Source organism: Pseudomonas sp. GW821-FHT02A11 (assembly GCF_059421985.1).
Genome location: NZ_JBWKWB010000005.1, coordinates 1 through 57,671, shown reverse-complemented (window position 1 = coordinate 57,671; position 57,671 = coordinate 1). Strand labels below are relative to the sequence as shown.

Annotated in this window: 41 protein-coding genes (1 of these 41 running past the window's edge); 19 read left to right on the top strand and 22 right to left on the bottom strand. The window is 60.4% G+C overall.

Translation table 11 applies throughout. From position 1 onward, the window contains the following. The 4 genes from AC07V9_RS09580 to ptsP all read right to left on the bottom strand — a co-directional run. On the bottom strand, positions 1-1,314 hold the 5' portion of the coding sequence (locus AC07V9_RS09580; RefSeq protein WP_495015484.1) for an alkaline phosphatase D family protein. 246 nt of this gene lie to the left of the window's left edge; 1,314 of the gene's 1,560 nt are visible here — the first part of the coding sequence; the start codon lies at positions 1,312-1,314; its stop codon lies beyond the left edge, outside the window. Positions 1,315-1,537: 223 nt separating this feature from the next. After that, positions 1,538-3,280, bottom strand: a complete 1,743-nt coding sequence (locus AC07V9_RS09575) for a PTS fructose-like transporter subunit IIB (protein ID WP_495015483.1) — start codon at positions 3,278-3,280, stop codon at positions 1,538-1,540. A gap of 16 nt (positions 3,281-3,296) precedes the next feature. Beyond that, positions 3,297-4,235: a 1-phosphofructokinase gene (gene pfkB / locus AC07V9_RS09570; protein ID WP_495015482.1), complete on the bottom strand. Its 939-nt coding sequence runs from the start codon at positions 4,233-4,235 to the stop codon at positions 3,297-3,299. After that, positions 4,235-7,111: a phosphoenolpyruvate--protein phosphotransferase gene (gene ptsP / locus AC07V9_RS09565; RefSeq protein WP_495015481.1), complete on the bottom strand. Its 2,877-nt coding sequence runs from the start codon at positions 7,109-7,111 to the stop codon at positions 4,235-4,237. Before ptsP ends, pfkB begins: the two co-directional genes overlap by 1 nt. Positions 7,112-7,415: 304 nt before the next feature. Here ptsP and cra point away from each other — a divergent pair, with 304 nt between their 5' ends. The 5 genes from cra to AC07V9_RS09540 all read left to right on the top strand — a co-directional run bounded on the left by cra (position 7,416) and on the right by AC07V9_RS09540 (position 11,813). Continuing rightward, positions 7,416-8,411 carry a catabolite repressor/activator gene (cra, locus tag AC07V9_RS09560; RefSeq protein ID WP_495015480.1) on the top strand — a complete coding sequence of 332 codons (996 nt, stop codon included), beginning with the start codon at positions 7,416-7,418 and terminating at the stop codon, positions 8,409-8,411. 3 nt (positions 8,412-8,414) lie between these two features. After that, entirely contained in the window at positions 8,415-9,194 is a 780-nt protein-coding gene (locus AC07V9_RS09555) for a TatD family hydrolase (RefSeq protein ID WP_495015479.1), read from the top strand. A 95-nt stretch (positions 9,195-9,289) separates the two neighbouring features. Beyond that, positions 9,290-9,718 (top strand): low affinity iron permease family protein, encoded by a 429-nt coding sequence (locus AC07V9_RS09550; RefSeq protein WP_495015478.1) that lies wholly within the window; start codon positions 9,290-9,292, stop codon positions 9,716-9,718. Positions 9,719-9,937: 219 nt separating this feature from the next. Then, on the top strand, positions 9,938-11,059 hold the full coding sequence (locus AC07V9_RS09545; RefSeq protein WP_495015477.1) for a DUF3182 family protein: 1,122 nt from the start codon (positions 9,938-9,940) through the stop codon (positions 11,057-11,059). After that, complete coding sequence (locus AC07V9_RS09540) at positions 11,043-11,813, top strand: alpha/beta hydrolase family protein (protein ID WP_495015476.1); 771 nt, start codon at positions 11,043-11,045, stop codon at positions 11,811-11,813. The genes AC07V9_RS09545 and AC07V9_RS09540 overlap by 17 nt, the downstream gene beginning before the upstream one ends. A gap of 223 nt (positions 11,814-12,036) precedes the next feature. Here the strand turns inward: AC07V9_RS09540 and garD are convergent, their stop codons facing one another. From garD to AC07V9_RS09505, 7 genes are all read right to left on the bottom strand, one after another. After that, complete coding sequence (garD, locus tag AC07V9_RS09535; RefSeq protein WP_495015475.1) at positions 12,037-13,590, bottom strand: galactarate dehydratase; 1,554 nt, start codon at positions 13,588-13,590, stop codon at positions 12,037-12,039. Positions 13,591-13,617: 27 nt separating this feature from the next. Beyond that, complete coding sequence (locus AC07V9_RS09530; protein ID WP_495015474.1) at positions 13,618-14,991, bottom strand: MFS transporter; 1,374 nt, start codon at positions 14,989-14,991, stop codon at positions 13,618-13,620. A 268-nt stretch (positions 14,992-15,259) separates the two neighbouring features. Next, entirely contained in the window at positions 15,260-16,171 is a 912-nt protein-coding gene (gene kdgD / locus AC07V9_RS09525; RefSeq protein ID WP_495015473.1) for a 5-dehydro-4-deoxyglucarate dehydratase, read from the bottom strand. Positions 16,172-16,453: 282 nt separating this feature from the next. Further along, on the bottom strand, positions 16,454-17,203 hold the full coding sequence (locus AC07V9_RS09520; protein WP_495015786.1) for a FadR/GntR family transcriptional regulator: 750 nt from the start codon (positions 17,201-17,203) through the stop codon (positions 16,454-16,456). A 121-nt stretch (positions 17,204-17,324) separates the two neighbouring features. Beyond that, positions 17,325-19,061, bottom strand: a complete 1,737-nt coding sequence (locus AC07V9_RS09515) for an ABC transporter ATP-binding protein/permease (RefSeq protein ID WP_495015472.1) — start codon at positions 19,059-19,061, stop codon at positions 17,325-17,327. 99 nt (positions 19,062-19,160) lie between these two features. Continuing rightward, positions 19,161-19,721 (bottom strand): response regulator transcription factor, encoded by a 561-nt coding sequence (locus tag AC07V9_RS09510; protein WP_495015471.1) that lies wholly within the window; start codon positions 19,719-19,721, stop codon positions 19,161-19,163. Further along, complete coding sequence (locus AC07V9_RS09505; RefSeq protein WP_495015470.1) at positions 19,718-20,977, bottom strand: ATP-binding protein; 1,260 nt, start codon at positions 20,975-20,977, stop codon at positions 19,718-19,720. Before AC07V9_RS09505 ends, AC07V9_RS09510 begins: the two co-directional genes overlap by 4 nt. A gap of 326 nt (positions 20,978-21,303) precedes the next feature. Here AC07V9_RS09505 and AC07V9_RS09500 point away from each other — a divergent pair, with 326 nt between their 5' ends. The 11 genes from AC07V9_RS09500 (at position 21,304) to AC07V9_RS09450 (ending at position 37,350) form a co-directional block, all read left to right on the top strand. Beyond that, positions 21,304-22,020: an SIMPL domain-containing protein gene (locus AC07V9_RS09500; RefSeq protein ID WP_495015469.1), complete on the top strand. Its 717-nt coding sequence runs from the start codon at positions 21,304-21,306 to the stop codon at positions 22,018-22,020. 269 nt (positions 22,021-22,289) lie between these two features. After that, entirely contained in the window at positions 22,290-24,455 is a 2,166-nt protein-coding gene (locus tag AC07V9_RS09495) for an HET-C-related protein (RefSeq protein WP_495015468.1), read from the top strand. Between the two features lie 103 nt (positions 24,456-24,558). Further along, on the top strand, positions 24,559-26,157 hold the full coding sequence (locus AC07V9_RS09490; RefSeq protein WP_495015467.1) for an ABC transporter substrate-binding protein: 1,599 nt from the start codon (positions 24,559-24,561) through the stop codon (positions 26,155-26,157). A gap of 284 nt (positions 26,158-26,441) precedes the next feature. Then, positions 26,442-28,070 carry an ABC transporter substrate-binding protein gene (locus AC07V9_RS09485; RefSeq protein ID WP_495015466.1) on the top strand — a complete coding sequence of 543 codons (1,629 nt, stop codon included), beginning with the start codon at positions 26,442-26,444 and terminating at the stop codon, positions 28,068-28,070. A 336-nt stretch (positions 28,071-28,406) separates the two neighbouring features. Next, positions 28,407-30,008, top strand: coding sequence for an ABC transporter substrate-binding protein (locus AC07V9_RS09480; RefSeq protein WP_495015465.1), 1,602 nt, complete (start codon positions 28,407-28,409; stop codon positions 30,006-30,008). Between the two features lie 156 nt (positions 30,009-30,164). Further along, positions 30,165-31,547: an OprD family porin gene (locus tag AC07V9_RS09475; RefSeq protein WP_495015464.1), complete on the top strand. Its 1,383-nt coding sequence runs from the start codon at positions 30,165-30,167 to the stop codon at positions 31,545-31,547. A 155-nt stretch (positions 31,548-31,702) separates the two neighbouring features. Further along, positions 31,703-33,265, top strand: coding sequence for an ABC transporter substrate-binding protein (locus AC07V9_RS09470; protein ID WP_495015785.1), 1,563 nt, complete (start codon positions 31,703-31,705; stop codon positions 33,263-33,265). 199 nt (positions 33,266-33,464) lie between these two features. Then, positions 33,465-34,475 (top strand): ABC transporter permease subunit, encoded by a 1,011-nt coding sequence (locus AC07V9_RS09465; RefSeq protein ID WP_495015463.1) that lies wholly within the window; start codon positions 33,465-33,467, stop codon positions 34,473-34,475. Between the two features lie 10 nt (positions 34,476-34,485). Beyond that, complete coding sequence (locus tag AC07V9_RS09460) at positions 34,486-35,397, top strand: ABC transporter permease subunit (protein WP_495015462.1); 912 nt, start codon at positions 34,486-34,488, stop codon at positions 35,395-35,397. Positions 35,398-35,407: 10 nt separating this feature from the next. After that, complete coding sequence (locus AC07V9_RS09455) at positions 35,408-36,376, top strand: ABC transporter ATP-binding protein (protein WP_495015461.1); 969 nt, start codon at positions 35,408-35,410, stop codon at positions 36,374-36,376. After that, a complete protein-coding gene (locus AC07V9_RS09450) occupies positions 36,376-37,350 on the top strand; it encodes a peptide ABC transporter ATP-binding protein (RefSeq protein WP_495015460.1) in 975 nt (324 codons plus the stop codon). The genes AC07V9_RS09455 and AC07V9_RS09450 overlap by 1 nt, the downstream gene beginning before the upstream one ends. 719 nt (positions 37,351-38,069) lie before the next feature. Here the strand turns inward: AC07V9_RS09450 and AC07V9_RS09445 are convergent. Then, positions 38,070-40,637 carry a PepSY domain-containing protein gene (locus AC07V9_RS09445; protein WP_495015784.1) on the bottom strand — a complete coding sequence of 856 codons (2,568 nt, stop codon included), beginning with the start codon at positions 40,635-40,637 and terminating at the stop codon, positions 38,070-38,072. A gap of 334 nt (positions 40,638-40,971) precedes the next feature. Then, complete coding sequence (locus AC07V9_RS09440; RefSeq protein ID WP_495015459.1) at positions 40,972-43,296, bottom strand: TonB-dependent receptor; 2,325 nt, start codon at positions 43,294-43,296, stop codon at positions 40,972-40,974. A 199-nt stretch (positions 43,297-43,495) separates the two neighbouring features. Between AC07V9_RS09440 and AC07V9_RS09435 the strand changes: the two genes are divergently transcribed. Together AC07V9_RS09435 and AC07V9_RS09430 are read left to right on the top strand one after the other, a co-directional pair. Continuing rightward, a complete protein-coding gene (locus tag AC07V9_RS09435; protein WP_495015458.1) occupies positions 43,496-44,176 on the top strand; it encodes a Fe2+-dependent dioxygenase in 681 nt (226 codons plus the stop codon). Between the two features lie 3 nt (positions 44,177-44,179). Next, entirely contained in the window at positions 44,180-44,992 is an 813-nt protein-coding gene (locus AC07V9_RS09430) for a tetratricopeptide repeat protein (protein WP_495015457.1), read from the top strand. A gap of 5 nt (positions 44,993-44,997) precedes the next feature. Here AC07V9_RS09430 and AC07V9_RS09425 read toward each other — a convergent pair whose 3' ends face one another. From AC07V9_RS09425 to AC07V9_RS09395, 7 genes are all read right to left on the bottom strand, one after another. After that, positions 44,998-46,005 carry an alpha-xenorhabdolysin family binary toxin subunit B gene (locus tag AC07V9_RS09425; RefSeq protein WP_495015456.1) on the bottom strand — a complete coding sequence of 336 codons (1,008 nt, stop codon included), beginning with the start codon at positions 46,003-46,005 and terminating at the stop codon, positions 44,998-45,000. 48 nt (positions 46,006-46,053) lie between these two features. Then, a complete protein-coding gene (locus tag AC07V9_RS09420) occupies positions 46,054-47,235 on the bottom strand; it encodes an alpha-xenorhabdolysin family binary toxin subunit A (RefSeq protein ID WP_495015455.1) in 1,182 nt (393 codons plus the stop codon). 290 nt (positions 47,236-47,525) lie between these two features. Continuing rightward, on the bottom strand, positions 47,526-48,689 hold the full coding sequence (locus AC07V9_RS09415) for a type III PLP-dependent enzyme (RefSeq protein ID WP_495015454.1): 1,164 nt from the start codon (positions 48,687-48,689) through the stop codon (positions 47,526-47,528). Between the two features lie 457 nt (positions 48,690-49,146). Continuing rightward, positions 49,147-50,313 carry an osmoprotectant ABC transporter ATP-binding protein OsmV gene (locus tag AC07V9_RS09410; RefSeq protein WP_495015783.1) on the bottom strand — a complete coding sequence of 389 codons (1,167 nt, stop codon included), beginning with the start codon at positions 50,311-50,313 and terminating at the stop codon, positions 49,147-49,149. An 11-nt stretch (positions 50,314-50,324) separates the two neighbouring features. Continuing rightward, positions 50,325-50,978 (bottom strand): ABC transporter permease, encoded by a 654-nt coding sequence (locus AC07V9_RS09405; protein ID WP_166593761.1) that lies wholly within the window; start codon positions 50,976-50,978, stop codon positions 50,325-50,327. Continuing rightward, positions 50,975-51,943 carry a glycine betaine ABC transporter substrate-binding protein gene (locus AC07V9_RS09400; RefSeq protein ID WP_495015453.1) on the bottom strand — a complete coding sequence of 323 codons (969 nt, stop codon included), beginning with the start codon at positions 51,941-51,943 and terminating at the stop codon, positions 50,975-50,977. The genes AC07V9_RS09405 and AC07V9_RS09400 overlap by 4 nt, the downstream gene beginning before the upstream one ends. A gap of 26 nt (positions 51,944-51,969) precedes the next feature. Further along, a complete protein-coding gene (locus tag AC07V9_RS09395) occupies positions 51,970-52,683 on the bottom strand; it encodes an ABC transporter permease (protein WP_495015452.1) in 714 nt (237 codons plus the stop codon). Positions 52,684-53,027: 344 nt separating this feature from the next. On the opposite strand from AC07V9_RS09395, the gene AC07V9_RS09390 reads away from it, so the two are divergent. Beyond that, positions 53,028-54,611: a peptide chain release factor 3 gene (locus tag AC07V9_RS09390; protein ID WP_495015451.1), complete on the top strand. Its 1,584-nt coding sequence runs from the start codon at positions 53,028-53,030 to the stop codon at positions 54,609-54,611. Positions 54,612-54,735: 124 nt separating this feature from the next. On the opposite strand, the gene ggt is transcribed toward AC07V9_RS09390, so the two are convergent. Next, positions 54,736-56,406: a gamma-glutamyltransferase gene (gene ggt / locus AC07V9_RS09385; protein WP_495015450.1), complete on the bottom strand. Its 1,671-nt coding sequence runs from the start codon at positions 56,404-56,406 to the stop codon at positions 54,736-54,738. 179 nt (positions 56,407-56,585) lie between these two features. Beyond that, positions 56,586-57,485 (bottom strand): NAD-dependent epimerase/dehydratase family protein, encoded by a 900-nt coding sequence (locus tag AC07V9_RS09380; protein ID WP_495015449.1) that lies wholly within the window; start codon positions 57,483-57,485, stop codon positions 56,586-56,588. Between the last annotated feature and the right edge of the window lie 186 nt (positions 57,486-57,671).

The following is a 57,671-nucleotide window of genomic DNA, read 5'->3' as shown; positions in this document are numbered from 1 at the left end:
TGGGTCGAACTCCTGGAACACCGCTTGATCGGGATGATAGTGATGGGCCGCGCAGTAATGCACGTCAGCGGTCAGCCATACCGTGTTGCGCACCTTCTGCTGACGCAGGAAACCCAGCAGCTCGGCGACCTCCAGCTCACGCCCTTTCGGCGCGCCGTTGTCGGTGTTGGCAATGGCTTCCCAGCGCATGACACCGGGGCTGATCTCGCCATCCGGCACACCGAGGCTGATCGGCATGTCTGCGGCGATGACTTTCCATTGTGCGTTCGACGCCTGCAGTTCGCGCTTGAGCCAGTCCAACTGCTCGCGCCCGAGGAACGCTGTGGTCGACCCCGGTTTGTCGGCCAGGTTGGCGTCGTTGCCGTCGCGGTAGCTGCGCATGTCGAGGACGAACACGTCGAGCATCGGCCCATAACTCAGCTTGCGATACACCCGCCCGCCGTTGTCGGCGCTTTGCAAGCGCATCGGCGCGTATTCGAGGAACGCCTGACGTCCGCGCGAGGCCAGCAGTTGGATGTCCTTGACCTTGTAACGCTCGTCGAGCTGCTTGCTCGGTGACCAGTTATTGCTGACTTCGTGGTCGTCCCACTGCCAGATCTGCGGCACTTCGGCGTTGAAGCGACGCAGGTTTTCGTCCATCAGGTTGTAGCGGTAGGCGCCGCGATACTCATCGAGGGTCTCGGCGACTTTGCTCTTCGCTTCGGTGGTGATGTTGCGCCAGATGCGCCCGCCTTCGGTGACCACCTCAGCGGGCACCGGGCCATCGGCGTAAATGGTGTCGCCGCTGTGGATGAAGAAGTCCGGCAGGCGCAGGCGCATGGCTTCGTAGATGCGCATGCCGCCGATGTCCGGGTTGATGCCGAAGCCTTGACCTACGGTGTCGCCGCTCCACACGAAACGGATGTCGCGGCGGGTCTGCGGCACGCTGCGCAGGTGGCCGAACCAGGGTTCGCTGGCGACGCCGGTCTGGGCGTCCTCGAAGGACACGCGGTAGAAAATGGCTTGATCGGTGGGCAGGCCGGTCAGCTCGACGCGGGCGGTGAAGTCGGTGCGCTGATCGGCCAGCAGCGAGACAGACCGGCGCGGATTGGTGAACATACTGCGCGTGTCCCATTCGACGACCATGCGCGAGGGGCGATCACTGCGGCTCCAGACCATGGCGCGGTCGCCCATGAGGTCGCCGGACTGCACGCCGTCGGTCATCTTCGGGCGATCCTTCACCGACGCGATGACCGCCGGGGCCAATCCGGGCAAGAGCAAACCGGCGCCCGCGGCTTGAATGATGCGACGGCGGGTCAGGTCGAACTGAGTCATGGTGGTCCCCTCAAGTGAATGGCGAAGAGAGGAAGCTAACAACCGAATGTTGGGGGTTTGTGACAGGACGAAAGTCAGTAGGCGTGCGCATCTCCTGTGGGAGCGAATTCATTCGCGATTGGCCAGTACATCCGATGAATCTCTATCGGACGTACCACCGCATCGCGAATGAATTCGCTCCCACAGATCGAATCCCCGTCAGCCACAACATATTCGGATGCCCTTACGCCCCCGCAGGCACCGCATCCAGCTCGACCACCTCAGGCCGCTTCAGTAGTGCGTACAACACGCCCGTCACCACGCTGCCCACCACAATCGCCAGCAAATACAACAACGCATGGTTGATCGCGTTCGGAATCAACAGCACGAACAGCCCGCCGTGGGGCGCCATGAGCTTGCAGCCGAAGAACATCGACAGCGCCCCCGTCAGCGCGCCGCCGACGATGCTCGCCGGGATCACCCGCAGCGGGTCTTTGGCGGCGAAGGGGATCGCGCCTTCGGAGATGAAGCACAGCCCCAGCACGAACGCCGCCTTTCCCGCTTCGCGCTCGCTCTGGGCGAACTTGTTGCGGGCGATGAAGCTGGCAATGCCCATGCCGATCGGCGGAACCATGCCCGCCGCCATCGCAGCGGCCATCGGCGCGTAGCTCTGGGACGCCAGCAGCCCCACCGAAAACGCGTACGAGGCTTTGTTGATCGGGCCGCCGAGGTCCACGCACATCATCGCGCCCAGCAGCACGCCGAGCAGGATCGCGTTGGTAGTGCCCATGCTGTCGAGGAACTGGGTCAGCCCTTCGAGCATTCCGGCCACGGGCTTGCCGACCACGTAGATCATCACCAGACCAGTCACCAGACTCGCCAGCAACGGAATGATCAGGATCGGCTTCAGCGCCTCGACACTGGCGGGCAGCTTCGCGTAGCGGTTGATTGCCGCTGCGGCGTATCCGGCAATGAAACCGGCGATGATGCCGCCGATGAAGCCCGCGCCCAGCGTGCTGGCCAGCAGCCCGCCGATCATGCCTGGCGCAAGCCCCGGCCGATCCGCGATGGAATAGGCGATGTAACCCGCCAGCAACGGCACCATTAATTTGAACGCCGCGTCGCCGCCGATCTGCATCAATGCCGCCGCCAGGGTGCCCTGCTCCTTGAACGCGGTGATGCCGAACACGAAGGAAAGCGCGATCAGCAAACCGCCTGCCACCACCATCGGCAGCATGAATGACACGCCGGTCAGCAGGTGTTTGTAGACGCCGGTTTTCTCTTTTTTCGTCGGGGCTTTTGCAGTCGATGCAGAAGACTCGACCTCCCCTTCAGCCAGGGCTTTTTTCAGCGTCGCTTCCGATTGCTTGAGCGCAATCCCGGTGCCACAGCGATAAATGCGCTTGCCGGCGAAACGCTCGGTGGCCACTTCGATATCGGCGGCGAGCAGCACCACGTCGGCCTCGGCGATGGCCTGGGCGCTGAGCGGATTGCGTGCGCCCACCGAGCCCTGGGTCTCCACTTGCAGGTCATAGCCGAGTTTCTTCGCGGCCTGCTGGATCGCTTCGGCGGCCATGAAGGTGTGGGCAACGCCGGTCGGGCAGGCGGTCACGGCCACCAGCTGCGGCATCTTGCTCGCAGTCGCGCCGGTCGCGGGTTCAGCGCTTGCGCTGGCGACATGAACCTTTGCCAGCTCATGGGCCGAATGCATGAAACCGTCGATGTCCTGCAACGCCCGGGCGGGCGTCGACTGGTGCAGGCGCTTGCCAGCAAACCGGTTCAAATCCAGCGGACCGGTGTTGACCACCAGCACCCAGTCGGCGCTGTCGATGTCGGCGGCGGACAGTTGTTTTTCCGGATAGCGAGGGTCGTGCACTTCAACGCACGTCGTCCAGCCCTGACGCTGGGCCGCCGCGTCGAGCAGACGGGCGCTGAGGACGCTGCTGATCTTGCCGTTCGGGCAGGCCGTGACAATGGCTAACTTCATCACACTTCCTCTCTTCTTATTCGGTCATGGCGCGCACGTTGACGCCGCCTTCCAGCCGTTTGAGTTGCGCCGCGTCGTTGATGCCGAACCCGATCTGGGTCACCGCCATCGCCGCAATCGCCGTGGCGGTGCGCAGGGTCTGCTCGGGGGAGTGGCCGCTCAGCAGGCCGTGAACCATGCCCGCCAGCAGCGAATCCCCCGCGCCCACAGTGCTTGCCACCGTTACCGATGGCGGCAAAGCCTGCAGGGCGACGTCAGAGCTGAACCAGTGCACGCCTTCCGAGCCCTGGGAAATCACCACATGCTCGATGCCGCGCTGACGCAATGTCTGGGCTGCCTGAGCCTGGGCGGCAATGGAAATGATCGGCGCATCCAGCGCATCCGCCAACTCTTCGGTGTTGGGCTTGATCAGCCATGGCGAGGCTTCAAGGCCTGCGCGCAACGCCGCGCCGCTGGTATCCAGCGCGACTTTCAGACCCATGTCGTTGAGCTTGAGCAGTAGCGTTTTCAGCCACTGCGCGTCGACGCCACGGGGCAGACTGCCGGCGACGACCACCGCATCGAAGTCACCCGCGATCTGTTCGACACGGGCCGCCAACGCTTGTTGCGCCTGCACACTGACTTCAGGCCCTGGTCCGTTCAGGTCAGTGATGCGACCGCTGCTTTCGGCCAGTTTGATGTTGCTGCGGGTTTCGCCCGGCACGCGCACGAACTCGTCGACGAAGCCGCGCCTGGCGAACAACGACTCGAATGACTGCTGGTTGTCCACGCCGAGAAACCCGGCAACGGTGAGCGTGTGGCCCAGATCGGCCAGCACCTGCGCCACGTTGAGGCCCTTGCCCGCCGCATGGGTGAGCATGCGTTCGCTGCGGTTGACCTGGCCGACCTGCAAGGGACCCAACTGCACGGTCAGGTCCAGCGCCGGGTTCATGGTCAATGTCAGAATGTTCGCCATTACAGCTTCTCCACGCACAGCCTCTCCACGAGGCCACGTACTTCAGCGGCGCTGGCGACGGTCAGCGCGTGTTGCGCCAACTGCCGGGCACCGCTTAGATTCAATTCACGCACGCACGCTTTGACTTCGCCGACACTGCGCGCTGCGACACTCAATTCATCGACGCCCAGCCCGACCAGCACTGGCACCGCCAGCGGATCCGCCGCCAGCTCGCCGCACACGCCCACCCATTTGCCATGAGCGTGGGCGGCGCGAACGGTGATATCGATCAGTTGCAGCACCGCCGGGTGCAGGCTATCGGCCTGAGCCGACAGGGTCGGATGGCCGCGGTCGATGGCCAGCGTGTACTGCGTCAGGTCGTTGGTGCCGACGCTGAAGAAATCCACTTCCCTGGCCAGCACCGGCGCCAGTAGCGCGGCCGAAGGCACTTCGATCATGATGCCCAGCTGCAGGTCAGCCACCGGGATTTCCAGGCGCAAACGCTCGGTCATGTCCCGCGCCTGACGCCACTCTTCAACCGTGCCGACCATCGGAAACATAATCCGCAGCGGGCGGTTGTCGGCGGCACGCAGCAGCGCGCGAAGCTGGCTTTCCATCACGTCCGGGCGTTGCAGGGTCAGGCGGATGCCGCGCACGCCGAGGAAGGGGTTTTCCTCCTTGTCGATGGGCCAGTACGGCAGGGGTTTGTCGCCGCCCACATCGAGGGTGCGCACCACCAGCGGACGGCCCTTGAGGTCGTCCAGCACGCGACGGTACTCGGCTTCCTGGGTGGCTTCGTCCGGGGCCGAACTGTGGGCCATGAACAGCAATTCGGTGCGCAGCAGGCCGATGCCTTCAGCGCCCTGCTCCACCGCAGCCGCAGTGCCGGTGCTGTCGCCGATGTTGGCGAACACCTCGACCGCGTGGCCGTCCTGAGTGATCGCCGGTTCCATACGCAGCGCCGCAGCGGCCTTGAGGCGCACCTCGCGGGTGTCGCGATCGAGCAGCGCGCGTTGCAGGGTGTGCTCGTGCGGCGCAACGTCGAGACGACCGCGCTGGCCGTCGATCAACAGCGGCGTGCCGGACTTGATCAACAGCACCGCATCACCCGCCCCCACCAGCGCCGGAATACCCAAGGCACGGGCGACGATGGCGCTGTGAGCGGTGGCGCCGCCGCGCGCGGTGAGGATGCCAGCGACGCGGGCCGGATCGAGCCGCGCCACGTCGGACGGGCCGACTTCATCCATCACCAGAATGTAAGGCTCTTGCGGCTCGACCAGATCATCGACGCCACACAGCTGCGCCAGTACGCGGCGGCCGACGTCACGCAAATCCGCCGCACGCTCGGCGAGCAGGGCGTCCTTGAGTTGTTCCTGTTGCTGCGCGGCGGCCTCGACCACATGGGTCCAGGCGGCAGCGGCGCTCTCGCCGGTCTTGAGACGCAGAGCGACTTCATCCACCAGCTCGGGGTCGTCGAGCATTTCCTGATGGGTGACGAAAATTTCGCGAATAGCCTTGGCGGTGCTGCGCTGAATCAGGTTGCCGATGTCATTGCGGACCTGAATCAGCGCGCCCTGCAAACGCTCGTGCTCGGCGTGATAGGACTCACCACGCAGCGGGTAATCAAACACCGGCAACACATGCACATGGGCAGGGCCGGTGGCGATACCAGGCGCAGCAGGCACGGCTTGAAGCTGTGACCCGGCAGCGGGCGCGCTCAGGTGCTTTTCCACCACGGCAGCCATCGGGCTTGGCGCGGATTCAGTCGGCAGCGGCTCGATTTCCTCGCCCAGGCCTTCGACCACAGCAGCGATCAATGCGGGCAACGCGTCGTTGGCAACGGAAGGCTCAGCGATGAATTCCAGCACTTGACCACGACGCACGCCCAGGCTCAGCAACTTGCTCAGGCTCTTGGCCGACACCGGGCTCTCACCGCTGTCGAGAATGCGCACGCGAACATCGCCGTCGAAGCGCTTGGCCAGCTGCGCGAGGATCTTTGCAGGCCGCGCATGAAGGCCGTGGGCGTTGGCCAGGGCAATCCGCTCGCTCGGCCAATCAGGCGGCATATCGCCGCCCAAGGCCTGGAGCACGGCGCGGCTGCTGGTGGCCTGGCCCAGTTCGTGGCCGCGCCCCTCGATCAGTAACGCGCACAGACGCTCAAGCAGCGCCTGATGGGATTCGCCCAGGCTCGCCAGGCAGAACAGGCCGGTCAGCGGTTGCCCCAGATGACGCATCGGCTTGTCCGGGGTGACGAACGCCAGGCCCGGCTTGTTGACCATCTGCTCGCTGTGCAGCCACCACAGGCCTTCGCCCAACGGCAGCGGGTCAACCTGTTGCAGCACGGCGGCAAAGCCGTTGTTCACACACTCGGCACGACGCAGCAGACGCGCGCCGCGCCAGACCAGTTCTTCGAAGTCATCGACCGAGGCGCCGAGGCTGATCATCTGCGCATCCAGCGCCAGTTCCTGGGGCGCACCTTGCAGCAGCTTGAGCAGCGATTCGGGGTCCTTCGCCTGACGCAGCGCCTCGCCCAGATCGGTCTCGCCGAGGGCGCGAGTGAGCAGTTGCAGCAGGCGCAGGTGCTCGTCGGATTTGGCCGCGATGCCGATGGCCAGGTACACCATCTGGCCGTCGCCCCAGTCCACGCCCTGGGGGAACTGCATCAGCCGCACGCCGGTGGCGTACACCTGATCGCGGGTCTGTGGCGTGCCATGGGGGATCGCGATGCCCTGCCCCAAGAAGGTCGAACCCTGCTGTTCGCGAGCCTGCAAGCCCTGCAGATAACCGGGGGCCACCAGACCGTCGGCCACCAGCAGATCGGCGAGCAATTGCAGCGCGGCGGGTTTATCCACAGCCGACTGGTCCATGGAAATTTGCTCAACGGTCAGCTCGAGCATCGCTTTCTCCTGAGATTCTTGTTTTAAGACCGACCTGAAATAGCCGATGACTTCATGGCCGCACGTGAGTCATCAGACCCGCGTTTTGATGCGATTACGGCAATACCCAAGCTTGCTGAATCGTTTCATCTAGAATGGCGGGCACGTTACTCGATATTCTCGTTTGTTTGAAGCTCATCGGGCCGAATGGCGTAGGAAGCGTCCTAAAAAACCTAAACGACAATGGTCTGCTGTAATGATGGCCGTGAATCGGTGAAAATCACGACGGCATTGCGTCCATGCAAAGAATAAAAGGAAGGTCCGCTTGAAACTCAGTGATATTGCGCGTCTGGCCGGTGTGTCCGTCACCACGGCAAGCTACGTGATCAACGGCAAGGCCGAACAACAGCGCATCAGCAATGCGACGGTCGAGCGTGTGCGTGCGGTGGTTGAGGCCCATGACTTCCGGCCCAACCCCCAGGCCGCCGGCCTGCGTAGTCGGCACACCCGCACTTTGGGCTTCATCCTTCCGGACCTGGAAAACCCCAGTTACGCCCGCATCGCCAAACAACTGGAACAAGGCGCCCGCGCCCGAGGCTACCAGCTGCTAATCGCCAGTTCCGACGATGATCCCATCAGCGAATTGCAGTTGTTGCAGCTGTTTCGCGCCCGCCGTTGCGACGCCCTGTTCGTCGCCAGTTGCCTGCCCGCCAGCGACGACAGCTACCGCGAATTACAAAAGCGTGGGACACCGGTGATCGCCATCGACCGCGAGATGGACGCCGGGTATTTCTGCTCGGTGGTCAGCGACGACCACGACGCCAGCCAGCAGCTGACCCGCAGCCTGCTGGAGATCAAGCCCCGTCACATCGCGCTGATCGGCGCCCGCCCTGAGCTGAGCGTCAGTAAGGCGCGGGCCAGCGGTTTTGAAGATGCTTTGGATGACTTCAAGGGCTCGGTGATCATCGAGCACGGCGAGTCGTTCAGCCGTGACTGCGGCCTGCAGATTGCCGGCCAGATGCTCGACCGCCTGGGTTACGTCCCCGATGCGCTGATCACCACGTCGTATGTTTTGTTGCAGGGTGTGTTCGACCTGCTCCACGAGCGTCGTCTGAACCCCGACCAACTGCACCTGGGCACGTTCGGAGATACGCAGCTGCTGGATTTCCTGCCGCTGCCGGTCAATGCCATGGCCCAACAGCATCACCTGATCGCTGAAAAAGCCTTGGCGCTGGCCCTGTCGGCCGTCGAGCAAAACCAGTACGAACCCGGCGTGCACGCCATCGTCCGCACATTCAAGCAGCGCATCCACGGGGTCTGACCGGTGAGGCTGATCGACACCCATACGCACCTGGATTTCGACGACTTCGATGCCGATCGCCAGGCGGTGCTCGCCCATTGCCAGCAGCAGGGGGTCGAGCGCATGGTGGTGTTGGGGGTTTATCAGCGCAATCTGCAACGGGTGTGGGATCTGGCCTTGAGCGAGCCTTCGGTTTACGCCGCTTTGGGGCTGCACCCGATCTACCTCAACGAGCATCGTCCCGAGCACCTTGAGGATCTACGCGACCGCCTGGCCGATCTGGCGGGGCATCCCAAGCTGTGCGCGGTGGGCGAAATCGGTCTGGATTACTACGTCCAAACCCTGGACCGGGATCAGCAGAAAGCCGTGTTTGACAGCCAGTTGCAGATGGCCGCCGAATTCAATCTTCCCGCCCTGCTCCACGTGCGCCGCAGCCACGCCGACACCATTGCCACGCTCAAGCGCTTCAAGCTCCGGCGCAGCGGCATCATTCACGCGTTCGCAGGCAGTCGGGAAGAAGCGAAGGAATACATCAAGCTGGGTTTCAAACTCGGACTGGGCGGCGCCGCGACCTGGCCGCAAGCCTCACGCATGCACCGGGTGATCGCCGACCTGCCGCTGGACAGCGTGGTGCTGGAAACCGACTCGCCGGACATGGCCCCGGCCATGCACCCCGGTCAGCGCAACAGCCCTGAACACCTGCCGGACATCTGCGCAGCGCTGGCCGACCTGATGAGCATCCCCGCCGAAACCCTGGCCCGAGCCAGCACTGAAAATGCCTGCATGCTATTTGGCTGGACCTGACTCACCGTCCGCCTGAATTAATTTTGTAAAAAGAAATTTCAGAGACGACCAGCGGTCCTTTGCTTATCTCCCTCTGATCGCTAAGGACACCGGCAATGAAATTCTCTAAATTCGCCCAAGCGCTGTCGAAATGGACCGGTAACCCCAAGACCTTTGCCGTCGCCGTTTTGCTGATCTGCGTGTGGGCCGCGACCGGGCCGCTCTTTCACTACAACGACACCTGGCAGCTGATCATCAACACCTCGACCACCATCATCACCTTTCTGATGGTCTTTCTCGTGCAGAACACCCAGAACCGTGACACAGACGAGCTGCACATCAAGATCGACGAACTGCTGCGCGTGACCAAGGACGCGCAGAATGCCGTATTGAGCCTGGACAACCTCGACCAGAAAGAACTGCATGCCCTGCGCAAGAAATACAAGGCCATGGGCGATCAAGAAGATGCCGACCACACTCAGCCGTTTCCAAAATGCGCCGCTGACGATGATGAGAAAATCTCGGGCCAGGTGGCTGACCATTGATCAGGAGCAAAGGAACCAGGCGGCTTGGGGATCTTCCTAACTGAACTATGCCGCCTGCACTGAAGCCTCGCGAATGAATTCGCTCCCACCGGCGATCTGGCGGACGCCTGAAACACGTGGGCGGGTACCCCACCTGTGGGAGCGAATTGATTGGCGAAAGATGTGTCAGACGACAAAGATGTCATGCGAAATACCTCGGCCTCAACAGGGAGTTCGCCCATGAGGGAATCAAGCAGCACTGCAAAGTCTGAAGTTGTTCTGCTGGCCACCCACAAGCGTCTGGCGACCCATGAAACCGTGGTGCAGCAGGCCTTGGCGCATCGGATCGCCAAGCTGCTGGGCGCAACGTTCGTGGGGGCTTATGACCCGGCGCTGCATCAGGGCCATTCCCTCTACTACATCCCGTCCGACACCTTGATCGGAAAACAGGCAGGCAATGCGCTGGACATTCGCAGCGTCGACGACTTCTTCGGCGGCTTGATCGACTACCCCTTCATGGCCACTAAAGCCATTTCCCATCCCCTGCTCGACGATGCCACTGCCAGGCCCGAAGGCTGGTCGGATCGGTTCTTCGAAGACGCCGTCGACGCCGTGCTCACCGGCTACAGCGTGTTCAACGCCGCTGACGCCAAACGCGCGGGGCTTCTATTGCTCAAGCAAGGCCCGGTGCGGGTCAAGCCGGTGCTGGCGACAGCGGGTCGCGGGCAGGTGGTGGTTACCTCTGAGGCAGAACTGCACGAGGCCCTTGCCCAGCAAGATATGGCCGAGGTCGAGGAATGGGGACTGGTGCTGGAGGAGGACCTGCACGAGGTCATCACCTACAGCGTCGGTCAAGTGCGGGTGGCGGGTATCACCGTGAGTTATCACGGCACCCAGAGCCTGACCGAAGACAACAATGGCGAAACGGTCTATGGCGGCTCGCAGTTGTGGCTGGTGCGTGGCGACTATGACGAACTGCTCAAGCTCGATCTTGACGACGACGTGCGCCGCTCCGTGACCCAAGCCATGAGCTACGAGAAAGCCGCGCTCGAGTGCTTCCCGGATTTTCTCGCCTCACGTCGCAATTACGACATCGCCCACGGCACCAATTCGCGGGGCCAGGTACGTTCCGGGGTGCTGGAGCAATCCTGGCGCATCGGTGGCGCCAGTCCCGCCGAGGTCGAAGCGCTGGTGGCGTTTGCAGCCGACCCGACACTGATGCGCATCGGCGCATCCAGTCATGAAATCTACGGGCCGACCACCCTGCCCGCCAACGCCCATGTTCTCTACGAAGGCGACGACCCCGACGTCGGCCTCATCAGCAAATTCATACAGGTCCAGCCTTATGACCGTTCGCAGTGAAACCATCGACATCAGCGTCAGCGACGACACCATTTCCGGCACCATCCTCACCCCCGGCGCGAAAATGCCGGGCATTCTGTTCGTCCACGGTTGGGGCGGCAGCCAGCAGCGCGACCTGGCGCGGGCCAAGAACATCACCGGCCTGGGTTGCGTGTGCCTGACCTTCGATTTACGCGGCCATGAGCGCACCCACGAAATGCGCGCCTCGGTGTCCCGCGAGCACAGCATGGAAGACCTGCTGGCCGCTTATGACCGCCTGGCGAGCCACCCGGCTGTGGATAACAACGCCATTGCCGTGATCGGCAGCAGTTATGGCGGCTATCTGGCGACGATCCTCAGCGGCATGCGTCCGGTCAAATGGCTGGCCCTGCGGGTGCCTGCGCTGTACTGGGACGCCGACTGGGATATGCCCAAACAGGCGCTGGACCGGGACAAACTGGCGCACTACCGTCGTTCGGCCGTCACCGCCGCCGATAACCGCGCCTTGGCGGCGTGCAAGGATTTCAAGGGAGATGTGTTGCTGGTGGAGTCCGAGCAGGACGACTACGTGCCCCACGCCACCTTGATGAGTTATCGCACAGCGTTCGATCTGGCGCATTCGCTGACGTATCGTCTGCTCGATGGCGCGGATCACGGGCTGAGCAGCGACACCAGTCAGCAGGCGTACACGACGCTGCTGACGGACTGGATCAGCGAAATGGTGGTCGGCTCAAGGCTGGTGGATTACCCGCATCATGCGACGTCGTACTCGTAGTACCCGAAGCGCCTCACCTCTGTGGGGGCCGACGGGTTAGCACCTTATCGGCAACCGACCCGCAGGTATCCCGTAGCAGTGAACCTGTGGGAGCCGATTCATTCGCGAGACATCACGATGGACGACAGAGACGTGTCGGATGTACCTGAGTTTCGCGGATGATTCCCTCCCACAGGTTTGCGGGGCGCTTGGATAACAGGCGCCGCGCCATGGAGCATTCGACTCAGGTAATCGGTGCCGGGTTGAACAGAGTGATGTCGTTGTGCAAACGATAATGCTCGGTCCAGGTCTTCTTCTTGCCGCTGGCGACGTCGAGATAGAAATGGAACAGCTCCCAGCCCAGGTCCTCGATGCTCGCGCGCCCGGTGGCGATGCGCCCGGCATCGATGTCGATCAGGTCCGGCCAGCGGTGGGCCAGCTCGGTCCGGGTTGACACCTTCACCACCGGTGACATCGCCAGGCCATACGGCGTACCACGCCCAGTGGTAAACACGTGCAGGTTCATACCGGCGGCCAGTTGCAGTGTGCCGCAGACGAAATCACTGGCGGGCGTCGCACAAAAGATCAGACCTTTGCGATTGACCCGCTCGCCAGGGCCCAGCACCCCGTTGATCGCGCTGTTGCCGGATTTGACGATCGATCCCAGGGACTTCTCGACAATGTTCGACAACCCGCCCTTCTTGTTGCCTGGCGTGGTGTTGGCGCTGCGGTCGGCTTCGCCCTTGGCCAGGTAGCGGTCGTACCAGTCCATCTCGCGCACCAGCTCCTCGGCCACTTGCGTCGTCTCGGCGCGGGAGGTCAGCAGGTAGATGGCGTCACGCACTTCGGTCACTTCCGAAAACATCACCGTCGCGCCGGCGCGCAGCAGCAGGTCCGAGGCATAACCCAGCGCCGGGTTGGCGGTGATACCGGAAAACGCGTCGCTGCCGCCGCACTGCATGCCCAGAATCAGCTCAGAGGCCGGCACGGTTTCGCGGCGACGCTGATCGAGCTTCTTCAGGCGCACTTCGGCCAGCTCCATGATCTGCTCGATCATTTCGTTGAAGCCGTGCTTGGAGTCCTGCAGGCGATACATCCACTCATCGCTCAGATCGACCGACGGATCGTTCTGATGCATGACCTGCTCGGCCTGTAATTTCTCGCAGCCCAGACCGATCACCAACGCTTCGCCGCCCAGGTTCGGGTTGCGCGCCAGGTTGCGCACGGTGCGGATCGGGATGTACGCGTCCTTGGCCGTGATTGCCACCCCACAGCCGTAGGTGTGGGTGATGGCCACCACGTCGTCGACGTTCGGGTACTTGGGCAGCAGTTCCTCGCGGATGCGTTTGACCGCAAAGTCCAGCACGCCGGTGACGCACTGAACCGTGGTGGTGATCCCGAGAATGTTGCGCGTGCCGACCGTGCCGTCAGCGTTGCGGTAACCCTCGAACGTGAAGCCCTCCAGCGGCTCGCCGCGGCCCGGCACATCGGTGGACAGCGGCAGGCTGTCCAGCGGTGGCGCGCTCGGCATGCGCAACTGATCTTCCTTGACCCAACTGCCGCGCGGAATCGGTTGCAAGGCATACCCGATGGTCTGCCCGTAACGAATCACCGCCCCGCCCTCGGGGATGTCAACGGTGTTGACCTTGTGGCTTTGCGGCACGTTATCGATGGTCACCAGACCGTTGTCGAATTCAGTCCCCGCCGGTACGCCCTGGTCATTGACCACGACGACAACGTTATCGCGCTCATGCAAGCGGATGTAACGTGGCGAGTCGGCATGTTGAATCAAATTCATCACGGTTTTCCTCGATTTTTCTTGGACTCAGCTTTTGGCTTGGGAAACTTCGCCGACGTTACTGGTCCGCAAATCACCCTGCGTTGGGGTGTCTTTCAATTCCACACGTTTGATCTCGCCCACGATGAACACGTAGCTGATCACCGCGACCAGCGCGTTGGCGCCGACGAACACCAGCGCCCATTTGAACGAGCCGGTAGAGCTGATGATGTAGCCAATGACGATCGGGGTGGTGATCGACGCGATGTTACCGAACATGTTGAACAGACCGCCGCTCAAACCTGCGATTTGTTTCGGCGAGGCGTCGGACATCACCGCCCAGCCCAGTGCGCCCACGCCCTTGCCGAAGAAGGCCAGAGCCATGAAGCCCACCACGACCCATTCGATATCGACGTAGTTGCAGGTGACGATCGAGGTCGACAGCAGCAGACCGCCGATGATGGGCGCCTTGCGGGCGAAGGTCAGGGATTTGCCGCGACGCAGCAGCCAGTCGGAAATGATCCCACCCAGCACCCCACCGACGAAACCACAGATGGCCGGCAAGGAGGCGATGAAACCGGCCTTGAGGATGGTCATGCCGCGCTCTTGCACCAGGTACACCGGGAACCAAGTCAGGAAGAAGTAGGTGATGCCGTTGATGCAGTACTGCGCCAGGTAGATACCCAGCATCATGCGATTGGTCAGCAACTGGCGAACGTAGTCCCATTTCGGACCGTTGCCCTTGCCCTTCCCTTGGTCCTGATCCATGTCGATCATGCCACCGTTGTTGGCGATGTGATCGAGTTCGGCCTTGTTGATCATCGGGTGGTTGCGCGGGCTGTGGATGATCTTCAGCCAGAGCAGCGAGAACACGATACCGACGCCGCCCATGACCACGAACACATGCTGCCAGCCGAAGGTGAAGACGATCCAGCCCATGATCGGGGCGAACAGGACGGTGGCGAAGTACTGCGCGGAGTTGAAGATCGCCGAGGCAGTGCCGCGTTCGGAGGTCGGGAACCAGGCAGCGACGATGCGCGCGTTGCCGGGGAAAGATGGCGCTTCGGCCAGGCCCACCAAAAAGCGCAGCATGAACAGCGCAACGATGGCGGTGGAGAGGCCGAACTCACCGACATAGCCTTGCAGCACGGTGAACAGCGACCAGGTGAAGATGCTCAGGGCGTAGATCTTTTTCGAACCGAAGCGGTCGAGCAGCCAGCCGCCGGGGATCTGACCGGCCACGTAGGCCCAGCCAAAGGCGGAGAAGATGTAACCGAGGGTGACGGCGTCGATGCCGAGGCTTTTTTGCAGACTGGAGCCGGCGATAGCGATGGTGGCACGGTCGGCGTAGTTGATCGTAGTCACCAGAAACAGCATGAGCAGGATCAAATAGCGGACGTGCGTCGGCTTGGTTTTTTGCATGTTCGAAAACTCCCACTAATTATTTTTTTGCGCGGGTTAAACGATCTTTTATGTGTGTGCTGCTCGCCTCTGCCCCTAAATTCAGATGCGATTGAAACCTTTTGCTTTCAGTGTGTAGCCAGGGTGACGCCTAGGGTGAAACTCGCACGCGGGCGACCCTGCCTGCGCGAATTGCCAGATACGGAAAAGACGAAAAGCCTGCCCGGATGACCGAGCCCCTACGGCAAAAAACCGCTGATCGCTCAGCGGTTTTGCGCAAGGTCGGCGATTACTGCTGGCCCTGTTTGTCCATCAGTGCAGCGAGCATTTCGAACTCTTCTGCAGTCAGGTCGGTCAGCGGCGCGCGCACCGGACCTGCGTCGTAGCCGGCGATTTTCGCGCCTGCCTTGACGATGCTCACCGCGTAGCCGGCTTTGCGGTTACGGATGTCCAGGTAGGGAAGGAAGAAGTCGTCGATCAGCTTGCCAACCGTGGCGTGATCGTCTTTGGCGATCGCGTGGTAGAAGTCCATTGCCAGCTTCGGCACGAAGTTGAACACCGCCGAGGAGTAGACCGGCACGCCCAGCGCCTTGTAGGCCGCAGCGTAGACTTCAGCGGTCGGCAGGCCACCAAGGTAAGAGAAACGGTCGCCCAGACGACGACGGATCGAAACCATCAGCTCGATATCGCCCAGACCGTCCTTGTAGCCGATCAGGTTCGGGCAGCGCTCGGCCAGTTGTTCCAGCAGAACCGGGGTCAGGCGGCAAACGTTACGGTTGTAAACGACAACGCCGATCTTGACCGACTTACAGACCGCCTCAACGTGGGCGGCAACGCCGTCCTGGCTGGCTTCGGTCAGGTAGTGAGGCAGCAGCAGCAGGCCTTTGGCACCCAGGCGCTCGGCTTCTTGAGCCTGCTGGATCGCCTGACGGGTCGGGCCACCTACACCGGCCAGAATCGGCACAGTCTTTTCGCAGGTGTCGACGGCGGTCTTGATGATGTCGGAGTACTCGCTGCCGGTCAGGGAGAAGAACTCACCTGTACCGCCCGCGGCGAACAGTGCAGAGGCGCCGTACGGGGCCAGCCACTCCAGACGCTTGATATACCCAGCGCGATGGAAGTCGCCCTGGGCATTGAAATCGGTAACCGGGAAAGACAGCAGACCGTGGGAGAGGATGGACTTCAGTTCTTGTGGATTCATTATTCGAACACCCTGGGAAGCTTATTGTGTGAATGGATCACCAGACCTGCGCTGATGTCGTAAGTCATCGTACAACTAGGAATGACATCTCTCAATAGGGGGGACGAATTATTTCTCGAGGGAGGGGATGAGTGGTGTTCCGGCATGCCTGTAGGAGCGCGCTTGCCCGCGACGTGGCGTGTCAGGCGCGGATCTGTTGCTGACACACGGCAATCGCGGGCAAGCGCGTTCCTACAGGTGTCACGACGCGAACGCCATCACGAATGGTCAGGTCATACGACCTCAGGCCCGTTGCGACTCGGCTTCTTCATGGGCATGACGCAACCGCTCACGGCTGTTGGTCAGGTGCAGGCGCATCGCGGCGCGGGCGGCGTCGGAGTCCTGGCGGGCGATGGCATCGTAGATTTCTTCGTGTTCGCGGCTCAGACGGTTCATGTAGTGCTGCTGATCGTCATGGGCCAGGCGCGCAGAATTCAACCGGGTACGCGGGATGATGCTGGTGCCCAGGTGATTCATGATGTCGGTGAAATAACGGTTGCCGGTGGACAGCGCGATCGCCATGTGGAACTGAAAGTCCGCGCCCACTGCATCACTGGCGTGGGACGCGCTTTCGTTGAGGGCATCGAGGGCAGCGCGCATGTCAGCCAGTTGCTCGGTCGAACGACGTTGCGCCGCAAGGCCAGCGGACTCGACTTCCAGGCTGATGCGCAGCTCGAGAATCGCCAACACGTCACGCAGGGTGACGATGGTCGCCGGATCGATGCGAAAGCCGCTCGGGCTTGGCGTGTCGAGCACGAAGGTGCCGATGCCGTGGCGCGTCTCGACCAGCCCGGACGCCTGCAAACGGGAGATCGCCTCACGAACGACAGTACGGCTGACGCCCTGCTCTTCCATGATCGCGGATTCGGTCGGCAATTTGTCGCCGCGCTTGAGCTCGCCGTTGCGAATGCGCTCGGAGAGTTCAGTGACCAACTCCTGAGCAAGGCTGCGGTGCTTTCTACGTGCGCGAGGCGGAGCACTCTGATTTTCCATATCCAACATGCGTCTCTAAAAATACGGTGAAAGGCTAATCATAGCTCACCGGGTTGTACGATCACATAACAAACCCGGCGAGTTTGTAGGTTTTTGCGGCAGATGGGCCTTCGAAAATCCGTCAAACGGCAGATTCAGCGACCGCCTGCTCTTTCAACTGGCCTTCCTCGATCCGAACGTGACGACGATGGAAGCGCTTGAGGCTGCTGCGATGGCCGATGCTGAGCAGCGTCACGCCCGGCAGCTCGTCGATCAACGCCTGATACAGCGCGGCCTCGTCTTCTTCATCCATGGCCGAAGTCGCTTCGTCGAGGTACAGCCAGTCCGGCGCGAACAACAGCGCGCGGGCGAACGCCACCCGCTGCTGCTCTCCCGGCGAGAGCATGCGCTGCCAGTGATTGCTTTCGTCCAGACGCGGCACCAGATGGCTCAGGCGGCAGGTGTCCAACACCTGAGCGAAACGCTCGGCGGGGTAGACTTCTGGCGCTTGTGGATAACTCAGGGCTTCGCGCAACGTGCCAATGGGCAGGTAAGGTTTTTGCGGCAGGAAGAACGCCCGTTTGGCAGGCAGTTTCACTGCGCCGTGGCCTTCATTCCACAGCCCGCCCATGGCCCGCAGCAGCGTACTCTTGCCGCTGCCGGAACGACCACTGAGCATGACTTTCTCGCCCGCGGCGATGTCGATGTTGGCGTGTTTGAGCAGCTGACGGCCGCCGATCAGCGACAGATCCAGTCCCTGCACATGCAGCGCGTTGCTTTCATGGCTGACCTTGATAGCCGGCACGCGGGCCTCGTTATCGTCCATGGCCTGGCGAAAGCTGAGCAGACGATCACAGGTCGCACGCCACGACGCCAGTTGGGTGTACGCGTCGATGAACCAGCTGAAGTTCTCCTGCACGTTGCCGAACGCCGAGTTGATCTGCATCAGCTCGCCCAGCTCGATCTTGCCGGCGAAATAACGCGGCGCCGCCACGACAAAGGCGAAGACGATGGCGATCTGTGAATAGCCAGCGGTGAAGAAAGTCAGGCGCTTCTGCACTTTCATGATTGTCCAGAAGTTGCTCCAGACCATGTCGAACCGAGCGCTCAGGCGTTGATTTTCATTGGCCTCGCCGTCGGACAGGGCAATGCTTTCGGCGTTTTCACGCACCCGCACCAACGAGAAACGCATGTCGGCTTCATAGCGCTGTTGCTGGTTGCTCAGGCCGATCAGGCGTCTGCCGATCAGGTGGGTCAGCCAGCTGCCAATCGCGGCGTAGAGTAGCGCGGCCCAAAACATGTAGCCGGGAATGGTGATGCCAAACAGCTCGATGCTGCCGGATACGCCCCAGAGGATGACCGAGAACGACACCAGGCTGACGACCGTACGCAACAGGCCAAGACTCAGGCTCAGGGTGTCGGAGGTGAAGTTGTTGAGGTCTTCGGACAGACGTTGGTCAGGGTTATCGGTGTAACCGCCTTGCTCCAGTCGGTAGTAATTCTTGTGGGCCAGCCACTTGGTGAAATGCTTTTCGGTGAGCCAGCGACGCCAGCGGATGGTCAGCATTTGCGTGAGGTAGAGGCGATACACCGCGCCGAGAATGGCGATGGCGGCGATGCCGCAGAAGTACAGAATCAGGTGGGTGAACGCCCCCAGATCCTTGTTTTGCAGCGCGTTATAGAAGTCGCGGTACCAGCTGTTGACCAGTACGGAGATGAACACGCTGAACAGCGACAGCGCGATCACGGCAATCAGCAGGACCCAGGCCATGCCCTTTTCTTCGCTACGCCAGTAGGGCGTGACCAGTTTCCAGACCCGGGAAAAAAAGCTCCCGGTCACAGCGTCATTGACCCTGGTTTCATCAATATCAAAATTCATGGCAATGGCTCGACGGCAGGCATTTAGTGGCGTTGGCCTCAATGTGCCAGACGCCACACACGGTCTTCCATGAATAAATCTTTAACCAGCGATCCTCGCTTAGCGGCGGACCGGGCGCTTCTGCAACTTGCGTTGCAAAGTACGTCGATGCATCCCCAAGGCCCGCGCCGTGGCCGAAATATTGCCCTCGTGCTCGGTCAGGACCCGCTGAATGTGTTCCCACTGCAGGCGGTCCACCGACATCGGGTTTTCCGGCACCAGGGTGTCCAGATCGGCGTGCTCGGACAGCAGCGCGGCCAGCACATCGTCCGCGTCGGCCGGCTTGCACAGGTAGTTGCAGGCGCCGCGCTTGATGGCTTCGACCGCAGTGGCGATGCTCGAATAACCGGTCAGTATCAGGACACGCATTTCCGGGTCCAGTTCCAGCAGCTTGGGCAACAGCACCAGACCGGAGTCGCCTTCCATCTTCAGGTCGACCGTGGCGTAATCAGGGATGTCCTGCTGCGCCAGGGTCAAGCCTTCCTCGGCCGAACCTGCGGTGCTGACGCGAAAACCACGGCGTGCCATGGCACGGGCCATCACGCGGGTGAAAGTGGCATCGTCGTCCACCAGCAACAGGTGCGGCAGTTCTTCGCCTTCGACCTGGATTTCATCAGTCATGCTTCATCTCCTGTTGCGTTCCGGGGCAGGCGCAGCTCGGTGAGCGTGCCGCCTTCCTCGTGAGGATAGAGTTTCACCGAGCCGCCTGCGCGGGTGACGCTGGCCTTGCTCAGAAACAGGCCCAGGCCGAAGCCTTTGCCCTTGGTGGTAAAAAAGGGTTTGCCGATCTGTTCGGCCACCGCCAGCGGCACCCCGGCACCGTGATCGCGAATGGTGATGCTGATCTCCACCGCGTTCCAGTCCAGATTCACCTCCAGCCCCTCGTGGCAGGCATCGGCGGCGTTGTTCAGCAAGTTCAGCAGCGCCTGGGTCAGGTCGGGAGCCGGCGCGACCATCGGTACATCGCCCTGCCCCAGACGCTGGAAGCGGTAGGTGGCTTCGGGGCGCATGAGGTGCCAGCGATTGAGCGCCTGATCGAGCCAGTGGGTGACAGTCTGATCCTGCACCGTCATGCGCCGGTTGGCCTCGGCGGCGCGCACCAGTTGTTGCAGAGTTTCCTTGCACAGCTTGACCTGGTCCTGCAGCACCGCGAGGTCTTCCTGCAGGGCGGGGTCCTTGTGGTCCTGCTGCATTTCCTTGAGCAGCACGCTCATGGTCGCCAACGGCGTGCCCAGTTCGTGGGCCGCGCCAGCCGCTTCGGTCGCAACCGCCAGCAATTGCTGGTCCCGCGCACCCTCTTCACGACGTAGCGCGCGCATCTGCTCCTGACGGCGCAGCTCTTCGGCCATGCGTGCGGCAAAAAAAGTGATCACCCCCGCGGCCAATGCAAAGCTCAGCCACATGCCGTAGATCTGCAGTTTTTCGCGGGCGAAGGCGACGGGATCGATGGGGTAGAAATTGGCCAGCATCAGCGTGTAGAGCGCCAGCGCGATGCCGGAGAGGATCAGCGAATAACGCCATGGCAGCGTCACCGCCGCGATGGTCAGCGGCACCAGATAATACGAGACGAACGGGTTGGTCGATCCACCCGAGTAAAACAGCAGCGCGCTGTGGATAAACAGATCGAAGGCCAGCTGCACGGCGTATTCGAGCTCAGTCACAGGCCACGAGGTGCGCAGCCGGATGGCCGTCAGCAGGCAGACGATGGCCGAGAAGCCGAGGGTGATGTCCAGTTGCAACCAGGGCAGCGGCAGCAGGTTGAACAGATAGGCGAAGCCCACCGAACCGGCTTGCGCGCCTAGCACCAGAATGCGGACGAACGTCAGTCGCCAGAGGTTCTGGCGGGTGGCAGAGAGTAATTGTACGGGGGCGAGCATGAGCTCTCCTGATGAGCGCTCCAGGCGGATCGGAGCGAGTATAACCAATGCAGCGGAGGTTTCCGCCAAAGTGCGTCAAAGCGCCACAGCGATGAGCGACATCTGGGCCGCTTGCGCTATCTGTGGGAGCGAATTCATTCGCGAATGGACGCCCACCCGACACATCCCTGTCGCCTGGCCTATTTTTCGCGAATGAATTCGCTCCCACAGGTGCCAATACGATCATCCCCCTCTGGAACAAGCACCCGGGATTACAGTCTCATGGGCATCCGTGCGACGACGCTTCCTGTCAGCGTGTCGGACGGTTCGCCAAACAAGGAGTTTTTATGCTCAGCCTTCGCCCTACTGTCACGCTGTTTGCCCTTGGCGCCGCCGCTCTGGCCAGCGTCCCCGCCCTGGCCGACGACGTTCACTACAACCAGGTTTCGGTGCGCGCCGAGGTCAATCAGGAAGTCCAGCGCGACCTGATGACCGTCACCGTCTACACCGAATCCCAGGACACCGACCCGGCCAAACTGGCCGCCGGCATTACCGAATCCCTCAACAAGGCACTGGGCGAAGCGCGTCAGGTCAAGGACGTGACCATTCGCCAGGGCAGCCGCAACAGCTACCCGATCTACGACGACAAGGGTCAGAAAATCACCGGCTGGCGTGAGCGCGCCGAACTGCGTCTGGAGAGCCCGAACTTCGCTGCCCTGTCCAAACTGACCGGCGAACTGCTGGGCAGCGACATGAAAATGGCTGGCATGGACTTCTCCATCTCCGACCCAGCGCGCAAGGCCAGCGAAGACACCCTGCTCAAAAGCGCCGTCACAGCCTTCAAGGCCCGCGCGCAATTGGTCACCGACGCGCTGGGCGGCAGCAGCTACAAGCTGGTCAACCTGAACCTCAACACCTCGGGTTATCCACAGCCTTATCTGCGCGCGCCGGTCATGATGATGAAAGCCGCACGCGCCGATGCCGCGCCAACCCCGGAGATCGAAGCGGGCACCAGCCAGGTCAGCGTCACCGCCGATGGCGTGATCGAAGTCGCGATTCCCTGACCCCCAACCAGCGGCAGCCGAGGGCTGCCGCTGGTTCTTCTGTCTGCCTACGCCCTTTTCCTGACGTCCAGTCGCCCCTTCTGCATTTACGCGCTACCGCGTCCTACGCAACGCCGCGCCCTGTCTGATTTCCACATCCCGCCTGATCTTTACACTCGCCCCCCGTACCACCACAAACATTTCACGACTGGAGCGTCTGACTGCCCGGAATGTCCCGGCCTCAAGACGCCCGACCGGTTGCTTATTACTGATTCAAGGAAGAATCCATCATGGCTTTTCAACCCGCTCCCCCCCGTTTCCTCGACCTGCCAGAAGCCTCCGTGCACAGCACGTTCGCCCTCGATCTTTTGACCCAGGTGGCGGCGACACTCTCAGCCGATGATTTCACTCAACATATGGCGCCCATCTTCGGCCAGGACATTCCCGAGAGCATTTACTCCGCCTTGCAGGACCGGCTGATTGCCGGGGAAATCGAAAACCCGGCCATTCTCGTCACAGATGGCGAGCATCTGGCCGACTACAGCAATAGCGAGCGGTTGATCCGGATTCACAGCGAGGTAATCGACAACGCACTGAACGATAGACACGGCGCCGAGTTCCTCGATGTGCTGCTGCATGAGTTTGGTCACCACATCGACAACATTCTGCGCAACGACTTCAACCATTATCTGGATGAAGGCGCAATGCCTCTCGCCAACGACGCCAGCGGTGAAGAAGGCAGCCGTTTCTCCGTAGCAATGGTCACGCTCGGCCAGTTCGACACCGATCGCGTGCGCATTGCCAGCTACCGGTTCGGATCGGCCAGCCAACCGCTGGACATCGAAGCCCAATGGGGTGAAATGCGCGTGCGCATCTTGTGGCGCCACTCGAGTCCGAATGAAACCTCAAACGTTCCCGACCCGCACTCAGAGCGCGAACGCTTCGGGGCTGGAGAAGGCGATGAACAACACCACACCCACGAGACGATCGAGGCCGTGCTGTACGACCTGGAGATGAGTCCTTATGAACTGCACACCATCTATTTCGGCAACTGGCTGCGGGATTATTCTCAGTTGCTTGATCCCAAGATCATTCGGGCGGCCAACACGCCCAAGGACTTCCCCGACGTACTGTCCCGTGACGCCCTCACCCGGATCGTCGACGTGCTCTCCCTGAAACGATTCGGATGGATTCGCCAGGGGAGCGGGGATTTATACAGAGTGACCCCTGACATTCTTGGCGTGTACCGTCCCACTGAGCACATCGACAACCCGCGCGTGCTCGACCGAAATACCCCGGACCCGAAGTCGAGGGATCAGGATTTCGAATCGCTGGTGTTTGAAGGCGATCCGCTGCTGCAAATTGATTACACGACATCGATGAAGCGCTACATCGGCAGGTCGGTTGACTTCATGGCGCGGGAGCTGCGATTCGCCATGGAGCACCCGCGCAAGCCTTGGGGCTTGCGCGCCTTTGGCTCGGCGCTGCATGTACTTGAAGACTTCTTCGCTCACTCCAACTTCGTGGAGCTTGCGCTGATCAAGAATGGCCACTCTCAAGTATTGCCATGGACCTCCCCCGCCGAGTGTGAAGCGGGCATGCCGCTCGTGACCGGGATGTTCGGCCCCACCGATGTACTGGCCAGTGTGGCCGGCCCGCTGGGCAAGATTCTTTTCTCGCTGGATGACCTCACCTATATGCCGGTCAAACCAGGTGACCGAAGCCCTCGCGAACAGATGTTGTTGATTCTTCTCGAAGAGCACGACAACCCGTCCTACCTCGCGCATTTCCAGGCCTATCTGACTGCTCGTGATGGCTGGGTCGGCCTGCCCTTCGCGGAGTTCCTACAACGAACCGCAGCCTACCTGACAGGCCCGGCCTCTGTGCTGGGCAATGCGCTCGGCGTCGTCATGCACGGTGTACTGACACGACTCGGGGAAAACATAAAGGACTGGCAGACCCAGTACGGTGAAGATCCCCATGACAATGGTTCGACTGACCCTACCCACTCTCAGCTTGCCAAGGACCATGCCGAACATCCCCTGCACCTGCTGGCAAGCAGTCTGGCCTCCGAAGCCGTGAGAGCGGTAGGCACCGCAATGGTCAACCATTGGAACGGCGACACCCAGGCAGACCCCGTTGCTATCGCTACGGCCTATTTCAAACATCCCCACAACAGTGAGTGGCAGGACGCGCAAGTCACTGAATGGGCGGCGAAAAACAGTGAAAATGTACGCCGCGCCACCTCCAAGCTCGAGCTGCGTGCCATTCATGAGCAACTGGCTGATACAGGACAGGCCGCGCTTGATCGCATGAGCAAGGACAGCGCCGCGTACCTGAATTTCATGAGAGGCGAGTTCCTGGATAAGGATTCGCCACTCTGGGCATGGATCAAACTCACGCCTGCTGGCTCTGTGCTTTGGAATTTCTACCAGTCATTAGGCATCATCAAATAGGTCCAAGCGCTTTCTTGTTCGAACGCTCGACCCTGCGGCATTCTGCGCTGTCTATCATCCGTCGATGAATTCAGGCACGAATGCCGCTTTGTATGAGGTTCACATGGAGAACACTTTCAAACCCCTGCTCCTGGCTGCTGCGATGGCGCTGTGCGTGCCATCGGTTCAGGCTGCCAGCACCCTGGTGTATTGCTCTGAAGCCAGCCCGGCTGGCTTCGATCCCAGCCAGTACACCAGCGGCACGGAGTTCGATGCTTCGGCCGAAACCGTGTTCAACCGCCTGACCCAGTTCAAGCGTGGCGGCACCGAAGTCGAGCCCGGCCTGGCGACTCGGTGGGACGTCTCAGCAGATGGCCTGAGCTACACCTTCCATCTGCGAAAGGGCGTGAAATTCCATACCACCGACTACTTCACGCCGACGCGCGACTTCAACGCTGACGACGTGCTGTTCACCTTCAATCGTCTGCTCAATGCTGACGACCCCTTCCGCAAGGCCTATCCGTCCGAGTCGCCGTACTTCACCGACATGGACATGAACAAGACCATCAAACAGGTTGAGAAAGTCGACGAGCAGACCGTCAGGTTTGTGCTGAACAACATCGACGCGGCCTTTATCCAGAACCTGGCCATGAGCTTCGCCTCGATCCAGTCCGCCGAGTACGCGGCGCAGTTGCTCAAGCAAGGCAAGGCCGAGGAGATCAACCAGAAGCCGGTCGGCACAGGGCCCTTCGTGTTCAAGCGCTACCAGAAAGATGCGCAGATTCGCTTCGTCGGTAACAAGGATTACTGGAAGCCGGAAGACGTGAAGCTCGACAACCTGATCTTCTCGATCAACACCGACGCCGCCACGCGCCTGCAAAAGCTCAAGACCGGCGAATGCCAGATCAGCGGCTACCCGCGCCCGCAGGACATCGAAGAAGCGCAAAAGGACCCGAACCTGAAGGTGCTGAGCCAGCCTGGCTTCAACCTGGGCTTCCTCGCGTACAACGTGACTCACCCGCCGCTGGATCAGCTCAAGGTTCGTCAGGCGCTGGACATGGCCATCGACAAGCCAGCGATCATCAAGGCCGTTTACCAAGGGGCGGGCCAACTGGCGCAAAACGCGCTGCCGCCTGCGCAATGGGGGTATGACCCGAACATCAAGGACGCGCCCTACAACCCCGACAAAGCGAAACAACTGCTCAAGGAAGCAGGCGTCGCGCCGGGGACGCAGATCAACCTGTGGGCGATGACCGTGCAGCGCGCGTCCAACCCGAACGCACGGATGTCGGCGCAGATGATCCAGTCCGACTGGGCGAAGATCGGCATCAAGGCCAACATCGTCAGCTACGAATGGGGCGAGTACATCAAGCGCGCCAAGGCTGGCGAACACGATGTGATGATCTATGGTTGGACAGGTGACAACGGTGACCCGGACAACTGGCTCGGCGTGCTCTACAGCTGCGCGGCCGTCAAGGGCAGTAACTACGCCAAGTGGTGCAACCCGAGCTATGACAAGCTGGTGACCCAGGCCAAGCTGACCAGCAACCGCGATGAGCGGATCAAGCTGTATCAGCAGGCCCAGAACATCCTGAAAAACGACGTGCCGATCACACCGATCGCCAACTCCAAGGTGTTCCAGCCCATGCGCAAGGAGGTGCAGGACTTCAAGCTCAGCCCGTTTGGCCTGACGCCCTTTTATGGGGTGAGCATGGCCAAATAGCACCACGACAAACCAACAGCGAAGTAACACTTGAGGCACAAACGGGTGCATTTGCCACGGCGCGATGCACCAAAATTGCGCAACAAACATACCGATATGCGACACGCAAACGTTCAACAGCGGCACAAATTATAGTTTTGCGACATTCGTGTACGTTCGTGCCACTCTTTGACACGTGTTTGGCGCCAGCATCTTGCTTTGGGTATGGCGCCTGCATAAGTATCCGCGGGACCGACCCACAAGGTCGTACCCTCAATTAAAAAATGACAACAACTGAGGCCACCATGCTCAAAAAAGCGGTCATTCCGTTTCTACTCGGCGCAGGTTTGATCGCCAGCGCTCCCTTCGCACAAGCAGCATCGAACCTGGTGTTCTGCTCCGAAGGCAGCCCTGCTGGTTTCGACCCAGGTCAGTACACCACCGGCACCGACTTCGACGCTTCGGCCGAGACCGTTTTCAACCGTCTGAGCCAGTTCGAGCGCGGCGGCACCGCCGTCATTCCTGGCCTGGCCACCAGCTGGGACGTGTCCCCGGACGGCCTGACCTACACCTTCCACCTGCGTGAAGGTGTCAAGTTCCACACCACGCCGTATTTCAAACCGACCCGTACCTTCAATGCCGATGACGTGCTGTTCACGTTCAACCGCATGATCAACAAGGACGATCCGTTCCGTAAGGCGTACCCGACCGAATTCCCGTACTTCACCGACATGGCGATGGACACCAACATCACCAAGATCGAGAAGGTCGACGATCACACCGTTAAGATGACCCTGGGCGTGGTCGACGCCGCGTTCATCCAGAACCTGGCGATGAGCTTTGCGTCCATTCAGTCCGCTGAATACGCCGCCCAGCTGCTCAAGGAAGGCAAGCCCGAAGACATCAACCAGAAGCCGATCGGCACTGGCCCGTTCGTGTTCAAGAGCTACCAGAAAGACTCCAACATCCGTTTCACTGGAAACAAGGACTACTGGAAGCCTGAAGACGTCAAAGTCGACAACCTGATTTTCGCCATCACCACCGACGCTTCGGTTCGCGCTCAGAAGCTGAAGAAAGGCGAATGCCAGATCACCGCTTACCCACGTCCCGCCGACCTGGCGCCGCTCAAGGCCGACCCTGCGCTGAAGATGCCTGATCAGGCTGGTTTCAACCTGGGCTACATCGCCTACAACGTGATGCCGCAGATCAAGGGCGACAGCAAACCGAACCCGCTGTCGAAACTGGAAGTGCGTCAGGCGCTGGACATGGCTGTCGACAAGAAAGCCATCATCGACGCCGTTTACCAGGGTGCAGGTCAATTGGCTGTGAACGCCATGCCACCGACCCAGTGGTCTTATGACACCACCATCAAGGACGCGCCTTACGACATCGCCAAAGCCAAGGAACTGCTGAAAAAGGCAGGCGTGGCCGAAGGCACCGAGATCACCCTGTGGGCGATGCCGGTTCAGCGTCCATACAACCCGAACGCCAAGCTGATGGCTGAAATGCTCCAGAACGACTGGAAGAAGATCGGCATCAACGCCAAGATCGTTTCCTACGAGTGGGGCGAGTACATCAAGCGTGCCAAGAACGGCGAAAATGGCGCGATGCTGATTGGCTGGAGCGGCGACAACGGTGACCCGGACAACTGGCTGGGCACCCTGTTCGGCTGCGACGCGATCAACGGCAACAACTTCGCCAAATGGTGTGACAAGCCGTTCGACACCCTGATTCACCAGGCCAAGGAAACCACCGACCAGGCCAAGCGCACCGAGCTGTACAAACAGGCTCAGCACTTGCTCAAGGACGCCGTTCCTATGACCCCGATCGCGCACTCGACTGTTTACCAGCCGATGCGTAAAGAGGTTCAGGACTTCAAGATCAGCCCATTCGGTCTGAACTCGTTCTACGGCGTGAGCGTCAGCGGTAAGTAATACCTCTATATGACTTCACGGTCGCGATATCTCCGGATATCGCGACCGCGTCGTTCTGTGCGCGATACACCGATGAAAATGAATATCGTTAGATGAGTTATCCGCCACACTAAGAATTAGCCTACGAACGATATCCACTTTTCCTACATACCTTTATGTAACTGAACGTATTAACTGTGCAGCGTAACGGCTATACCGTCGCGACCCGCACCTCATAGTTGCCGTTATCTGTCGGTCGTGTCTCCGTTTTCCGGGAAATACGCTGTTTGCGCAAACGATTGCCAACTCTTTTCCGGTCATCTAAGGCTATTCGAGTTCCAGACGATAAGGATTGTCATGCGTAAAAACATTGCTGTTTCGTCACTGTTTACTGTTGGGCTATTAGCCACTATTGGAACAACTCAGGCTGCGACGCAGAGTCTGGTGTTCTGTTCCGAAGGCAGCCCTGCAGGTTTCGATATCGCTCAATACACCTCGGGCACCGACAACGACGCGGCCGAGCCGATCTACAACCGTCTAGCCGAGTTCGAGCGTGGCCAGACCAGCGTCGTGCCTGCCCTGGCGACGAGCTGGGACATCTCGCCCGACGGCCTGACGTACACCTTTCACCTGCGCGAGGGCGTGAAATTCCACAGCAACAAGCTGTTTACGCCGACCCGCGACTTCAATGCCGACGACGTGCTGTTTACGTTCAATCGCATGTTGCAGAAGGATCATCCGTTTCGCGTCGCATATCCGACCGAGTTTCCGTACTTCACCAGCATGGGTCTGGACAAGAACATCAAGTCGGTTGAGAAAACTCGCCCAATGACCGTCGTGTTTTCCCTGAACAAAGTGGATGCGGCATTCATTCAGAATATAGCGATGAACTTCGCGTCGATTCTTTCGGCGGAATATGCTGACAAACTGATGGCATCTGGCAATGTTCGCGAAATCAACCAGTCGCCAATCGGCACCGGGCCCTTTGCTTTTTCCCGTTATCAGAAAGACGCGCAAATCCGTTATGTCGCCAATAAACAGTTCTGGGACCCGAGCCGGGTCAAGATCGACCAGCTGATTTACGCCATCAACACCGATGCCTCGGTGCGTGTGCAGAAACTCAAGAAGAACGAGTGCCAGGTCACCGTCAACCCACGCCCTGCCGACATTGAATCGATCAAGGCCGACAAACAGCTGAAGGTGATCGAACAGCCTGGCTTCAACCTCGGCTACATCTCCTACAACGTGCGCCACGCGCCATTGGACAACCTGCAGGTCCGTCAGGCGCTGGACATGGCCGTCGACAAGAAAGCCATCATCGACGCGGTGTACCAGGGCGCAGGCCAACTGGCGCAGAACGCCATGCCGCCGACCCAGTGGTCCTTTGATGAAACCGTCAAGGACGCCCCGTACAACCCGGAAAAAGCCCGCGAGCTGTTGCGCGCCGCCGGGGTCAAGGAAGGCACCGAACTGACCCTCTGGGCCATGCCCGTGCAGCGCCCCTACAACCCCAACGCCAAGCTGATGGCGCAGATGCTTCAGGCCGACTGGGCCAAGGTCGGTATCAAGGCGACCATCGTCAGCTACGAGTGGGGCGAGTACCTCAAGCGCAGCAAGAATGGCGAGCACGACATCTCGCTGATCGGCTGGACCGGCGACAACGGTGACCCGGACAACTGGCTGGGCACGCTCTACAGCTGCGCCTCCATCGGCGGCAATAACTACTCGATGTGGTGTGACCAGAAATACGACACGCTGATCAAGTCCGCCGTGTCCACCTCCGACAAAAACCAGCGCATCAGCCTGTACAAGCAGGCGCAGCACTACCTCAAGAGCCAGGTGCCGATCACCCCGATCGCTCACTCCACGGTCATTCAGCCCTTGCGCAAAGAGGTTCAGGGCTTTCTGGTCAGCCCCTTCGGTCGCAACAACTTCTCGGGCGTCAGCATCGCCGAATAACACGAGCAACCGTGCCTCAGGTGAGTCATCACCTTGGGCACTGCTTTATCCGCAATCCGCGGAGCGAGCGAAAAAAGGCCCATAAGGCCGCAACACCAAAGCCGGTCCACTCATAAAAACCGGCCTCTATAAAGATGTCATCGGGAGCTTTAAAACGTGAAAAAAGCCAGCACTGCTGTATTCGCCTTGTCCGCCCTCGCCTTGAGCGTCGCGGTACAGGCAGAGCCAACCAGCCAGGAATTCGTTCCAACCACCCTGGCCACCACCAACGCCCAGAGCGAAGCCAAGGGCTTTCTGGAAGACTCGAAAATCACCGGTTCGACCAAGAACTGGTACGCCAACGAACTGCTGCGTCGCGGCGGGACCTTCAGCCGCAGCGAGAACGGCGTCGTGGTCGATCGCGATCCGCGTCGTATCAACTGGGTGCAAGGCACCATCGTTGACTACAGCTCGGGCTTCACACAGGGCACCGTCGGGTTCGCCACGCAGATGGCGGTCTACAACGCCGTTGCGCTGGACCGCGACAAGGATGACCTGATGGGCGGCGCCAACCGTACCCTCACCAAGAACAACGGTGACGCGGTCGGCCAATGGAGCAAGCTGGGCCTGGGCAACATCAAGGCACGCATCTCCAACACCACCCTGACCGCAGGCCGTCAGTCGCTCAACACCCCTGTGCTGGCTTACATCGGCAACCGTGCGCTGCCTTCGAGCTTCGAAGGTGTGAGCATCCTCAGCGAAGAATTCAACAACCTGTCGTTCACCGCCGGCAGCTTCGACCGCGTCTCGCCACGTTCCGAGCAGAGCCTGACCAAGTTCCGCTCCGAATACACGGCCAACGCCAACATCGAAGCCGATCGCGTGGACATCGCCGGCGTCGACTACAAGCCGTTCAAGAGCCTGACCACCAGCTTCTACGCCTCCAACGTCGAAGACTTCTGGCACCAGTACTACTTCTCGTTCCTGCACGAGATGGGTGACACCGACGTCCTGGGCCTGTCGACCAACCTGAACTACTACAAAACCAAAGACTCGGGCGCCAAAAAAATGGGCCCGATCGACAACGACACCTATTCGCTGTCGTTGACCGCGACCCACAAGGAGCACAGCTTCAGCATTTCCTATCAGGAAGTGGAAGGTGACACCTACTTCGACTACGTCCACGACAGCAACGCCATCTTCCTGGCCAACTCCCTGCTCTCGGACTTCAACGGACCGAACGAGAAGTCAGTGCAGTTGAGCTACCTGTTGAACATGGCCGACTACGGCGTGCCGGGCCTGAAGTTCAACGTCTATCAGGCGCGCGGCTTCGACATCGACGGTACGCACTACAAGGGCACCGCCTACGACGTACGCAGCATGGACGGCGAAACCCACTACGAATACGGCGTAGGCGCCTCGTACACCATGCAGTCCGGCCCGCTGAAGGCCTCGACCATGCGCGGCACCTACACCACCCACCGCGCGAGTGCCAACCAGGCTGACGGCAGCATCAACGAGTTCCGTCTGGTGACCACCATCCCGTTCAACATTCTTTAATCACTGAAGCGGGCCGTTTCGGGGCAGAGTCGATGCAGAACTTAATGCCCCGAAACACCCACTGAGTAATGGCTTCATCACTTGCAGAGGGCGTTTTCTTGGAATCGACATTCAAACTCGCAACATTGCGCAACGCAGTCGCACTGGCGTTGGGGATGACACTGCTCAGCGCCGCGGTCGGCGTTTCGGCCAAGCCTCTGGTGGTCTGCACCGAAGCCAGCCCCGAGGGGTTCGACATTGCGCTGTACACCACCGCCGTCACCGCGGACGCCGCGGCGGAAACCATTTACAACCGTCTGGTGGACTTCAAGCCCGGCACCACTGACATCGGGCCTGCGCTGGCCGAGTCGTGGGAAATCAGCGAAGACGGGCTCAATTACACGTTCCACCTGCGCAAAGGCGTCAAGTTCCACACCACCGATTACTTCAAACCGACGCGCGAGATGAACGCCGACGACGTGGTCTGGAGCTTCCAGCGTCAGTTGGACCCGAACCATCCATGGCACAAGCAATCGCAAGTGGGTTTCCCGTACTTCGAGAGCATGGGCTTCAAGGAGCTGCTCAAGAGCGTCGAGAAAGTTGACGACAGCACGGTCAAGTTCACCCTGACCCGCCGCGAAGCACCGTTCCTGGCCGACGTGGCCATGCCGTTTTCCTCGATCTACTCGGCCGAATACGCCGACCAATTGCTCAAGACCCATAAGCTCGAAGGCCTGAACAGCCAGCCGATCGGCACCGGCCCGTTCATCTTCCAGCGTTATGCCAAGGACGCCCAGGTGCGCTTCAAGGCCAATCCGGATTACTTCCGTGGCAAGCCGCCGGCCGACACGCTGGTTCTGGCCATCGCCACTGACAACAACGTGCGCCTGCAGAAGCTCAAGGCCAACGAATGTCAGGTCGCGCTGTATCCCAAGCCGGACGACATTCCGAGCATCAAGAACGACGCGAACCTGAAGGTCGATGAGCTGAATGCGATGACCACGTCCTACATCGCGATGAACACCACCCACAAGTACATGAGCGATGTGCGGGTGCGCAAAGCGATCAACATCGCCTTCGACAAAGAGGCCTACGTCAACGCGCTGTTCGGCAAAGGCAATGCCACCGTTGGCGTCAACCCGTACCCGGACACCCTGCTGGGTTACAACAAAGACCTGAAAAACCCGGCCCACGACCTCGACAAGGCACGTGCCTTGCTTAAGGAAGCAGGTGTTCCGGAAGGCACCGTGCTCACCCTGTTCACCCGCAATGGTGGCGGCCCGACCAATCCCAACCCGATGCTGGGCGCGCAAATGATGCAGGCCGACTTGGCGAAAGTCGGCATTAAGTTAGATATACGCGTCATGGAATGGGGCGAAATGCTCAAACGGGCGAAAAACGGTGAACACGACATGGTGTCGGCTGGCTGGGCAGGCGACAATGGCGACCCTGATAACTTCCTGACGCCGAACCTCAGCTGCGAGGCCGCCAAAAACGGCGAAAACTACGCGCGCTGGTGCAACGAGAAGTTCCAGACGTTGATCGATCAGGCCCGGGAAAAAACCGACCCGGCCGAACGTGCCGCGCTCTATGAGCAGGCACAGGCGGTCTTCAATCAGGATCAGCCATGGATCAGCATGGCACACACCAAAATGTTCACCGCAATGCGCAAGAACGTAGAGGGCTATCACATTAGCCCCCTGACCACTAATAACTTCGCCACCACCCAGGTGAAGTAGAAGAAGAATCCGGCGGGCCTACAGGTTTTGTTCGAACGTTTTGACGCGAAGGTGAGGCAAGGCGAAAACAGCCGAGGAAGCGGAGTCTACGAGTTTGTAAATGAGCATTCCGAGGCTGTTTTCAACGCAGCATCACCGAGTGTCAGGACGTTTCGACCCGTCGGGACACGCCTAACCGGCAGATGAGGTACACGAGAAGATGTTTAGTTTTATCGCTCGCCGAGTGGGGTTACTGATACCCACCTTCTTCGGCATCACCTTGCTGACCTTCGCACTGATTCGCCTGATTCCGGGCGACCCGGTCGAAGTCATGATGGGTGAACGCCGGGTCGATCCGCAAATGCACGCCCAAGCCATGGAACGCCTTGGCCTGAACAAACCCCTTTATGCGCAATACATCGACTACGTCGGCAAGCTCGCCCATGGCGACCTGGGCGAGTCGCTGCGGACGCGCACGAGCGTGTGGACCGAATTCACATCGCTGTTCCCTGCGACACTGGAACTGTCGATTGCGGCGCTGATATTCGCTGGCATCATCGGGCTTCTGGCCGGGGTCATTGCGGCCTTGCGACGAGGGTCCCTGTTCGACCATGGGGTGATGGGTATCTCGCTTGCGGGCTACTCGATGCCGATTTTCTGGTGGGGCCTGATCCTGATCATGTTCTTCTCGGTATCGCTGGGCTGGACCCCGGTATCGGGTCGAATCGACCTTTTGTACGACATCGAACCGAAAACCGGCTTCATGCTGATCGACACCCTGCTCAGCGACGAAGAAGGCTCGTTCATCGATGCCCTGCGTCACCTGATCCTGCCAGCCATCGTGCTGGGCACCATCCCGCTGGCGGTGATCGCCCGGATGACTCGCTCCTCGATGCTCGAAGTGCTGCGTGAAGACTACGTGCGTACCGCCCGTGCCAAAGGCCTGTCGCCTGCCCGAGTGGTGTTCGTGCATGGCCTGCGCAACGCGCTGATCCCGGTCCTGACCGTGTTCGGCCTGCAAGTGGGCACCCTGCTGGCCGGTGCCGTGCTGACCGAAACGATCTTCTCCTGGCCGGGTATCGGCAAGTGGCTGATCGAAGCCATCGGCGCCCGTGACTACCCTGTCGTGCAGAACGGCATCCTGCTAATCGCCTGCCTGGTGATTCTGGTGAACTTCGTGGTGGACATCCTCTACGGCTTCGCCAACCCACGCATTCGTCACCAGCGCTGAGATCACGACCATGAATACACCTGTTCCTGTAACAGCAGTCGATCAAAGCCTGCTGTACCCCTCTGTCTACAAAGAGTTCTGGCAGCATTTTTCGAAGAACAAGGGCGCCGTGGCCGGTCTGGCCTTCATGGCGCTGATCGTGTTCTGCGCAATCTTCGCCCCGTGGGTTGCGCCCCATGACCCGAGCGAGCAGTACCGCGACTTCCTGCTGACCCCACCGGTGTGGCTCGAAGGCGGCCAGTGGCAGTTCCTGCTGGGCACTGACGAGCTGGGCCGCGATCTGCTGTCCCGCCTGATACAGGGTTCGCGCCTGTCGCTGCTGATCGGTTTGTCCTCGGTGGTGATGTCGCTGATTCCGGGCATCCTGATGGGCCTGCTGGCCGGTTTCTTCCCGAAAATCCTCGGCCCGACCATCATGCGTTTGATGGACATCATGCTGGCCCTTCCTTCGCTGCTGCTGGCTGTGGCCATCGTCGCGATCCTCGGCCCTGGCCTGATCAACACGGTGATCGCCATCGCCATCGTGTCGCTGCCGTCCTATGTGCGTCTGACCCGCGCTGCGGTCATGGGCGAACTGAACCGCGACTACGTGACCGCTGCCCGTCTGGCTGGCGCCACCCTGCCGCGCCTGATGTTCATCACCGTGCTGCCCAACTGCATGGCGCCGCTGATCGTTCAGGCCACCTTGAGTTTCTCCTCGGCAATCCTCGACGCTGCGGCGCTGGGCTTCCTGGGTCTGGGTGTACAACCGCCGACGCCTGAGTGGGGCACCATGCTCGCTTCGGCCCGCGACTACATCGAACGCGCCTGGTGGGTGGTGAGTCTGCCCGGCCTGACCATTTTGCTCAGCGTGCTGGCAATCAACCTGATGGGCGACGGTCTGCGCGATGCGCTGGACCCGAAACTCAAGAACGCCGCCTGAGGACGCCAGAATGCCATTACTAGACATCAAGAATCTGAACGTTCGTTTCGGCGATGCCACTGCCACTCCGGTCGTCGACGGCCTGAGCCTGAGCGTGGACAAAGGCGAAGTCCTGGCCATCGTGGGCGAGTCGGGTTCGGGTAAATCCGTGACCATGATGGCCCTGATGGGCCTGATCGATCATCCCGGCATCGTCACCGCCGACGCCCTGAGCTTCGACGGCAAGGACATGCTCAAACTGAGCGCGCGCCAGCGTCGGCAGATCGTCGGCAAGGATCTGTCGATGGTCTTCCAGGACCCGATGACCGCGCTGAACCCCAGTTACACCGTGGGTTTCCAGATCAAGGAAGTCCTCAAGCAGCACCTGGGCCTCAAAGGCAAGGCCGCTCACCAGCGCGCGCTTGAGCTGCTGCAGAAGGTCGAGATTCCGGGCGCTGCCCAGCGACTGGAAGCCTATCCGCATCAACTGTCCGGCGGCATGAGCCAGCGCGTCGCGATCGCCATGGCCATCGCCGGCGAGCCGAAACTGCTGATCGCCGACGAACCGACCACGGCGCTGGACGTGACCATTCAGGCGCAGATCATGGACCTGCTGCTGGCCCTGCAAAAAGAGCAGGACATGGGCCTGGTGCTCATTACCCACGACCTGGCCGTAGTGGCCGAAACCGCCCAGCGCGTGTGCGTGATGTACGCAGGCCAGGCGGTTGAGGTCGGTCAGGTCCCTGGCCTGTTCGACGTGCCAGCGCACCCGTACAGCGAAGCGTTGCTGGCTGCAATCCCCGAGCACAGCATGGGCGCCGAGCGTCTGGCCACCCTGCCGGGTATCGTTCCCGGTCGCTACGACCGTCCGAGCGGCTGCCTGCTGTCGCCACGCTGCCCGTACGTTCAAGAAAAATGCCGCCAACAGCGTCCTTCCCTGGATCCACAAGTCCACGGTCTGGTGCGCTGCTTCTATCCGCTGAATCAGGAGGTGGCGTGATGAGCGAAATCGTACTGACCGCCCGTGACCTTACCCGTCACTACGATGTATCCCAGGGTCTGTTCAAGCCCCACGCAACCGTGCGCGCCCTCAACGGCGTGTCCTTCGAGCTGGAAGCCGGCAAGACGCTGGCAGTGGTCGGTGAATCCGGCTGCGGCAAATCCACCCTCGCCCGCGCCTTGACGCTGATCGAAGAGCCGTCGTCCGGCTCGCTGAAGATCGCGGGGCAAGAAGTCACCGGCGCAACCAAAGCCCAGCGCAAGCAACTGCGCAAAGACGTGCAGATGGTGTTTCAGAGCCCTTACGCCTCGCTCAACCCGCGGCAGAAGATCGGTGACCAACTGGCTGAACCGCTGCTGATCAACACCAGCCTGTCCGCCGCCGAACGCCGCGAAAAGGTCCAGGCGATGATCCGTCAGGTGGGCTTGCGTCCCGAGCATTACCAGCGTTACCCGCACATGTTCTCCGGCGGTCAGCGTCAGCGTATCGCCCTGGCGCGCGCGATGATGCTGCAACCCAAGGTGCTGGTAGCGGATGAGCCGACCTCGGCGCTGGACGTGTCGATCCAGGCACAGGTGCTGAACCTGTTCATGGACATGCAGCAGGAGTTCAACACCGGTTATGTGTTCATCTCGCACAACCTGGCGGTGGTGCGGCATGTGGCGGACAGCGTGCTGGTAATGTACCTGGGGCGTCCAGCGGAGATGGGGCCCAAGGATGAGATCTACAGCCGTCCGCTGCACCCGTACACCCAGGCGTTGCTGTCGGCGACACCGGCGATCCATCCGGATCCGTTGAAACCGAAGATCAAGATTGTCGGTGAGTTGCCTAACCCGCTGAATCCGCCTTCGGGGTGTGCTTTCCACAAGCGCTGCCCGTATGCGACCGAGCGGTGCAGCAATGAGATTCCGGAGTTGCGGGCTGTGGATAACCGGCAGGTGGCTTGCCACTATGCGGAGCAGTTTGTGGCTTGATGGTTTGTCTGAAATGCAAGGGCCCCGCTTTGGCGGGGCTTTTTTATGGGTGGTTTTTTGGTTGTGTGTATCCGTTTTCAGAGGTTCTGCCTAACGGCAGAAGCGTTTCGCCTCCGGCGAGTTACTTGAAAAGACACCAAGTAACCAAGTGTCCTGCTCCTGGCTTGGCCCTCGTTCCTCAGGTTCCGTAACGAAGGCGACGCTCCGTGGGCCCGCGCCGAACGGACATCCATGTCCTTGCGGCGCTCTCGCGGCATCCATGGCGCTTGACCCACTGCGCGCCACCTGCGTTCAGCCTGCACCCAAGTCGCGATGGGTGTCGCCTGATCTATCGCGCATAAAGATAGAAAGCAGAAATACGCCGTGCTGGAGATTCCCTGTGGGAGCGAATTCATTCGCGAGGCGGTTGGACATTCCACACATTTCTATCGGATGTACGCCCTCTCGCGAATGAATTCGCTCCCACAGGGGAATTGCATGCATAGCGAGAATTTGCACCTGCACCTGCTTTTGATCTTGATCTTCCCACGCGATTGATCAGACGCCGCAGAACGCGACTTGGGTGCAGGCCGAACGCAGGCGATGCGCAGTGGGCCGAGCGGCAGGGATGCCGCGAGAGCCGCCCCGCCATGGATGGCGGATGGCGGCGGGCCCACGGAGCATCGCCTGTGTGAGGGAACACCGAAGCAATGGATAAGCACGCCAAACCCAATAACAACTCAATAAACATCTCGCCGATACCGCCCTTGCTCGATCAACGCCTCTACGCGTTGAGCACCAAGCACCTCAACCAGCACCGAATCCACGCCAGTCGCCATCCCCTCAAGACTCCCGCAGACATAGATCGCAGCGCCCTCTTCCACCCAGAGCCGCAACTCATCGGCCGCATCGCGCAGGCGATCCTGGACATACACCTTCTGCGCCTGATCGCGAGAAAACGCGAGGTCCAGCCGCGCCAGATCTCCCGACGCCAACCAGCCCTGAAGCTCATCACCACAGTGGAAATCGTGGGCCAGATTACGCTCGCCAAACAGCAGCCAGTTACGCGGCTCGCCCTGAGCGATCCGTGCCTTGAGCAGACTGCGCAGCCCTGCCAGCCCCGTACCGTTGCCGATCAGAATTATCGGCGCAGGCTCGCTCGGCAGATGGAAACTGCTGTTGCGCCGAATACGCAGGCTGATCCCGTCGCCCACCGCAGCATGCTCGGTCAGCCAGCCCGAACCCAGGCCCAGGCTGCCATCCGGGTGCAGCTCCTGACGCACGATCAATTGCAGCGAACCGTCCTCGGGCATCGATGCAATGGAATACTCACGCATCGCCAGCGGCACCAGCGCATCGACCAGCGCCTGCGCATGCAACCCCACCAGATGGCTGCGGTTGGCGGGCAACTGACGGTTGCTCAGCGCCTGAGCGAGGGTTTCGTTGAGACCGTCGACCGTCACTTGAGTGTCGGCGGCGATGCCCAGCCCGGCAATGAATTGCTCCACGGCAAATGACGCGTTGCGAGGCAGCATTTCGATCAGGTCACCGGCTTGCCAGCGCGTGTCAGCGTCAGAAATCAAACCGAGCAAAAACACCTTCGAGCCGACGCTGTTCGGGTTCAGCCAGTCTCGCTGGGCCAGAACCCAGTTCTCGTATTCCGGCGCCTTCCAGGGGCTGGCCGGGGTCGAGCCGGTCAATTCGCCCAGTTGCTGCTGCCAGTGTTGCAGCGCGACGCTGTCGCCGCTGTCCACTTCAACCGGGGCGAACAGCGTGCTGCCGCCGCGCTCGCTGAGCCAGCCGTGCAGGCGCTGGGCGAAGCCGCAGAAGTGTTGGTACTGGCGATCGCCCAGGCCCAACACGGCGTAGTTGAGGTTTTCCAGCGACAGCGGGCGCCCCAGCAATTTACGCTCGAAGCCTCGAGCGCTGTCCGGTGCCTCGCCATCGCCGAAGGTGCTCACCACGAATAACGCGTTGCGGCTCTGATTGAGGTCCTGCTCGGTCATGTCTGCAAGGCGCTGCACGCGCACGGGCAACCCTGCCGACTGCAATTGGCCGGCGGTCTGCCAGGCCAGTTGCTCGGCGAACCCGCTCTGGCTGGCGAAGCCGATCAGCCACGCCGGGCCTTGGCTGCCGTAGTGGCTTGGGGTGGAAACCGCGACCTCACCCCGGGCATTGCGGATCTCGCGCTTCTTGCGACGACGATCCAGATACAGCAGCCATCCGGTAATGAAGAACAGCGGCATCAGCGCCGCCGCCACGGTGATGACGATGCGGCCGGTCATACCCCAGTAGCTGCCGGTGTGCAGCGAATAGTTGCTGACCAGCAGCTGCGCGCCATAGCCCTTCTCGCTGTAGCGCGAAACGGCCTTGAGCTTGCCGTTTGCCGGGTCGAGGGTGATCTGGTTCAGCGCGCGAGGGTGCGGCGAGTTCTTGAGGATGTAGTAGACCGTTGCCATCTGCCCCGGCGCTTGAGGCAGGCGCAGGTTGTAGCTTTTGAGGTCAGGACCGGCGGTTTTGTCGATGGTCTCCCAGATAGCGGCGTAGTCAAAAGCGACCTCGGCTTGAGGCACGGCATCGCGGGGGCCGCCAGCGCCTGGACGCGGGCCACCGCCCCCCCGCCGTTGTTCGCCTGCCACGGGAGGGTCGCCGATCAGTTTGTTCATGCCGTTGTTGAACCAGTCGTAAGACCAGTTCAGGCCAGTGACCGCCAGCAGCAGGTAGACGATCAGGCACCAGGTGCCAAACACCGAGTGCAGGTCCCAGTTGAAACTGCGGCCCTTCTTCGCCCAATCCAGGGTCAGCCATACACGCCAGTTCAAAGCCTGACGCGGCCAGCGCAGATACAGGCCGGACAGACAGAAGAACACCAGAATCAGCGTGCACGCTGCCGTCACTTGCTTGCCGTATTCGCCCGCGGCCAGAAAGCGGTGCAGGTTGAGCACGAAGCCAAAGAAGTCCTGACCGGCAGCATCGGGCTTGAATTCGCCGGTGTACGGATCGAAGTTGTGCATCTGGCCGCGGCGCTCGCCCGGTGGCGGCTTGAACCAGACCTGCGCGGCACGGTCGCCGTCGACTTCGATACGAAACATCGAGACGGTGTCATTGCCCTGGGCTTGGAGTTTGCTGACCATTTCGGTCAACGACAGCTGATGCTCGCGGGGCTGCACGAACAACGCGTCGGGGTTGAGCGCATCCATGATTTCGTCCCCGAACGAATACAGCGCGCCGGTGATGCCCATCAGAGCCAGCACTAGACCCGCTGTGATCCCGAAGAACCAATGCACTTGAAACAGGACTTTCTTCAACACCCTCAATCACCTCGATAACCCGCTGCGACGCGCATTATGCGCACAAACGGAATGCATTCTCATGCGTGGCTGATTCTTTATTAGGTTTCAGGCTGGACACAAAAATCTGCGTTAACCCCAATTTCAACGACGACACTAACCCTGTGGGAGCGAATTCATTCGCGAGAGGGCGGGACAGGCGATACATCTCTACCGCCAGTCCCACCGCCTCGCGAATGAATTCGCTCCCACAGGTTCAACGTCCGCAAGCCATGCGAAAACCATCATTCGCTCGACACACAAAAGCCCCACCCGCCAGAGGCAGGTGGGGCTTGCCGATCCGCTTCGTTGATCAGAAGTGGAAAGCGGTAGTCAGCAAGGCGGTACGACCGGCTGCCTGATTGGCGAAATGCGCCGCGTAGGCTTTGTCGTAGTAGGTCTTGTCAGTGAGGTTCTGCACGTTCAGTTGCAGGTCGATGTTCTTGGTCAGCTTGTACGAAGCCATGGCGTCGTAACGGGTGTAGGACGGCACGTACACGGTGTTGGCAGTGTCACCCCAGACCTGACCAACGTAGAACGCGCCACCGCCAATGGTCAGCTTCGGCGTGATGTCATAGGTGGTCCACAGGCTGGCGCTGTGCTTGGCGGTGTTGGGCATTTCATTGCCATCCTGCGAGGCCGCGCCCGCAGTGACGGCACCGTTACGACCCACCAGGCCGGAACTGACCAGCTCGCTGTCCAGGTAGCTGTAGCCGGCGAACACTTGCCACTGATCGGTGAGCTTGCCGCTGGCGGTCAGTTCCACACCGTCGACTCGGGACTTGCCAGCGTTCTGATAGGTGTTGGTGCTGACCAGTACGCGGGTGTTTTCTTTCTCGGTACGGAACACCGCCGCGGTCAACGACAGGCGCTCGTTGAGGAAGTCCCACTTGGTGCCCACTTCGTAGTTCTTGGTGGTTTCCGGTTCCAGATCGCTGGTCAGTGTGCCGCCGTCAGCAATCAGGCCGTTACCGTCAGTCCCTTCATTGAGCATGCCGCCTGGCGGGGTGGCCGATGTGGCGAACGAGGTGTAGATGCTGCCGTTCTCAACCGGCTTGTAAACGACACCCGCCTGCCAGTTCCAGAAGTTGCTGTTGTTCTTGCTGCGCGTGGTTGCAGCAGTGAGGCTGTCGGTTTTGGCCGAGGTGTCGAAGCTGTCGAAACGCGCGCCCAGATTGACCTGCCACTGCGGGTTCAGCTCGATGGTGTCGAAGGCATACAGCGAGCGGGTGAAACCGATGGTGTTGGTGCCTTTGTAGTTGCGGGCGATCGTGCCGGTGTAATCGTCGTCGGGATTGGGGTTGCTCAACGAAGTGCAGGTACCGCCGTAGACTTCACCGACCTGACAGCCCACGCCACCCGGAGAAGCTGCGGTCGGGTTGGTGTTTGCTGGGTTAGCGAAGGTGTAACCGCTGACCTTGCTCACTTCACGGGTCAGCTCAAGGCCTGTGGAGTAGCTGTTCTTGAAGCCCGCGAGCTGGAACGTACCGAACAGATCGGTCTGGTTGGTCGTGGTTTCGGTGGTGCTGACGCGGGCGTTGGCCCGACGCCAGACGGTGCCACGGGCGTTGACGTTATGCTGGCTGTCGTCCGGCTGGGTGAGGATGTAGTCCTGACCCACGTTGCCATGACGGAAGGTACTTTTCAGCGTCATGTCTTCGTTGAAGTCATGCTCGAAGCTGATGGTCGAGATGTCGCTGCGGGTCTTGCGGAAGTCGCGGTCTTTCAGGCCATAGAAGTTGTTGCTGTTGCCACCGTCGGTGGGCTTGTCGTGCACGTGAACAGCGGTGGTGGATGTCGAGCCGTAGCCGTACGGAATGCCCGAATCCGGCAGGTCATTGCCTTCAACGTGGTAGTAGCTCAGGTTCAGGCGGTTCTCGGTGCCCAGGCCGAAGGTCACCGACGGTGCCACGCCCCAACGGTCGTAATTGATCGCGTCGCGGCCGGCAACGTTCTGCTCGTGGCTCATCAGGTTCAGGCGGAACGCTGCGGTGTCGAGGAACTTGCGGTTCACGTCCAGGGTGTAACGACGGGTCTGATCGGTGCCATAGGTGAACGCGCCGTTGGTGAAGTCATTGGCTTTTGGCAGTTTGCTGATCAGGTTGATGCTGCCGCCCGCCGAGCCGCGACCGCCGATGGCCGAGTTCGGACCCTTGCTCACTTCGATCGATTCGATGTCGAAGATTTCACGGCTCTGGGCGCCGGTGTCACGCACGCCGTCGATGTAAGTGTCACCCTGGGCGTCGAAACCACGAATGAACGGGCGGTCACCCTGTGGGTTGCCACCTTCGCCGGCACCAAAGGTGATGCCCGGTACAGTGCGCAGTGCGTCTTGCAGCGAGGTGGCGGCGGTGTCCTTGAGCACTTGCTGAGGAATCACGGTGACCGAACGCGGGGTGTCTTTCAGCGGCGCGGTGTATTTCTGCGAAGCGCTTTTCTCGGTCTTGTAGTCGGTGGACTCCTGAGCCTCACCGGTGATGCTGGTCGCGCCCAGCGAAATGGCGTTGCCGTTGGTTTTTTCGGCTTCATCGGCGGCGTGGGCCAGTTGCGATGCGGACATTGCAGTGACCGCCATGCCGATCGCCGAAGCGAGAAGCCGTGGTGAACTGACGGACGGTTGTAAGGACTGGCGCGACATAGTGGTTTCCTTCCCCAAGGAATGTTTGAGGCCGCGGAATATAGATGGGAATCATTTGTATTCGCATAAAACTTACAATCTTTACAATTCCGCTTTACGGTTTTTGCCCGCTCATCCGTCCACGCGCGCTCGCAGGGTTTTACATAGCCAATAAGAATCACTACCATTCGCTACCTTTTCGATACCGAGTGGCTGCGCCATGCTCCTACACATTCCCGGCCTGTTTACCCGCGAGGAAGTGCTGCGCATCCGCCAAGCCCTGGAACAGACCGAATGGGCGGACGGCAAGATCACGGCCGGGCATCAGTCGGCCAAGGCCAAGCACAACCTGCAGCTTCCCGAGGGTCATCCGCTGGCGAAGGAAATCGGCGCCGCGATGCTCGAACGACTGTGGCAAAACCCGCTGTTCATGTCCGCCGCGCTGCCCCACAAGGTGTTTCCACCCTTGGTGAACTGCTACACCGGCGGCGGCAGTTTCGATTTCCACATCGATAACTCGGTGCGTCAGGCCCGAGGCAGTATCGAACGGGTGCGCACTGACCTGTCTTCGACGCTGTTCTTCAGCGACCCCGACGACTATGACGGCGGCGAACTGGTGATCCAGGACACCTTCGGCACCCGCGAAGTCAAGCTGCCAGCGGGCGACATGCTGCTCTACCCCGCCACCAGCCTGCATAAGGTCAACGCCGTGACCCGTGGCGCTCGCTATGCCTCATTTTTCTGGACCCAGAGCCTGGTGCGCGACGACGGCCACCGCACCCTGCTGTTCGAAATGGACGCCGCCATCCAGCAGTTGAGCCGCGACATGCCCGATCATCCTTCGTTGATCCAGCTGACCGGCACCTACCACAACCTGCTGCGCCAATGGGTCGAGGTCTGAATCATGACCTGGACGCTGCGACGCGAAGATGTACTCGACGGCCAACAACTGCGTGACATGCTTCAGGAGAATCCTGCTAGCGCTGCGCGGGCGATCCTCATTTCCGCGCAGGAAAACATCGTCGACGCCCAGGCATTGCTGGGTCAGATCCTCCTCGACGGCACCGGCATCGAACAGGACGCGGCGCTGGCACTGACCTGGTTCCAGATCGCCGCGCGCAATGGCCATGCCATGGCCACCAACATGGCGGGACGCTGCCACGAACATGGCTGGGGCTGCGAGCCCGATGCCGGCAAGGCTGCGCAGTTTTACCGCAAAGCCGCCGAAGCCGGGCTCGACTGGGGCTTCTACAACTACGGCAACTTGCTGGCCACCGGCCGTGGCGTGAACAAGGACCAGGCCCGCGCCCTGGCCTGCTACCGCAAGGCCGCGCAAATGGGTCACGCCAAATCGATGAACATGCTGGGGCGCTACCTGGAAGAAGGCGTGTGCTGCGAGCGCGATCTGGCTGCCGCCCATGACTGGTATCGGCGCTCGGCCCAGGGTGGAGATTTTCGTGGGCAGTTCAGCCACGCCGCCGTGCTGGCGGACCACGGTCAGATCGATGAGGCGCTGGTCTGGTTTGAAAACGCTTTGCGCATCGGCAACCTGAACTTCTTGCGGGTCAGTCGCAAGACATTACTGTCATCCTCGCATCCGCAAATTCGCGCACTGGCCATTGCGTATCACCAGCGCGCGGCGGAGTTGGGGGACGCCTCAGACCTTCATGAGTCGAATGCCCTGCGCCTGAGCAACCTGAGCCTTGCTCAGGGCTGAAGGGATCAGCTCTGCCATTGTCGACGCAAACCGTTGAGGTACGCAGTCATGGTCGCGGCATTTTCGATGAAGCGGCTGACTTGCTCGACCACATCCGCATTGGCGTCGAACTGGTTCTGCTGCGCAAAACCCCTGATCGCTTGAACGATAATGCTGGCCTCTCGCATGTACACCTGCTGATGCCCGGCCAGCCCCTGATAAGCCTTCAGTTGCCCGATCCTGAGTTCGGACTCGCTGATTTCGCTCTGAAGCTCGCGCAGCCTGCGCGTTAACGTATCCAGATCCCGTTGCAACTTAACCCTGAGTGAAATCAGGTGGCTGTACCTGACGGCCTCGCTGCTCAGGTTAAGCTGATTTTTCAGGCCTTCAAGCCCGGCCCGGATCGAACCCGCCAGCGGGTTCTTCGGGTCAATCTCAAGCAGCTTGGTCAGCGACTCCACCAAGGGTTTAAAACGATCCAGCAGGCTGATGGATTCGACCTCGGCAATCAGTTTGTTCAAGGCTGCTTCCTGCGTCTGCAACTCAACAAGTGGCTTGCCCTCTTCTTCAACCTTGGCCCTGACGGGAGCAATCTCGGCCTCCAACCGAATGATCACGGCGTCGGCGTCATCAAGGGTAATCGCTCTGAGGTTGCTCAACGCGTCGTCCAGGCTGCCAACGTGGTCGGCAACGTGGGAAATACGGTTGCGGGAGTCCTCTTCCAACTCCCGGGTCAGCTCGGCGAGCACGGCACTTGAGGCCGCCGGTGTCTGTTCGCGCAAATCCATGATGGTCTTGATCAGTTCGGGCAAACCGTCGGTTTTGAGCACGATGGGCGTAATGGTCAGAATATTGAGCCCCTGCGCGTCAGCGACCTTCAGGTCGAGAAGCAACGAGCGGAGCTTTTCGCGCAGCCGGGACAAGTAAATATCTCCCAATGCCAGCGCCTTTTGTCGCAATTGAGTACGACTGTCGTTAAAGGCAGCCATGTCGGGGGTGGGTATTTGAAAGGGAGCATCCATGATGTAAGGCATGTCGGTTCTCACACTGAATTTTATTTAACAAATTAGGCAACCGAATGATTAACGTTCGATGGCTTTATCGAACGCGGTTAACAGGTCGAAAGATTGCTTTTTGATATCGGTCCAGCTCGTAATGACAAACTTGAAACGCAGGACCAGAATGGCGAGATAAGTTGCATTACTCAGCCCCGCCACTCGGTTTTGTGAAGACTTGACCAATTCATCAAGCAGTACCCAGATACTTTCGAGCCCGGCGATCCCGACGGTTGCACCATCGATTCGCCCCTCCAGACCTTCAAGATTAGTTTCCAGGATACGCAACAGCCCCAGCAACTTGTTCAGTTTCAATAATTGTTCTTCAACGCGACGCTTGGTTTCGATTAACTCATTCTTTTCCTTGCGTACTCTTTCGGCTTTCGTTCCGAAAATCGACCCCGTTATAGCGGCGCCGATAGGGCCCCACCACACACCGATGACCGCGTATTTGACGTACTCGCCATACTCTGCGGTCTTTTGGTCGATCCGCTGGGTCAGGCTCGTCAGCTCGCCATTCAGCCGGGCGACTTCGCGGCTGGTGTCAGCGCTGTTGGACAGCCGTACTTTCAGGCTGACATCCGGAGCAATGCTGCCACGCAGGGTCTTCCTGAATTCGCCCACGCCTGCCTTGACCTTTGTGGTACTAGCACTGTGCTGTTGCAGGAGGGTTGTCAGCTCATCGAAAAAGCTCATCAGTACAGGGATCTGCGGTTGGTCACCCGGAGCCAGCGCCACGGGCGGCAGCGCGTCGATCTGTTCGGGCGTGAGATCCGAGACTTTCAGGCGCTGGTATGACTCAAGCCCGGTAACAAACTCGACGATGGTCCCGGCGGTCTCCAGCAGGCTGTCAGAGAACACGTACAGATCGCTCCCGACCTTGCGGATATCCGACTCCAGCGGGGCCCAGGTCTGGCAATGAGCGTTAATCATTACATAGAGATCGCGGATGTCTTCCGGCGCCAACCCGCTGATGCCGCTGCTGTAATTGCCGAGCAGCTGGCGAACCTGTTCCAGGCTTGTCGGCAGTGCCAGGCCGCTTTGAACATAGGCACGAATCTGTCGGGCATCTTCGGTGGCCAGAATCAACCCCGGGTCACGGGCAACTTGCGCCTCCTCTGCGCTGGCCACTTTCATGAAGTTGCCACTGGCCATTAACATTTCGTCCAGGGTATACGCGGGTGTACGTATAGTTTCTTTCTGTTGCATAATTAATTTCCTGATCGATCGTTACAATGAATTCCGCTCCTATTTGCCTCGCTTTACTTGAGCGGCAGACACAAACTAACAGAGCAACTCTCATTGGGATACCTGCCTTAATCCGACGCATAACGTAGGAAAAAGACCCAACCACACAGGAAATAAATAAGCAGCAACCACCAAAGCGGAGAAATTAAAACAACGTTAAGACGCTATTAATAAAACCTTGCCATCCCATAAAACCAGTCCATAAAAAAGCCCGCGATTTCTCGCGGGCTTTATGCGTTACAGCGTCAGGCTCAGATGTAGAACGATTTCAGCGGCGGGAAGCCGTTAAACTCTACAGCGCTATAGCTGGTGGTGTACGCGCCGGTCGACAGCCAATACAGGCGGTCACCGATGGCCAGGTTCAGCGGCAGGCCGTACTTGTAGTTCTCGTACATGATGTCGGCGCTGTCGCAGGTTGGGCCGGCGATCACGACTTCTTCGACTTCGCCTTTCTTCTCGGTCCAGATCGGGAATTTGATGGCTTCGTCCATCGTTTCGATCAGGCCGGAGAATTTGCCCACATCGGTGTAAACCCAACGCTCGACGGCGGTACGCGACTTGCGCGCAACCAGTACCACTTCGCTGACCAGAATACCGGCGTTGGCGATCAACGAACGGCCCGGCTCCAGGATGATTTCCGGCAGGTCATCGCCGAAGTCCTCTTTCAGGAAGCGGATGATTTCTTCGGCATAGGTTTCCAGGCTGTTGGTGCGGGTGATGTAGTTGGCCGGGAAGCCGCCACCCATGTTGATCAGCTTGAGTTCGATGCCGTCTTCTTCTTTCAGGCGCTCGAAGATCACCTTCACTTTGGCGATCGCGGCGTCCCACACGGAGATGTCGCGCTGTTGCGAGCCCACGTGGAAGGAGATGCCGTAAGGCACCAGGCCCAGGTCACGGGCCAGGATCAGCAGGTCCATGGCCATGTCGGTCTGGCAGCCGAATTTGCGCGACAGCGGCCAGTCAGCGGTGGTCGAGCCTTCGGTGAGGATACGCACGTAGACTTTCGCACCCGGCGCGGCCTTGGCGATGTTGCGCAGGTCGGCTTCGGAGTCGGTGGCGTACAGGCGCACGCCCTTCTCATAGAAGTAACGGATGTCCTTGGACTTCTTGATGGTGTTGCCGTAGCTGATGCGATCCGGGCCAACGCCACGGTCCATCACTTTGTCCAGCTCGTAGATCGAGGCGATGTCGAAGCTCGAACCTTTCTCTTTGAGCAGGTCGATGATTTCGACGGCCGGGTTGGCCTTGACCGCGTAGTAAACCTTGGCGAATTCGAAACCGGCACGCAGGTCATCGTAGGCCTGACTGATCATGGCGGTGTCGATGAGCACGAACGGGGTTTCTTGCTTGTCGGCGAACGCCTTCATTTTAGCGAAGGTGCTTTTCTCGAAATAATCTTCGACCTGAATCGACATGCGGGGGACTCCTGTTGGCAAACGGTAAAAAACAATGGGTGCGAGCGCATGCTCATGAACGTCCTCCGTATCCCCACTTTGGTTCGCCTACTTCCCAAGGCCGTTGACCGAAAGCAAAAAGGCCATGGGACGCGGGTTCCCTTGGCCTTGCTGTCTCGTCGTCAGTACTTGAGCCGGATGGATCGTTTCCAGCATGGACGTTCGGCGCGAACTTTAGGACCTGAGGGGCTGGAGATCAACAAAAAATGTCGCGTTTCTGCCCGTTTTTGCCAGACGGGCACGCGCGCTCGTTGAATCATCCTGTAGTAACCGACCGATGTGACAGGACGATGTTCCCGCAAGTGACTTTTTCGCGAATGAATTCGCTCCCACAGCCGGAATGCGATCTGCCTGTGGGAGCGAATTCATTCGCGATGGCGTAAGGTCAGGCAGCGAAAATGCAGCTGATCGAGTTAGATCACACCGACGCCTGCTCCGCCGCTTGCGCTGGCGAAACGATGCTGGTCTTCTTCCCGCGCGATTGCCCCGAGCTCAGGTACGCCGCAATCGACTCCTGGGTCACCTCACCCAAAAACACATTCTCGGCATCCAGCACCGGCAGCCACGCGCGGTTGAACTCGTACATGCGCGACAGCAGGATGCGCAAGTGTTCATCGTAGGCGGCGGTGGCGTTGAACGGGCGCAGGTATTGCTCGCAGGTGCCGGTCTGACGATGCAGGTCGCGACGACGTACGTAGCCCATGGCCTTGTTGGCGGCGTCGGTGACGACCACGTAGCGGCGGTCGTTTTCGTCCATGGCTTCCAGCGCCTCGGCCACCGGGGTTTGGGGGCTGACGCTCGGCGCGTTGTCGGCGGCGTCTTCGGCTTTCACCAACAGCAGGCGCTTGAGGGTGCTGTCCTGACCGACGAAATTGCTGACGAAATCGTCCGCCGGGTGAGCCAGCAGCGTGTCCGGATGATCGATCTGCAGCAGCTTGCCGGCGCGGAAGATGGCGATCTTGTCGCCCAGTTTGATCGCCTCGTCGATGTCGTGGCTGACCATGATCACGGTCTTGTTCAGCGCGCGCTGCATCTCGAAGAACTCGTTCTGGATCATCTCGCGGTTGATCGGGTCGACCGCCCCGAACGGCTCGTCCATCAACAGCAGCGGCGCGTCGGCAGCCAGGGCGCGGATCACGCCGATACGCTGTTGCTGACCACCCGACAATTCACGCGGATAGCGATGCAGGTACTGCTTGGGCTCCAGCTTGATCATGCTCATCAGCTCGCGGGCGCGGTCGTGGCATTTCTGTTTGTCCCAGCCGAGCAGTTTGGTCACGACCACGATGTTTTCTTCGATGGTCATGTTGGGGAACAGGCCGATCTGCTGAATGACATAGCCGATGTTGCGGCGCAGGGTCACTTCGTCCAGTTGGGTCGTGTCTTCGCCGTTGATCAGCACCTTGCCGGAGGTCGGCATGATCAGGCGGTTGATCATCTTCAGCGTGGTACTTTTGCCACACCCCGAGGGGCCGAGGAACACGCAGATTTCGCCTTCGTTGACGGTCAGGCTCACGGAGTCCACGGCTTTGACTTCCTTGCCGTTGCTCTGGAACGTCTTGGACAGGTTTTGCAGTTCGATCATGGTCTTGGCAGTCATTTGAGCAATCCTTTTGGAGTCAGCGAGCGTTGCAGCCATTGCAGAAGCAGGTCAGCGAAAATGGCCAGAATGCTGACCAATACGGCGCCGACGATGAGCATCGACATGTCGCTGCGGCTGATGGAGGCGAGGATGAGTACGCCCAGGCCACCGGCACCGATGGTGGCGGCGATGGTCATGACGCCGATGTTCATGACCACGGCGGTGCGTACGCCAGCGAGGATCACTGGCACGGCAATGGGCAGTTCGACCATGCGCAGGCGCTGGCCGAAGGTCATGCCGATGCCACGGGCGGCTTCGCGAATGCCAGGTTCGACGCCGGTCAGTGCCAGATACGTGTTACGCATGATCGGCAGCAGCGAATAGAGGAACACCGCCGTGATCGCAGGCAACGGTCCCAGGCCCTGGCCAAACTTGGAGTAGAACGGCAGCAGCAGCCCGAACAGGGCAATCGACGGCACCGTCAGCAGCACGGTCGCACTGGCTTGCAGCGGGCCAGCGAGCGCCGGGAAGCGGGTCATGACCACGCCCAACGGCACGCCCACCAGAATCGCCAGGGTCACTGCGATGCCGACGAGGGTGATGTGTTGCAGGGTCAGGTGAAACACCTGATTCCAGTCCAGATGGGAGAAAGCGCTGAAGAAGCTCATAGTTTCTCCTCTTGCTTTTCCACTGGCGTCTGTCTGATCGGTACGCTTTCAGCGGAAGGATTGATCGGATGGCTGCGCAGGAAATCGGCGGCCACGACAGTAGGGCTTTCGTGATCGACATCGATACGCGCGTTCAGATCGATCATGGTCTGGTTATCCAGCAGCGCGGCCAGCGGCTTGAGCTGCTCGGCCAGTTGCGGGTGCTTGTCCAGGTACTCTTTGCGAATCACTGGCGCGGCGGTGTAGTCCGGGAAGTAGTGTTTATCGTCGTCCAGCACCTTGAGTTTGAAGGCGTTCAAACGGCCGTCGGTGGTGTAGACCAGCCCGGCGAACACCTGCCCGTTACGCAGCGCGGTGTAGACCAGCCCCGCGTCCATCTGGCGGGTGTTCTCGCGGCTCAAGTTCATGTCGTAGTGCTTGACCAGCCCCACCAGCCCGTCGGAACGGTTGGCGAACTCGGTGTCGAGCGCGACGATATGACCCTGTTTCGCTTCATCCTTGAGCACAGCCGTCAGGCCTGAAACGTTGGTGATCTGCGGGTATTGGCGGGCGATCTTGTCCGGCAGCGCCAGCGCATAGGTGTTGTTGAACTTCGACGGCGACAGCCACACCAGGCCCTTTTTCGCGTCCAGTTCCTTGACCCGCTGGTAGGTCTGCTCGCTGTCGAGTTTTTCGTCGACATGGTTGTAGGCCACCAGCGACACCCCGGTGTATTCCCAGAGCATGTCCAACTGGCCGGATTCCTGCGCGCTGCGCGCCAGGTTGCTGCCCAGGCCGCCAGTGATCTGCACCTGATAGCCCTTGTCGCGCAGGTATTGCGCGGTCAACTCGGCGAGGATGGTCTGCTCGGTGAAGACCCGCGCGCCGATGCGCAAGACAGGTCGTTCGGCGGGGGCATCGGCGGCCTGGACAAATCCGGACAACAACAGGCCCGCGCCCACTATTAATGTGCATAACGTCTTCATGCGAATTCCTTTCTCTGCGCGGCCCGTTAGCGAGCCAGGCCACGTTCCAGCCAAAGACGACTCGCCAGGGTCACGGCGCCATCGAGCAACAGGGCCAGCAGCGCGGTACACGCGGCGCCCAGCACCAGTTGCGGCTGATTGTTCAGGGCGATGCCGGGGAAGATCAGGCTGCCGAGGCTGTTGGCGCCGATCAGGAAGGCCAGCGGCGCGGTGCCGACGTTGATCGCCAGCGCCACACGCACGCCGCCGATGATGATCGGCACGGCATTGGGCAGCTCGACGCGCCATAACACCTGACGGGGCGTCATGCCGATGCCGGTGGCAGCTTCCTTGAGAGAACCCTGGACGTTTTTCAGGCCTTCGTAGGTGTTGCGCACGATGGGCAACAGAGAGGCGAGGAACAGCGCGAAGATCGCAGGTCCACTGCCGATACCCAGGACGCCCAGGGCAATGGCCAGAACCGCGAGAGGAGGAACGGTGTTACCGATATTGAAGATCTGCATGAAACGTTCGGCGCGGCCAACCATGTTCGGTCGGCTCAAGACAATGCCGGTCGGGATTCCGACCACCAGTGCCGCGAGCATCGATGCCAGTACCAGCATCACGTGGGCTTGCAGATAAAACAGCAGATCATCCTGATACTGCTTGAGCGTATCGATGCCGATCCAATGGATCAGCAGGGCCAGGAGTACGATAGCGATCGTACCTCCCATCAGCCCCTTGCCATAGCGATTAGCCACGGGCGGACTCCTTATTTCAGTCGGCGAACGCCTCGCCTTCGACAGCCGTTTCGGGCCATGGGCGAACGTTCGCGAAGAGCAGCGGGTGGGTCGCCGGTAAGGGTTTAACCTCGGCGAAAACACGAGCCATGAGCGCAGCTTCGTCAAGCTAACTTGCTGATTTTGCGACCCTTGGCAGTTTGCAGAGCTACTTGCGCAGCCAGGGAGTGGACGTCTCCACAACCGCAAAGGTTCCCACGCGGGATGCTATTTGGCCACCCTTTATCGACTGAACGGTTCGGTTATTCGCTTGGTTTGGGCTATAATCGCCGCCCTTTTTTGAATCACCTCTCGGGCGATTTCCCATGACCAGACAGGCCGCCGAAGTCGCGAAACGCCGCACTTTCGCCATTATTTCTCACCCCGACGCCGGTAAGACCACTATCACCGAAAAGCTTTTGCTGATGGGCAAGGCGATTGCCGTCGCCGGTACGGTGAAGTCCCGCAAGTCCGACCGCCATGCCACCTCCGACTGGATGGAGATGGAAAAGCAACGGGGTATTTCCATTACCACGTCGGTCATGCAGTTCCCTTATCGCGAACACATGATCAACCTGCTCGACACCCCGGGTCACGAAGACTTCTCGGAAGACACCTATCGCACCCTGACCGCCGTTGACTCGGCGCTGATGGTGCTCGACGGCGGTAAGGGCGTCGAGCCGCGGACCATCGCCCTGATGGACGTCTGCCGTCTGCGTGACACGCCGATCGTCAGCTTCATCAACAAACTCGACCGCGACATCCGCGACCCGATCGAGCTGCTGGACGAAATCGAAGCGGTCCTCAAGATCAAGGCCGCGCCAATCACCTGGCCGATCGGCTGCTACCGCGACTTCAAGGGCGTGTACCACCTGGCGGGCGACTACATCATCGTCTACACCCCGGGTCACGGCCATGAACGCACCGAGACCAAGATCATCCAGAAGCTGGACTCCGACGAAGCCCGCGCGCACCTGGGCGACGAGTACGAGCGCTTCATCGAGCAGCTCGAACTGGTTCAAGGTGCCTGCCACGAGTTCAACGAGCAGGAATTCCTCGACGGCCACATGACCCCGGTGTTCTTCGGGACCGCGCTGGGCAACTTCGGTGTCGACCACGTGCTGGACGCTGTCGTGGACTGGGCGCCGAAGCCGCTGGCACGGGTTGCCAACGAGCGCACCGTTGAGCCGGTCGAAGAGAAGTTCTCGGGCTTTATCTTCAAGATCCAGGCGAACATGGACCCCAAGCACCGCGACCGCATTGCTTTCATGCGCATTTGTTCGGGCAAGTACGACAAAGGCATGAAGATGCGCCACGTGCGTACCGGCAAGGACCTGCGCATCGGCGACGCCCTGACGTTCTTCTCCAGCGAGCGTGAACAGCTGGAAGAAGCCTACGCCGGCGACATCATCGGTCTGCACAACCACGGCACGATCCAGATCGGCGACACCTTCACCGAAGGCGAAGCGTTGGGCTTTACCGGCATCCCGCACTTCGCCCCGGAACTGTTCCGTCGCGTTCGCCTGCGCGATCCGCTGAAATCCAAGCAGCTGCGTCAGGGCCTGCAACAGCTGGCCGAAGAAGGCGCCACTCAGGTGTTCTTCCCGCTGCGCAGCAACGACATCATCCTCGGCGCCGTCGGTGTGCTGCAGTTCGACGTCGTCGCCAGCCGCCTTAAAGAGGAATACAAGGTGGAATGCTCCTACGAGCCGATCACCGTGTGGTCCGCGCGCTGGATCGATTCGGGCGACAAGAAGAAGCTCGAGGAATTCGAGAACAAGGCCGTGGAAAACCTTTCGATGGACGGCGGCGGTCACCTGACCTACCTGGCGCCAACGCGGGTCAACCTGAGCCTGATGGAAGAGCGCTGGCCGGATATCAACTTCCGCGCGACGCGCGAGCATCATTAAGCAACACCAGCCCTCGTAGGAGCGCGCTTGCCCGCGATGACATACATCCAAACACATTGATGTTGGATGACACACCGCAATCGCGGGCAAGCGCGCTCCTACAGTGGGCGCGCCACCGCCAGCCTCACTTCACCACCCTCCCCACGCCTCTCCCTCTTGGGTCCGACGCTGTTTCGACTTTCGAGCCCTCGATCCTGATCGCCTGAATGTTGCCCATCGACCAGCCCTGATCTTTCAGCGTGTACCCCATCGTCTTCAGTTCATCAGCGGTCTTTTCACTCAGCGGCGCAAATTTCTCGGTGAAGATCGTGTCCTTCGGCAACAGCTGGTGATGCACCCGTTGTGCGGCCACGGCGTCTTTGAGTGGCAGGTGGAAGTCATACAGGTTGTTCAGCACCTGAAACACGGTGGTGAAAATCCGCGAGCCGCCCGGTGTGCCCAGCACCAGCGTCACCGCCCCATCGCGGGTGACCAGACTCGGGCTCATCGACGACAGCATGCGCTTGCCAGGCTCGATGGCGTTGGCGTCGCCGCCGACCACGCCAAAGGCATTGGCCACGCCGGGTTTGGCGCTGAAGTCGTCCATCTCGTCGTTCATCAGAAAACCTGCACCCGAAACCACTACACCGCTGCCGTAATCCCAGTTCAGCGTGTAGGTGTTGCTGACCGCGTTGCCTTTGGCGTCGACGATGGAGAAGTGCGTGGTCTGATGGGATTCAAGCCCGGCCTTGACCTTTTCGGTCGGTGAAATGGCCGTCGGGTTGACCTCACTGGCGCGCTGGGCCAGGTAGACCTGATCGATCAACTCGCTGACCGGTGGATTGGAAAAGTCCGGGTCACCCAGATAATTGGCGCGGTCGGCGAACACACGTTTTTCGATTTCTGCGAGCAGGTGAATGTAGCGCGCCGAATTGAGCGGCACGCCTTTGAAGTCCTCGCTCAGCTGTTGCTTGATGCCGATCAACTGCGCCAGCGCCACACCGCCGGAGCTGGGCAGCGGCGCGGTATAGAGAGTGTTGCCGTTGAAATTCACATGCAGCGGCTTGCGCCACAGGGTCTTGTAATCGGCCAGGTCCTGCTTGGCGATCAGGCCGTTGTCGTGCTGCATCTGCGCCACCAGAAGGTCAGCGGTCTGACCGTGGTAGAACTCGTCCGCCCCCTTGTCGGCGATGCGTTCCAGGGTTTTGGCGAGTTCAGGCTGGCGGAAGGTTTCGCCGCTTTTCATGTTGCCGAAATAGTCGCCGAAATTGGTTTTGCCGTTGAGTTGCTTGATCGCCTCGGCGCCGTACATGTATTGCTTGTCAGCCACCGTGAAGCCGTTTTTCGCGTAGCCGATGGCCGGCGTCAGCAACTCGGCCCAAGGCAGCTTGCCGAATTTTCTGTGGGCCTCCCACAACCCCATCACCGTGCCCGGCACACCCGAAGCGCGGGCGCCGACCAGGCTCATGCCGGGAATCACGTCGCCTTTTTCATCCAAATACATGTCGCGACTGGCGGCTTTTGGCGCGGTCTCGCGGTAGTCGAGGAAGTAGGGTTTGCCATTCATGAACAGGGTCATGAAGCCCCCGCCGCCGATATTCCCAGCCTCGGGATACGTCACCGCCAAGGTGAAGGCCGTGGCGACAGCGGCGTCGACGGCATTGCCGCCTTTTTTCAGGATTTGCGCAGCGACGTCAGCGCCGTACTGGTCGGGGGAAGCAACAGCCCCACCCTCCAGCGTGATGGCGGCATACACCGGGGAGCTGACGGCGAAGATCATCGACAAGGTGAGGGTCTTGAGGGTCACGACTCGCATAGGGCGTCCTTTATGAGCAAAGGTGGCAGCGTGTGGCAGGGGGAGGTCTGAGCGCTGATCTGTCGAACGGCTGAGCACGCTAGCGTCCCGCGCAAAACGATGTGAGGTCAATAGGTATCGCATGAACGCAAACGGCCACCCGAAGGTGGCCGTTGTCCGCGCGCTATCATCTGGCCGTGTCAGCCTTTGATCATCTCGCCCTTGATCCACTCGATTACGGACGTGGTTTTCGGCACCCAGCCCAGCAATTCGCGGGCATGCTTGCCGCGCACGCGACTGTTGGAGCCCAGGCCGTAATTGGCCATCTCGTAGCCCCACTCGGTCTCGGCGTCCTTGAGCGGCCAGTCCTGCGCTTTGCCCAGGCCCAGCGCTTCGGCAATGGCATTGCTCATGTCGTGGAACGAGGCTTCGCCGCTTTCGACAAAATAGAAGGTACCGGCCGGGCTCTTTTCCAGCGCCAGCGCGTAGAGCTCGACCACGTCGTTGATGTGCACGTTGGACCAGATGTTGCCGCCGGTGCCGACGTGACGAACGATGCCGCTCTTGCGTGCCTGCTTCACCAGACGCGGCAACTGCACGCTGTCGCGGTTCACGCCCAGGCTGTGGCCGTAGATCAGGGTGTTGCACAGCACCGCTGAACGCACACCTTCTTTCGCGGCGGCGAGCACCAGGTCGTCGATGGCCACCCGGGCGGCCTTGTCTGGCGTGGCGGCAGGCAGTTGGTCTTCGTAGTAGATCCTGTCGGTGCCTTTGCCGCCCGACGCGTCGCCGACGATGCTCGAACCGCTGGTGTGCAGGAAGGGTTTGTTCGAACCCTTCAGGCCTTCGATCAGTGCCTCCACCGCGCCGCGATGGTCGCTGCTGGCGGCGTTGATCACACCGTCGGCCTTGCGCGCCTGTTCAATCAGCATGGTTTTATCGTCCAGCGTGCCGATGACCGGAACGATGCCCAGCGCCTTGAGTTCATCCGCTTGCTCGGCGTTGCGCACCAGACCAGTGACGTGATGCCCTTTCTGGACCAGACCGGTGGCGATGGAGCCACCGATAAAACCTGCGGCGCCGGTAATGAAAATGTTCATGTGGTGACTCCCGATTGGCTGTAAATGATGGAGCCAGTATCGGCGTGCGCTTCCTTGCGAAAAACCGCTGTCGGACCAAATGACTCTTGCGTGCAGATCACGAATACGCAATGCCCCACTGTAGGAGCGCGCTTGCCCGCGATTGCGTCCATGCAGACGCATTGATGTTGGATAGCACACCGCAAT

What these genes read in the sequence shown, in the direction of transcription:
- AC07V9_RS09575 (WP_495015483.1), bottom strand. Translation starts at nt 3,280, where the DNA reads ATGAAGTTAGCCATTGTCACGGCCTGCCCGAACGGCAAGATCAGCAGC.
- pfkB (WP_495015482.1), bottom strand. Translation starts at nt 4,235, where the DNA reads ATGGCGAACATTCTGACATTGACCATGAACCCGGCGCTGGACCTGACC.
- ptsP (WP_495015481.1), bottom strand. Translation starts at nt 7,111, where the DNA reads ATGCTCGAGCTGACCGTTGAGCAAATTTCCATGGACCAGTCGGCTGTG.
- AC07V9_RS09550 (WP_495015478.1), top strand. Translation starts at nt 9,290, where the DNA reads ATGAAATTCTCTAAATTCGCCCAAGCGCTGTCGAAATGGACCGGTAAC.
- AC07V9_RS09545 (WP_495015477.1), top strand. Translation starts at nt 9,938, where the DNA reads ATGAGGGAATCAAGCAGCACTGCAAAGTCTGAAGTTGTTCTGCTGGCC.
- AC07V9_RS09540 (WP_495015476.1), top strand. Translation starts at nt 11,043, where the DNA reads ATGACCGTTCGCAGTGAAACCATCGACATCAGCGTCAGCGACGACACC.
- garD (WP_495015475.1), bottom strand. Translation starts at nt 13,590, where the DNA reads ATGAATTTGATTCAACATGCCGACTCGCCACGTTACATCCGCTTGCAT.
- AC07V9_RS09530 (WP_495015474.1), bottom strand. Translation starts at nt 14,991, where the DNA reads ATGCAAAAAACCAAGCCGACGCACGTCCGCTATTTGATCCTGCTCATG.
- kdgD (WP_495015473.1), bottom strand. Translation starts at nt 16,171, where the DNA reads ATGAATCCACAAGAACTGAAGTCCATCCTCTCCCACGGTCTGCTGTCT.
- AC07V9_RS09520 (WP_495015786.1), bottom strand. Translation starts at nt 17,203, where the DNA reads ATGGAAAATCAGAGTGCTCCGCCTCGCGCACGTAGAAAGCACCGCAGC.
- AC07V9_RS09515 (WP_495015472.1), bottom strand. Translation starts at nt 19,061, where the DNA reads ATGAATTTTGATATTGATGAAACCAGGGTCAATGACGCTGTGACCGGG.
- AC07V9_RS09510 (WP_495015471.1), bottom strand. Translation starts at nt 19,721, where the DNA reads ATGACTGATGAAATCCAGGTCGAAGGCGAAGAACTGCCGCACCTGTTG.
- AC07V9_RS09505 (WP_495015470.1), bottom strand. Translation starts at nt 20,977, where the DNA reads ATGCTCGCCCCCGTACAATTACTCTCTGCCACCCGCCAGAACCTCTGG.
- AC07V9_RS09500 (WP_495015469.1), top strand. Translation starts at nt 21,304, where the DNA reads ATGCTCAGCCTTCGCCCTACTGTCACGCTGTTTGCCCTTGGCGCCGCC.
- AC07V9_RS09495 (WP_495015468.1), top strand. Translation starts at nt 22,290, where the DNA reads ATGGCTTTTCAACCCGCTCCCCCCCGTTTCCTCGACCTGCCAGAAGCC.
- AC07V9_RS09490 (WP_495015467.1), top strand. Translation starts at nt 24,559, where the DNA reads ATGGAGAACACTTTCAAACCCCTGCTCCTGGCTGCTGCGATGGCGCTG.
- AC07V9_RS09485 (WP_495015466.1), top strand. Translation starts at nt 26,442, where the DNA reads ATGCTCAAAAAAGCGGTCATTCCGTTTCTACTCGGCGCAGGTTTGATC.
- AC07V9_RS09480 (WP_495015465.1), top strand. Translation starts at nt 28,407, where the DNA reads ATGCGTAAAAACATTGCTGTTTCGTCACTGTTTACTGTTGGGCTATTA.
- AC07V9_RS09470 (WP_495015785.1), top strand. Translation starts at nt 31,703, where the DNA reads ATGACACTGCTCAGCGCCGCGGTCGGCGTTTCGGCCAAGCCTCTGGTG.
- AC07V9_RS09465 (WP_495015463.1), top strand. Translation starts at nt 33,465, where the DNA reads ATGTTTAGTTTTATCGCTCGCCGAGTGGGGTTACTGATACCCACCTTC.
- AC07V9_RS09460 (WP_495015462.1), top strand. Translation starts at nt 34,486, where the DNA reads ATGAATACACCTGTTCCTGTAACAGCAGTCGATCAAAGCCTGCTGTAC.
- AC07V9_RS09455 (WP_495015461.1), top strand. Translation starts at nt 35,408, where the DNA reads ATGCCATTACTAGACATCAAGAATCTGAACGTTCGTTTCGGCGATGCC.
- AC07V9_RS09450 (WP_495015460.1), top strand. Translation starts at nt 36,376, where the DNA reads ATGAGCGAAATCGTACTGACCGCCCGTGACCTTACCCGTCACTACGAT.
- AC07V9_RS09440 (WP_495015459.1), bottom strand. Translation starts at nt 43,296, where the DNA reads ATGTCGCGCCAGTCCTTACAACCGTCCGTCAGTTCACCACGGCTTCTC.
- AC07V9_RS09435 (WP_495015458.1), top strand. Translation starts at nt 43,496, where the DNA reads ATGCTCCTACACATTCCCGGCCTGTTTACCCGCGAGGAAGTGCTGCGC.
- AC07V9_RS09430 (WP_495015457.1), top strand. Translation starts at nt 44,180, where the DNA reads ATGACCTGGACGCTGCGACGCGAAGATGTACTCGACGGCCAACAACTG.
- AC07V9_RS09425 (WP_495015456.1), bottom strand. Translation starts at nt 46,005, where the DNA reads ATGCCTTACATCATGGATGCTCCCTTTCAAATACCCACCCCCGACATG.
- AC07V9_RS09420 (WP_495015455.1), bottom strand. Translation starts at nt 47,235, where the DNA reads ATGCAACAGAAAGAAACTATACGTACACCCGCGTATACCCTGGACGAA.
- AC07V9_RS09415 (WP_495015454.1), bottom strand. Translation starts at nt 48,689, where the DNA reads ATGTCGATTCAGGTCGAAGATTATTTCGAGAAAAGCACCTTCGCTAAA.
- AC07V9_RS09410 (WP_495015783.1), bottom strand. Translation starts at nt 50,313, where the DNA reads ATGATCGAACTGCAAAACCTGTCCAAGACGTTCCAGAGCAACGGCAAG.
- AC07V9_RS09405 (WP_166593761.1), bottom strand. Translation starts at nt 50,978, where the DNA reads ATGAGCTTCTTCAGCGCTTTCTCCCATCTGGACTGGAATCAGGTGTTT.
- AC07V9_RS09400 (WP_495015453.1), bottom strand. Translation starts at nt 51,943, where the DNA reads ATGAAGACGTTATGCACATTAATAGTGGGCGCGGGCCTGTTGTTGTCC.
- AC07V9_RS09390 (WP_495015451.1), top strand. Translation starts at nt 53,028, where the DNA reads ATGACCAGACAGGCCGCCGAAGTCGCGAAACGCCGCACTTTCGCCATT.
- ggt (WP_495015450.1), bottom strand. Translation starts at nt 56,406, where the DNA reads ATGCGAGTCGTGACCCTCAAGACCCTCACCTTGTCGATGATCTTCGCC.
- AC07V9_RS09380 (WP_495015449.1), bottom strand. Translation starts at nt 57,485, where the DNA reads ATGAACATTTTCATTACCGGCGCCGCAGGTTTTATCGGTGGCTCCATC.